The 57,671-nt window shown below is 52.6% G+C and carries 46 protein-coding genes and 1 pseudogene (2 of these 47 running past the window's edge); 30 read left to right on the top strand and 17 right to left on the bottom strand.

The genetic code is table 11. From position 1 onward, the window contains the following. The 4 genes from ispG to ACYVI1_RS04945 form a co-directional block, all read left to right on the top strand. Nucleotides 1–352, top strand: partial view of a (E)-4-hydroxy-3-methylbut-2-enyl-diphosphate synthase gene (ispG, locus tag ACYVI1_RS04930; RefSeq protein WP_460907368.1) — the 3' portion only. The gene continues 1,679 nt to the left of window position 1, outside the view; only the last 352 of its 2,031 coding nucleotides appear in the window; its start codon lies beyond the left edge, outside the window; its stop codon occupies nucleotides 350–352. 98 nt (nucleotides 353–450) lie between these two features. Further along, nucleotides 451–639 (top strand): DUF6728 family protein, encoded by a 189-nt coding sequence (locus ACYVI1_RS04935; RefSeq protein WP_460907370.1) that lies wholly within the window; start codon nucleotides 451–453, stop codon nucleotides 637–639. Further along, complete coding sequence (locus ACYVI1_RS04940) at nucleotides 636–986, top strand: MmcQ/YjbR family DNA-binding protein (RefSeq protein WP_460907372.1); 351 nt, start codon at nucleotides 636–638, stop codon at nucleotides 984–986. The genes ACYVI1_RS04935 and ACYVI1_RS04940 overlap by 4 nt, the downstream gene beginning before the upstream one ends. A gap of 66 nt (nucleotides 987–1,052) precedes the next feature. Then, entirely contained in the window at nucleotides 1,053–1,604 is a 552-nt protein-coding gene (locus tag ACYVI1_RS04945) for a tetratricopeptide repeat protein (protein WP_460907374.1), read from the top strand. Nucleotides 1,605–1,690: 86 nt separating this feature from the next. Here the strand turns inward: ACYVI1_RS04945 and ACYVI1_RS04950 are convergent, their stop codons facing one another. Both ACYVI1_RS04950 and gldC read right to left on the bottom strand, forming a co-directional pair. Further along, on the bottom strand, nucleotides 1,691–2,878 hold the full coding sequence (locus ACYVI1_RS04950) for a thioredoxin family protein (protein ID WP_460907376.1): 1,188 nt from the start codon (nucleotides 2,876–2,878) through the stop codon (nucleotides 1,691–1,693). A gap of 81 nt (nucleotides 2,879–2,959) precedes the next feature. Then, entirely contained in the window at nucleotides 2,960–3,313 is a 354-nt protein-coding gene (gene gldC / locus ACYVI1_RS04955; protein ID WP_460907378.1) for a gliding motility protein GldC, read from the bottom strand. A 120-nt stretch (nucleotides 3,314–3,433) separates the two neighbouring features. Here gldC and ACYVI1_RS04960 point away from each other — a divergent pair, with 120 nt between their 5' ends. Continuing rightward, on the top strand, nucleotides 3,434–3,781 hold the full coding sequence (locus ACYVI1_RS04960; protein ID WP_460907380.1) for an ArsC family reductase: 348 nt from the start codon (nucleotides 3,434–3,436) through the stop codon (nucleotides 3,779–3,781). A 29-nt stretch (nucleotides 3,782–3,810) separates the two neighbouring features. Continuing rightward, the gene (locus tag ACYVI1_RS04965; RefSeq protein ID WP_460907382.1) at nucleotides 3,811–4,212 is read left to right on the top strand and encodes a group III truncated hemoglobin; all 402 of its coding nucleotides are present in this window, start codon (nucleotides 3,811–3,813) and stop codon (nucleotides 4,210–4,212) included. A 33-nt stretch (nucleotides 4,213–4,245) separates the two neighbouring features. Here the strand turns inward: ACYVI1_RS04965 and ACYVI1_RS04970 are convergent, their stop codons facing one another. Then, nucleotides 4,246–5,037 carry a DUF4197 domain-containing protein gene (locus ACYVI1_RS04970; RefSeq protein ID WP_460907384.1) on the bottom strand — a complete coding sequence of 264 codons (792 nt, stop codon included), beginning with the start codon at nucleotides 5,035–5,037 and terminating at the stop codon, nucleotides 4,246–4,248. Between the two features lie 144 nt (nucleotides 5,038–5,181). Here ACYVI1_RS04970 and ACYVI1_RS04975 point away from each other — a divergent pair, with 144 nt between their 5' ends. The 3 genes from ACYVI1_RS04975 (at nucleotide 5,182) to ACYVI1_RS04985 (ending at nucleotide 8,573) form a co-directional block, all read left to right on the top strand. After that, entirely contained in the window at nucleotides 5,182–6,435 is a 1,254-nt protein-coding gene (locus ACYVI1_RS04975; protein WP_460907386.1) for a competence/damage-inducible protein A, read from the top strand. A 77-nt stretch (nucleotides 6,436–6,512) separates the two neighbouring features. Continuing rightward, on the top strand, nucleotides 6,513–7,967 hold the full coding sequence (locus tag ACYVI1_RS04980) for a dihydrolipoamide acetyltransferase family protein (protein WP_460907388.1): 1,455 nt from the start codon (nucleotides 6,513–6,515) through the stop codon (nucleotides 7,965–7,967). 78 nt (nucleotides 7,968–8,045) lie between these two features. Further along, complete coding sequence (locus ACYVI1_RS04985) at nucleotides 8,046–8,573, top strand: 5' nucleotidase, NT5C type (RefSeq protein WP_460907390.1); 528 nt, start codon at nucleotides 8,046–8,048, stop codon at nucleotides 8,571–8,573. 83 nt (nucleotides 8,574–8,656) lie between these two features. Here ACYVI1_RS04985 and ACYVI1_RS04990 read toward each other — a convergent pair whose 3' ends face one another. The 4 genes from ACYVI1_RS04990 to ACYVI1_RS05005 all read right to left on the bottom strand — a co-directional run bounded on the left by ACYVI1_RS04990 (nucleotide 8,657) and on the right by ACYVI1_RS05005 (nucleotide 11,999). Next, nucleotides 8,657–9,469, bottom strand: coding sequence for an acyl-CoA desaturase (locus ACYVI1_RS04990; RefSeq protein ID WP_460907392.1), 813 nt, complete (start codon nucleotides 9,467–9,469; stop codon nucleotides 8,657–8,659). A 112-nt stretch (nucleotides 9,470–9,581) separates the two neighbouring features. Continuing rightward, nucleotides 9,582–10,244, bottom strand: a complete 663-nt coding sequence (locus tag ACYVI1_RS04995; protein WP_460907394.1) for a DUF4159 domain-containing protein — start codon at nucleotides 10,242–10,244, stop codon at nucleotides 9,582–9,584. Beyond that, a complete protein-coding gene (locus tag ACYVI1_RS05000; RefSeq protein WP_460907396.1) occupies nucleotides 10,241–10,933 on the bottom strand; it encodes a 16S rRNA (uracil(1498)-N(3))-methyltransferase in 693 nt (230 codons plus the stop codon). Before ACYVI1_RS05000 ends, ACYVI1_RS04995 begins: the two co-directional genes overlap by 4 nt. Nucleotides 10,934–11,042: 109 nt before the next feature. Next, complete coding sequence (locus ACYVI1_RS05005; protein ID WP_460907398.1) at nucleotides 11,043–11,999, bottom strand: alpha/beta hydrolase; 957 nt, start codon at nucleotides 11,997–11,999, stop codon at nucleotides 11,043–11,045. Nucleotides 12,000–12,155: 156 nt separating this feature from the next. On the opposite strand from ACYVI1_RS05005, the gene mtaB reads away from it, so the two are divergent. Continuing rightward, nucleotides 12,156–13,529, top strand: coding sequence for a tRNA (N(6)-L-threonylcarbamoyladenosine(37)-C(2))-methylthiotransferase MtaB (gene mtaB, locus ACYVI1_RS05010; RefSeq protein ID WP_460907400.1), 1,374 nt, complete (start codon nucleotides 12,156–12,158; stop codon nucleotides 13,527–13,529). Between the two features lie 398 nt (nucleotides 13,530–13,927). Here the strand turns inward: mtaB and ACYVI1_RS05015 are convergent, their stop codons facing one another. The 4 genes from ACYVI1_RS05015 to ACYVI1_RS05030 all read right to left on the bottom strand — a co-directional run bounded on the left by ACYVI1_RS05015 (nucleotide 13,928) and on the right by ACYVI1_RS05030 (nucleotide 17,801). Continuing rightward, the gene (locus tag ACYVI1_RS05015; RefSeq protein WP_460907402.1) at nucleotides 13,928–15,682 is read right to left on the bottom strand and encodes a GMC oxidoreductase; all 1,755 of its coding nucleotides are present in this window, start codon (nucleotides 15,680–15,682) and stop codon (nucleotides 13,928–13,930) included. A 522-nt stretch (nucleotides 15,683–16,204) separates the two neighbouring features. Then, the gene (locus ACYVI1_RS05020) at nucleotides 16,205–16,576 is read right to left on the bottom strand and encodes an iron chaperone (RefSeq protein ID WP_460907404.1); all 372 of its coding nucleotides are present in this window, start codon (nucleotides 16,574–16,576) and stop codon (nucleotides 16,205–16,207) included. Nucleotides 16,577–16,603: 27 nt separating this feature from the next. Further along, nucleotides 16,604–17,005, bottom strand: coding sequence for an SRPBCC family protein (locus ACYVI1_RS05025; RefSeq protein ID WP_460907406.1), 402 nt, complete (start codon nucleotides 17,003–17,005; stop codon nucleotides 16,604–16,606). Between the two features lie 31 nt (nucleotides 17,006–17,036). Then, nucleotides 17,037–17,801, bottom strand: coding sequence for a phosphatidylinositol-specific phospholipase C/glycerophosphodiester phosphodiesterase family protein (locus tag ACYVI1_RS05030; RefSeq protein ID WP_460907408.1), 765 nt, complete (start codon nucleotides 17,799–17,801; stop codon nucleotides 17,037–17,039). 193 nt (nucleotides 17,802–17,994) lie between these two features. Here ACYVI1_RS05030 and fabG point away from each other — a divergent pair, with 193 nt between their 5' ends. From fabG to ACYVI1_RS05045, 3 genes are all read left to right on the top strand, one after another. Beyond that, nucleotides 17,995–18,741: a 3-oxoacyl-[acyl-carrier-protein] reductase gene (fabG, locus tag ACYVI1_RS05035; RefSeq protein WP_460907410.1), complete on the top strand. Its 747-nt coding sequence runs from the start codon at nucleotides 17,995–17,997 to the stop codon at nucleotides 18,739–18,741. 72 nt (nucleotides 18,742–18,813) lie between these two features. After that, nucleotides 18,814–20,961 (top strand): VWA domain-containing protein, encoded by a 2,148-nt coding sequence (locus tag ACYVI1_RS05040; protein ID WP_460907412.1) that lies wholly within the window; start codon nucleotides 18,814–18,816, stop codon nucleotides 20,959–20,961. A gap of 353 nt (nucleotides 20,962–21,314) precedes the next feature. After that, nucleotides 21,315–21,638, top strand: a complete 324-nt coding sequence (locus ACYVI1_RS05045) for a DUF6169 family protein (RefSeq protein ID WP_460907414.1) — start codon at nucleotides 21,315–21,317, stop codon at nucleotides 21,636–21,638. Nucleotides 21,639–21,723: 85 nt separating this feature from the next. Here ACYVI1_RS05045 and ACYVI1_RS05050 read toward each other — a convergent pair whose 3' ends face one another. Continuing rightward, nucleotides 21,724–22,410, bottom strand: coding sequence for an NUDIX hydrolase (locus tag ACYVI1_RS05050; RefSeq protein ID WP_460907416.1), 687 nt, complete (start codon nucleotides 22,408–22,410; stop codon nucleotides 21,724–21,726). 587 nt (nucleotides 22,411–22,997) lie between these two features. Here ACYVI1_RS05050 and ACYVI1_RS05055 point away from each other — a divergent pair. The 4 genes and pseudogenes from ACYVI1_RS05055 to ACYVI1_RS05070 all read left to right on the top strand — a co-directional run bounded on the left by ACYVI1_RS05055 (nucleotide 22,998) and on the right by ACYVI1_RS05070 (nucleotide 28,730). Beyond that, the gene (locus ACYVI1_RS05055) at nucleotides 22,998–25,103 is read left to right on the top strand and encodes an outer membrane protein assembly factor BamB family protein (protein ID WP_460907418.1); all 2,106 of its coding nucleotides are present in this window, start codon (nucleotides 22,998–23,000) and stop codon (nucleotides 25,101–25,103) included. A 217-nt stretch (nucleotides 25,104–25,320) separates the two neighbouring features. Continuing rightward, nucleotides 25,321–25,416: pseudogene (locus tag ACYVI1_RS05060) on the top strand (IS200/IS605 family transposase); the annotation flags it as partial. Between the two features lie 403 nt (nucleotides 25,417–25,819). Then, entirely contained in the window at nucleotides 25,820–27,811 is a 1,992-nt protein-coding gene (locus ACYVI1_RS05065) for a glycoside hydrolase family 127 protein (RefSeq protein ID WP_460907420.1), read from the top strand. Nucleotides 27,812–27,866: 55 nt separating this feature from the next. Further along, nucleotides 27,867–28,730, top strand: coding sequence for a DJ-1/PfpI family protein (locus ACYVI1_RS05070; protein ID WP_460907422.1), 864 nt, complete (start codon nucleotides 27,867–27,869; stop codon nucleotides 28,728–28,730). 17 nt (nucleotides 28,731–28,747) lie between these two features. Here ACYVI1_RS05070 and ACYVI1_RS05075 read toward each other — a convergent pair whose 3' ends face one another. The 5 genes from ACYVI1_RS05075 to ACYVI1_RS05095 all read right to left on the bottom strand — a co-directional run bounded on the left by ACYVI1_RS05075 (nucleotide 28,748) and on the right by ACYVI1_RS05095 (nucleotide 33,937). Beyond that, the gene (locus tag ACYVI1_RS05075) at nucleotides 28,748–29,947 is read right to left on the bottom strand and encodes a molybdopterin molybdotransferase MoeA (protein ID WP_460907424.1); all 1,200 of its coding nucleotides are present in this window, start codon (nucleotides 29,945–29,947) and stop codon (nucleotides 28,748–28,750) included. Nucleotides 29,948–30,133: 186 nt separating this feature from the next. Next, nucleotides 30,134–30,793, bottom strand: coding sequence for a DUF6766 family protein (locus tag ACYVI1_RS05080; RefSeq protein WP_460907426.1), 660 nt, complete (start codon nucleotides 30,791–30,793; stop codon nucleotides 30,134–30,136). Nucleotides 30,794–30,935: 142 nt separating this feature from the next. After that, entirely contained in the window at nucleotides 30,936–32,057 is a 1,122-nt protein-coding gene (gene glf, locus ACYVI1_RS05085; RefSeq protein WP_460907428.1) for a UDP-galactopyranose mutase, read from the bottom strand. Nucleotides 32,058–32,299: 242 nt separating this feature from the next. Further along, a complete protein-coding gene (locus ACYVI1_RS05090) occupies nucleotides 32,300–33,637 on the bottom strand; it encodes a family 1 glycosylhydrolase (protein ID WP_460907430.1) in 1,338 nt (445 codons plus the stop codon). Between the two features lie 156 nt (nucleotides 33,638–33,793). Then, nucleotides 33,794–33,937 (bottom strand): hypothetical protein, encoded by a 144-nt coding sequence (locus ACYVI1_RS05095; protein WP_460907432.1) that lies wholly within the window; start codon nucleotides 33,935–33,937, stop codon nucleotides 33,794–33,796. 98 nt (nucleotides 33,938–34,035) lie between these two features. Here ACYVI1_RS05095 and ACYVI1_RS05100 point away from each other — a divergent pair, with 98 nt between their 5' ends. From ACYVI1_RS05100 to ACYVI1_RS05160, 13 genes are all read left to right on the top strand, one after another. After that, on the top strand, nucleotides 34,036–34,644 hold the full coding sequence (locus tag ACYVI1_RS05100; protein ID WP_460907434.1) for a hypothetical protein: 609 nt from the start codon (nucleotides 34,036–34,038) through the stop codon (nucleotides 34,642–34,644). Between the two features lie 405 nt (nucleotides 34,645–35,049). Next, nucleotides 35,050–35,697 (top strand): response regulator, encoded by a 648-nt coding sequence (locus ACYVI1_RS05105; protein ID WP_460907436.1) that lies wholly within the window; start codon nucleotides 35,050–35,052, stop codon nucleotides 35,695–35,697. Nucleotides 35,698–35,727: 30 nt separating this feature from the next. Further along, a complete protein-coding gene (locus ACYVI1_RS05110) occupies nucleotides 35,728–37,476 on the top strand; it encodes a sensor histidine kinase (protein WP_460907438.1) in 1,749 nt (582 codons plus the stop codon). A gap of 92 nt (nucleotides 37,477–37,568) precedes the next feature. Beyond that, a complete protein-coding gene (locus ACYVI1_RS05115) occupies nucleotides 37,569–40,811 on the top strand; it encodes a SusC/RagA family TonB-linked outer membrane protein (protein ID WP_460907440.1) in 3,243 nt (1,080 codons plus the stop codon). 110 nt (nucleotides 40,812–40,921) lie between these two features. Further along, on the top strand, nucleotides 40,922–42,490 hold the full coding sequence (locus tag ACYVI1_RS05120) for a RagB/SusD family nutrient uptake outer membrane protein (protein WP_460907442.1): 1,569 nt from the start codon (nucleotides 40,922–40,924) through the stop codon (nucleotides 42,488–42,490). A gap of 128 nt (nucleotides 42,491–42,618) precedes the next feature. After that, nucleotides 42,619–43,713 carry an IPT/TIG domain-containing protein gene (locus tag ACYVI1_RS05125; RefSeq protein WP_460907444.1) on the top strand — a complete coding sequence of 365 codons (1,095 nt, stop codon included), beginning with the start codon at nucleotides 42,619–42,621 and terminating at the stop codon, nucleotides 43,711–43,713. 171 nt (nucleotides 43,714–43,884) lie between these two features. Beyond that, nucleotides 43,885–45,615 carry a glycosyl hydrolase gene (locus ACYVI1_RS05130; protein WP_460907446.1) on the top strand — a complete coding sequence of 577 codons (1,731 nt, stop codon included), beginning with the start codon at nucleotides 43,885–43,887 and terminating at the stop codon, nucleotides 45,613–45,615. Between the two features lie 172 nt (nucleotides 45,616–45,787). Next, nucleotides 45,788–49,045 carry a PQQ-dependent sugar dehydrogenase gene (locus tag ACYVI1_RS05135; RefSeq protein ID WP_460907448.1) on the top strand — a complete coding sequence of 1,086 codons (3,258 nt, stop codon included), beginning with the start codon at nucleotides 45,788–45,790 and terminating at the stop codon, nucleotides 49,043–49,045. Between the two features lie 28 nt (nucleotides 49,046–49,073). Next, the gene (locus ACYVI1_RS05140) at nucleotides 49,074–50,243 is read left to right on the top strand and encodes a glycoside hydrolase family 26 protein (RefSeq protein ID WP_460907450.1); all 1,170 of its coding nucleotides are present in this window, start codon (nucleotides 49,074–49,076) and stop codon (nucleotides 50,241–50,243) included. A gap of 48 nt (nucleotides 50,244–50,291) precedes the next feature. Further along, the gene (locus ACYVI1_RS05145; protein ID WP_460907452.1) at nucleotides 50,292–50,936 is read left to right on the top strand and encodes a hypothetical protein; all 645 of its coding nucleotides are present in this window, start codon (nucleotides 50,292–50,294) and stop codon (nucleotides 50,934–50,936) included. 368 nt (nucleotides 50,937–51,304) lie between these two features. After that, a complete protein-coding gene (locus tag ACYVI1_RS05150; RefSeq protein WP_460907454.1) occupies nucleotides 51,305–54,535 on the top strand; it encodes a SusC/RagA family TonB-linked outer membrane protein in 3,231 nt (1,076 codons plus the stop codon). A 14-nt stretch (nucleotides 54,536–54,549) separates the two neighbouring features. After that, entirely contained in the window at nucleotides 54,550–56,052 is a 1,503-nt protein-coding gene (locus tag ACYVI1_RS05155; protein ID WP_460907456.1) for a RagB/SusD family nutrient uptake outer membrane protein, read from the top strand. Between the two features lie 102 nt (nucleotides 56,053–56,154). Beyond that, on the top strand, nucleotides 56,155–57,671 hold the 5' portion of the coding sequence (locus tag ACYVI1_RS05160) for a DUF1549 domain-containing protein (protein ID WP_460907458.1). The gene runs 841 nt beyond the window's last position; the window shows 1,517 of its 2,358 coding nt (coding positions 1–1,517); its start codon is at nucleotides 56,155–56,157; its stop codon lies off the right edge, out of view.

Consider the following 57,671-nt stretch of genomic DNA (forward strand, 5'->3'; position numbering starts at 1 on the left):
ATTTGGCATTTTGCAGGCGGCACGAACGCGGATTACCAAAACGGAGTATATATCCTGTCCGTCGTGTGGACGAACGCTGTTCGATTTGCAGGAAACAACGGCTCATATTCGTCAGCGCACCGACCATTTGAAAGGGGTTAAAATCGGGATTATGGGCTGTATCGTCAATGGGCCGGGCGAAATGGCCGATGCCGACTATGGGTATGTGGGCATTGGCCGCGACAAGATTGCCCTGTACCGTGGGCAGCAGGTGATCAAGAAATCGGTTCCTGCTGACCGAGCCGTCGATGAACTTATTGAACTCATCCGCGAAGACAATCGCTGGATTGAGCCAGGTTTGGTGAATGTATAATGAAGAATGTAAAATGTATGATGGACACTGATTACTATTTTACGGACGCACGTTATCTATTATTCATTCTTTCAGTATACATTATACATTAATCACTCGTGAACAAATTCATTGATTACCTTAAAATTGGCCCTGTGTTCGCGTATTTTTTTCGCGTATTTCGCAAGCCGGATCCCAATCACCCGACCAATGTAAATCTGCGGATGATGCACGGCATCAACCGGATTTCGATCGTGATGTTTCTATTTGCCATACTCGTTTACACCGTTCGCCACTGCACCCGATGAACACCGAGACGTTACGCGACTATTGCATGGCCAAACCGCACGTCACCGAATCGTTTCCGTTTGGTGGGAGCGCACTGGTATTTAAGGTTGGTGGGAAGATGTTTGCCCTGTTAGACACCGAAAGCCGCCCGACGTCTATTAACCTGAAGTGTGACCCGGAGCGGGCCGTGCAACTGCGGGAAGAACATACTGCCGTAACACCAGGTTACCACATGAATAAAACGCACTGGAACACAGTAACTATTGATGGGAGTGTGCGAAGTTCAGCCGTTCAGGAGTGGATTGATCATTCGTATGAACTCGTCCGGAAAAGTTTGCCCAAGGCTGCTCAGGCACAATTAATCTGAGCAGAAAGCTTGACCAAAAAGCCAGAAACGTTTAAATTCGCAAGGTTAGAAAACAGACTGAGAGATATGGAGGTTGTGCTGATAAGTCTGCTTTTTGGAGTTTATCTCACCATTCGGTATTATTTGGTGGACCACGATACCGTTGCCGATAAAGACCGAAAAAAGCTTCGGAAAGGAATTGATTTAGTCAATAACCGTCTCTTCATCGAAGCGCACCATTATTTCGACGAGGCCGTTCGGCAATATCCCAAATCAGCCATTGCCTATGCCTATCGGGGCAAGTGTCAACTCGTTCAGGAAAACTATTTCTCGGCGATTTATGATTTGACCCAAGCTATTAATCGTGATAACACGCTGGCCGACTGCTATTTAGATCGGGGAATTGCGTATTACAATACGAACGAATTTCAGCAGGCGTTTCGGGAGTTCGATAAAGCGGTCTGGCATTTCCGGGATGAAAAGCCCGATGCGTATCGCTGGCGTGCATTAGCCCGTATTCAGGTACGGCAACTTCCCCAGGCCGAGAACGATCTCCGCCGGGCCGTTTCTCTCGGCGACGAAAATGCGTTTCACCTCCTGCTTCAGCCGCCGTTTACCCGGCCAGTATTTCAAAAATAAGTTTGAAGTTTATAGTTTGAGGTTTGTAGTTGGCTGACCGCAACGGCGGACCGTGCGAAAGCAACTATTCGTCAGCAAACTACAAATTATTTCAGTTTCCCCATCTGCTCCACATTCCGGCGGGTGTCTAATCGGCTGGCCTGCGCCAGTTCCATTGATTTTTGGGCGGCTCTCTGGGCGTCGTTGGTTTTGCCATCCCGGCGGTAGGCTTCAGCTAGTTCAAAATATAGATCAGCCTGATCTTTTGGAGCGGGTTTCAACGCGAGTCCTTTATTTACCCACTTCACTACGGTAGGTGCATCTACGGCATCGGGGCTGCTGCGGTTGAAAAGCCGCGAAATATAGAGGTATTCAGGTACCGTTAATTGATTGGCGTTCACCTGATTATCCATTCGTTCGACGGCTTTGGCCGTTTGCCGGGCGCGAAAATACGCATTCACTTCGGGCAGCAGCGTCCGATTGGCCGCCACTTTCTGGTCGATGCCAATTTTGGCTAAATCCTGCCGGACCTGTAAAATTTTGGCCACCGGAAACTGTGCGCCCCGGCCGCTAAAGAGCGATGACATCAGAATGTTTTCAGCCACTTGCTGAGTTGGCTCCGCGCCATACGCTTTACGATAGGTCTCCAGATGACCCAGCATGTACTGAAACATGGGATTCTCGAAATCCAGCACCAATTTTTGCAGCGCCAGCCAGTTGGTCTGGTTTGCATACATAGCAGGCGACTGCTGACGGGCGTACTCGTTCATGGCTGCTATGTTGGCAACGGTGTCTTTGGTAATGCGACCAAACATGGCATAATCGATCAGGAAATTTGCCGACCGTTCGCCCTGCTGGTAGCGGGCTTTCATGGTCTGACTCCGAACCTGCGGATTGAGTGCATTCGTGCCGTGCCGGATTACCTCGTCGGTTGAGTTGTTGCTCATGGCGAAGTGAATCAGGTTCCGTTGCGGGTCGAAATAGAGAAACAGCGGCAGCGAGGGCACGTATAACCGACGGCTATCCAGAAATGCCCGCGTTGCCGGTTGAGCAATGTCTATTTTAGTGCTTAGGAACTTAGCGTTGTAGAATTTGCCAACCCGGCTGTCGGCCAGTGTTGGTATGAAACTCTGACACGTATGGCAAGTAGGCGAGTAAATTTCGATAAATACCGGTTTGCCAGCCCGGCGAGCCTCCTGAAACACGTTCTCAACCGACGTTTCCTTAAACTGAATTCCCCCTTTTTGAGCGAGGGTTATGTTTGCTACAAAAAGCAGCAAGAGAATCTTTTTCATAAACTAAAGTCGATGGATATACGGGCATCAGCAAATTAACGGCCAATCTGATGGTGTGGTATTAGTCAACTACCCAGGCACTTATTGTTGCTGCTGCTTTTGCTGGTTGATTTCCACTTCGAGTCGCTTGCTCAACACGCTGCAGGTATTTTCAATGTCGGCGGCCATGTGCTTATCACCCGTTGCGTTTATGGCCGTATCGGCAAGGCCGCTCATCATCTCAATCAGGAAGCGTTTCATGTCTACCACGTCCATGTCTTTCGTCCAGAGGTCAATTTTAAGCGTGCTGTTGTGGTAGTGATCCCAGATTGAAACAGCAATGGCCCGCGTATCGCTCAGGCCTTCGTTCGGGTTTTCGGTAGCGTCCCAGTAGATTTTTTCGGGAATATTCTGATTATCTAACTCGACCGAAAAATGAATATCTGATTTTTTCATAGACACAAAAATACGGAACGCGGGTGGAAATCTGCTCCCCTAAAATTACCGGGCCAGTAATCCTTTCTCAAATTGACAAGACAAATTCTCTGTACTTTCGCGCTAAAGCAACCCAACATCATGTACACTTTATACGGCATTCCCAACTGCGATACCATGAAAAAAGCCCGTGTCTGGCTGGCCGACCATCAGGTTGATTATCATTTCTATGACTATAAAAAACAGGGTATTGATCGGAAAACGATTGAACACTGGCTCACCCAAAAGCCCTGGGCGGACTTAGTCAATCGGGCGGGCATGACCTGGCGGCAACTACCCGATGCCGAAAAACCTACCGATGCCGAAGGGGCCCTTGCCCTGATGCTCGAAAGGCCGTCCGTAATTCGGCGGCCATTAATTGAAGCAAACGGCAACATTGTGGCGTTGGGGTTTAAACCTGAGCAGTATGCCGAAACGTTTTCGGTATGATTTGCCGTTCTTTAGGTAAACCCATTGCCATGTTAAAGAGAACGCTCGATTCGCCGGAAGCTGTCCGATTTCTGGTGGACTCGTTTTACGGGAAAGTGCAGGCCGACCCGCTCATTGGTCCCATTTTTACGGATGTAGCGCAGGTTGACTGGTCGAAGCACCTGCCCAAAATGTACGCCTTCTGGGAAACAATCATTCTGGGAAACAATGCTTACGATGGGCATCCATTTCACCCGCATCTGCTTGTCAACCAAAAACATACCCTTACCAGCGACCATTTTGAGTGTTGGCTACAGTTGTTTTCCGAAACGCTCACCGAGAAGTTTATCGGCGAAACCGCCGAGCAGGTGCGGCAGCGAGCGACTCAAATTGCGCTGGTCTGGAACAACAAGCTGGAGTACATCAACAACGATTCGTTTATGGAGAGGTGAACGAGAGCAGCGCGGGTTTCCACCCGCGCTGCTTTACCGGCTTCCAAATACCCGTTTCAATATATCAGATACCCGTGCGGCAGGATTTTCGCGAATTTTCTTTTCTTCCTGCGCTACCAGAATAAATAGTCCGTCAACGGCCTTGCCGGTCGCGTACTCGGTTAGGTTTGGGTTCACTTTCTGCACAAACGGCAGTTGGTTGTAGGTATTCACCAGCGAACTGTAATAGCGCGTTGCGTTATTCTTCTTCAGGGTACTGTCAATAATCGGCGTAAACTCACTCACCAACTGCTGGCCCGACGTCCGGCGTAGGTACTGGGTGGCGGCATCATTCTGGCCCCGTAAAATTCCTACCGCATCCTGAATACTCATCGACGTGATGGCCTTCACAAACACGGGTGCGGCTTTTTTAGCCGCATCTTCGGCGGCCCGATTGAGCGACAGCTCAAACTGATCGACCTGCTTGGTAAACCCTAATTGCCGAAGTTTGCTGGCCACCTTCTGGGCTTCGGGCGGAAAAGCGATTTTCAGCAAGGGGTTTTTAAAATACCCATCTAGCTTCGATGCCTGGGTAGCGCCGTTGCTGGCGCCAATACGCAGGGCTTCGCGCAGACCTGTGGCAATATCGCTGTTGCTCAAACTGCCAAATGTGCCGGCAGAGGGTTGCGTTACGGCTTCCAGTATTTTACCAAAAATACTCCCGCCCGATGGCTTCTGAGGGGGAGTTGCCGTTGTGGTTGTATCCCGGCGGGTGGAGTCCTGGGCGAAACTGGTGGTGCTGATAGCCAGGGCCAGCAAGGCGGCAGTAAGAACTTTTTTCTTCATCGTCAAATTAATCAGGTTGCCATGTCATAACGGTCAATGGCCCTAAATCGTTTTTTCGTACTTTTGACCGCTTTCCAAAGTAAAGGTTTAAAGCCTATCACGTTGGCTCTATTAAGACTGGACATAGCGCTCCACGTAACGAAAATGACTACTACCATCCGTGCCGAAGTGATTACCATCGGCGACGAAATTTTGTTCGGGCAGATTATTGACACCAATACGGCCTGGATTGGTACCGAATTAACGAATATCGGCATTCGGGTTGTCCGTAAAACGTCGGTGGGCGACCAGGTCGATGCCATTCTGCAAAGCCTGCACGAAGCGCACCAACGCGCCGATATTATTATCATTACGGGTGGGCTGGGGCCAACCAAAGACGACATTACCAAGAAAACGCTCTGTACCTATTTTGGGGTCGGCATGGTTCGTAATGAAACCGCGCTGGCGTTGGTAACGAGTTTTTTTGAGAAACGGGGTCGCGAAATAACCGAAATCAACCGCGCTCAGGCCGACCTGCCCGCCAACGCAATTTATATCCAGAATGACTGGGGAACCGCGCCGGGCATGTGGTTCGAGCATGAAGGGCGTGTGTACGTGTCGTTGCCGGGTGTTCCGTTCGAGATGAAACACCTTATGTCGAACCGAATTCTGCCGAAACTAACTCAACACTTCCAGGCTCCAATTATCAAGCACAAAATGATTCGGACGGTTGGCCTTGGCGAATCGTTTCTGGCTGAACGCATCGAGGCCTGGGAAGATGCCCTGCCTGAGCACATTAAACTGGCGTATCTGCCTAGTTTTGGCGGGGTGAAATTGCGACTGACGGCCACCGGCGATAACAATGCCCAACTGGATAGCGAATTAGCAGAACAGGTAGATAAGGTGATGCCGCTGATTGAAAAAAACGTGTTTGGTTTCGATAATGATGAACTCGAAAACGTTGTTGGAACGCTCTTGAAAGACCAGAACCTTACGTTAGGTGTGGCCGAGAGTTGTACTGGAGGCTATGTGTCGGCCCAGATTACGAAGGTGCCGGGGGCATCGGCTTATTTCTGGGGGGGGGTTGTCAGCTATAGTAACGCCGTTAAAGTGAGCACATTGGGTGTCCGGCCCGAAACGCTGGAGCAATTTGGTGCCGTGAGTGAAGAAACCATCCGGCAAATGGCCGAGGGCGTTCGACGGGCACTGGGCACAAACGTTGGTATTGCTACGAGCGGCATTGCCGGACCCGACGGCGGCACGCCCGACAAACCCGTTGGCACGATCTGGATAGCCTGCGCCACCAACCGGCGCACCGTTACGCGCCTGCTCAAACTCGGCCAGTACCGCGACCAGAATATTCAGCTAACCACAACCTATGTACTGAATATGCTGCGGGAAGAGTTACTAAACGAATGAATAATGAATACTATACAATGGATAATAATTCGCTGCTCATTGTACATTATTCATTATCCATTATTCATTAAAAAGACATGGCTCTCATCGACATGATAATGCCCAAAATGGGCGAAAGTATAATGGAATGCACGGTTATTGCCTGGCTTAAACAGCCCGGCGACCGGATTGAAGCCGACGAATCAGTACTGGAAGTGGCGACTGATAAAGTAGATACAGAAGTGCCAGCTCCGCAACATGGCATCCTGAAAGAAATTTTAGTGAATGACGGTGACGTAGTCGCTGTTGGGGCACCCATTGCGCGAATTGAAACAGAAGAAGCGGTTGCGAATGAGTCAGACCCGGCGAAAAACGCCCCGGACGACGCCAGCCAGATACCCAAAGGCATTGGCGATAGTGCCAACGTTCCTGCTGAGCCGGAGAGCGTAGAGGCAGCTAATTTTATTGAGGAAACAACCGCGATAGGTTCGGCGGCCGATGAACTCGAAGCCAGCATTTCGGCCATGAGCAGTCGTCAGGTGGCTTCACCCGAGAAGGCAGTTGCTGTATCGGCGACGACCCTGACAGACAGTACACCGGTTCCAGACAACCGTTTTTATTCACCGCTGGTCCTGAATATCGCTAAAGAGGAAGGTATTTCACGCGTAGAACTCGACCGCATTCCTGGGTCGGGCGCTGACAACCGTGTTACGAAAAAAGATATTCTGGCTTATGTGGCGGGTAGGGGAGTACGGAGCACGGAGCCGGGAGCTGGGAACTGGGAGCCTAATAATGCATCCACCCAGGCTCCGAGCACTATGCCCGCTGCTTCCCGCTCCGTAAACGGTCAGGCCGACATCATTCAGATGGATCGGATGCGGAAACTGATTGCTCAGCGCATGGTCGAGTCGAAGCAGATTTCGCCCCATGTCAGCTCGTTTGTCGAAGTCGACGTAACACCTATTGTTGACTGGCGCAATCAAAATAAAGATCGATTTAAGCAGCAAACCGGCGAAAATCTGACCTATACGCCCATTCTGGTCGAGGCCATTGTCAAGGCCATTAAAGACTTCCCAATGATAAATGTTTCGGTGGAAGGTGATACGATTCTGGTCAAAAAAACCATCAACATCGGCATGGCAGTGGCGTTGCCCAACGGTAATCTGATTGTGCCGGTTATTCATCAGGCTGATCAGTACAATCTTACCGGCCTGACTAAAAAAGTCAATGATCTGACGAAACGCGCCCGCGAGAACAAGCTCACCGCCGATGACCTGGTGGGTGGCACCTACACCATTTCTAACATTGGTACCTTTGGCAATCTGATGGGAACGCCCATTATCGTGCAGCCCCAGGTAGCCATTATGGCCTTTGGGGCAATTGTCAAAAAACCGGCGGTCATTGAAACGCCCCAGGGCGATTTTATCGGCATCCGGCAGTTGATGTTCTTGTCGCACTCCTACGACCATCGCGTTGTGGACGGTTCGCTGGGTGGGCAGTTTGTCCGGCGCGTTGGGGATTACTTAGAAAAATTCAGCCCCCAACGCCAATAGGGGGCACTTAATCAGGCCATGTTCAGCACATACCGGTATTTTCGACCAATAAAAAAAACCATTTGGGGATTAGGGCATATGAGAAAACGCATTGCCATAGACATGGATGATGTCATGGCCGACACCCACGCCAAGTTTATCCGGTTGTATCTGGAAGGCGAGATGCCCCGATACACGCTGGAAGAACTCCGGGAGAAGTCATTCCACGAATTGTTCGACGAGGATGAATACAGAGCCATATCGCAGCGCGTCTATGAACCGGGCTTTTTCCGGGACATTCCGGTAATGGACGGTGCTCAGGAGGTTATCGCCGAGCTAATGAAAAAATACGATGTTTTCGTGGCTTCGGCGGCTCAGGAATTTCCAAATTCGCTGCGGGAGAAATGGGACTGGCTACAGGAACACTTTCCGGCCATTTCGTGGCGCAACTACATCTTTATGGGCGATAAAAGCGTGCTGAATACAACCTACCTGATTGACGATATGCCCCGAAATCTCCGCACGTTTCAGGGCAAAGGGCTGCTATTCGATGCACTCCACAACCGCGACGACCGGGAGTTTCGGCGCGTGAAATCCTGGGCCGACATAGCAAATGTTTTATTGTAGTGCGGGTGGAAACCCGCAGAACTGATAACAAAAAAGGCTCCGATTAATCGGAGCCTTTTTTTAGACAACTATGACTGTTACTATTACACGTCAACTTCCCTGTTAACCTCAACATAGCGGTCGTGGCCTACTTCATACTGCGCTTTTTTCGCTTCTGCCGATGGCCGCAGGCGAACAACCCGCAGTTTATGGAGAATACCGATTAGCGGAAACGTTGGGTCGAACTCAAACCATTTTGCCCCAAAATTAGCCGAATTAGGGCGTTTATGGTGATTGTTCTGAAACAATTCGCCCATCATGACCACGTCCAGAATCAGCGAATTTTTCGACTTGTCCTGATTGTCGAAGTTGGCATATCCGTATTTATGCCCACTCCAGTTGATAATAGCGCCGTGTACAGGTCCCATCACGAAATGCACCGGCAACAGGAAGAAAAACGCCCAGTGCATGTCTAAATACAGGAAAGCAACGATGTAGAATATGCTGTAGAGCACACCCCAACCTGCCCGCGATACCCACGAATCACCAACTTTTTCGATGAAATTCCACTCCGGGTAGTTCCGGTCAAATTGCCGCTCGACAAGCTGTTTACGATGAAGAACGGCGTTATAAATATCTTTGGTTTTCCACATCATCGTAAATATGTTCTTCGTGTGATGGGGCGAGTGCGGATCTTTTTCCGTGTCGCTGAAGGCATGGTGCATCCGGTGCAGCACGGCATAGGCGCGCGGGCTTAAGTACGACGAGCCTTGCGACAGGTAGGTTAAGGCATAGAAAAAACGCTCCCAGAATTTGCTCATTGAGAACATCTTATGAGCCGAGTACCGATGCAGAAAAAATGTTTGGCAGAACAGGGACAGATACCAGTGTCCGATGAATGCGGCCAGTACAATCACAATCTTGATTGATTAAAAGGTGAAGATTACTACAAACTAAGAATACTCCTACAAAACTAACGAAATTTAAGGCGGTTTGGCTTGCTTTCCCCAAATAATACTCTATAATAAATTAATTTATTACCGTGGTTGCGTACTGCAGCAGATTGGCGCCCATTCGCAGCGCCTGTTGCCGGACGGGTTCGGGGTCGTTGTAAACGCTCTGATCTTCCCAGCCGTTGCCCAAGTCACACTCATAGCTATAAAAGCAAACCAGTCGTCCCTGGTAAATCAGGCCGAATCCCTGTGGCGCTTTGGCATCGTGTTCATGAATTTTGGGCAGGCCCGTTGCAAAATTAAACTTCTGGTGATAAACCGGATGCGTAAAGGGCAACTCGATAAAACTGAGTTCGGGAAACACCTTTTTCATCTCCCGCCGGATGAACTTGTCCAGCCCATAGTTATCATCGATATGCAGAAAACCGCCCGACATCAGGTATCGGCGCAGGTTTTGCACATCGGCATCGCTGAAGGTCACGTTGCCATGCCCGGTCATGTGTACGAACGGATAGCCGAAAATATCGGGGCTTCCCGGCTCCACAATGTCTTCTTCGGGAAAGATATTCATTCGCAGATTGGCATTGGCAAACTTAATCAGGTTTGGCAGGGAGGTCTTGTTCGCGTACCAGTCGCCCCCGCCATTGTATTTCAGTTTGGCGATTTTGTACGCATACTGAGCCTGGGTAATGGATAATGAACAATGAATAAGGAGTACCGTAAGCAGGAGTTTTTTCATGTGTTTATAAAATTCAGAAACTGGCAGGCTGTCAGCGCGGCCGTTTCGGTACGTAATCGGTGTGGACCAAGCGTTGCCATCTGAAAACCGGCAGCAACGGCCTGTTGAATTTCTTTTTCCGAAAAGTCACCCTCCGGGCCAATCAATACAGCGTACCGGCCATTTACGGTGGCAGATTTTGCCAGATTTACACTTGGTTTATTCTCCGGTAGATGAGCGATAAACCGTTGGTTTTCATTTATTGTTTTTACCAGTTCGCCAAAAGGCACGGCCTCGTCCAGTTGCGGCAAATAGGACTGCAACGACTGCTTCATGGCGGCAACGGCAATCTTTTCCAGGCGTTCTAATTTCAAGACCCGGCGTTCGGAATGCTGCCCGAAAAAGAAACTGATTCGCTCGATGCCAACCTCTACAGCTTTCTCCACAAACCACTCGATACGGTCCAGATTCTTGGTCGGAGCCACACACAGCCGAACCGAAAATGGTCGTGGGGGCGATGTTTGCGTATCGGTTATCCGAAACTGGCAACGCCGGGCGTCGGCCTGGGTAATAACGGCAGCATGGCGGTTTCCGTGCCCATCTGTAACCGCAATAATCTCGCCAGTGGCTAAGCGCAGTGTTTTGATGGCATGGCGCGAATCATCTTCAGTAAGAAACTGAACAGGTTGAGGCTGATAAAACAAGTGCATAGATAGCCCAAAAGTAAATAGAAACGTAGTACGGGCGGCCCCGGCTGATTAGTATGATTACTATAGTTCACTAAGATTCTATCAGCGTAAAGCATAGTAATCATACTAATCAGCGTTCCATTACATCACTCCACAACCACCGTAGTGATTCGGGTAGAATGGAACCACCGTGTTTGCCGTTATGCCCGCCTGTACCGCCAACAAATCTGTAGTCGTACTTACTGAATTTCAGGGCAGCATCCATTTGCAGGTTACCAAGCCACCAGTTACCATGCGGGTTATCGAGGTCGTTGCTGCCGTCCTGCAGGAATACTTTTATGTTTCGTTTGGGTGCCTTGCGAATCAGCGACGGGTAGACATGACCACCTTTGATGTTCGTAAAACTGCCAACGTGACTCAGTACTTTGTGAAAATAGTCGGGACGTTGCCAGGCGGCAGTGAACGCGCAAATACCCCCCGACGATATGCCGCCAATGGCCCGCATCGTTGGCGAATCGGCTACTTTATAGGTTTTACTGATTTCAGGAATCAACTCTTCGATGAGTAGCCGGGCATACTGATTGGTGAGCGTATCGTACTCGTAGCTGCGGTTGTCGGCCCGGAAAGGCTCTTTTGGTACTTCGGTACCATGCTGACCGGGGTTAATAAACAGCCCAATTGTAACGGGCATGGCTTTCTGGTGAATGAGGTTGTCGAACACCACCGGCACCCGAAAATCGCCATCCTCGTTCACATAGGTATGACCATCCTGAAAGATCATCAGAGCCGCCGGTTTTTTCCCGTCGTACTGTGCCGGTATGTAGAGGTAATATTCGCGAATGGTGTTCGGGAATACCGTACTTTTCCAGACATGCTTTGTTATGTTGCCTTTGGGAACGCCCGGCTGCCGCTGCGAATCGGGTCCATAGGCAACGGTTTCGCTGGCGGGTTGCTGCTGCGCCGATACCGACAAGGCAAGTAGTAAGAACAGGCTACTAATGAGGGAGGTTCGCGAGTGGTTTAGCATAAATTGAGAAGTCAGAATACAAGCAAAACTACCGATAGTCTCAATGAGTAACGAAGGCATACTTTAACAGGATTACACGTTAATAAAACCTGTAACCCTGTTAAAAGCTACTGGATACCTCATTGCGGAGCAAATCTGTCCGGTACTTAAACACCCCCGCTTCCCGGAGCGCCGAACCGTCGTTTTTTTGTATTTTTGCCGGATACATTACGTACTGTGAAAAAAGTCGCTTTCTATACACTCGGCTGCAAACTGAACTTCTCCGAAACCTCGACCCTTGCCCGCCTGATGGAACAGCAGGGTTACGAGCGCGTGGAATTCAATCAGCAGCCTGACATCTTTATTATCAACACCTGCTCCGTGACCGACAACGCCGACAAAAAATGCCGGAAGATTGTCCGCGAAGCCCAGAAAATTAATCCCGATGGCTACGTGGCCATTCTGGGCTGTTACGCGCAACTGAAGCCGAAAGAAATTTCGGAGATACCGGGCGTTGATGCCGTGTTGGGGGCCGCCGAGAAATTTCGGCTGCACGAACTCATGCCGACGTTTGAGAAGGTGCCAGCCGGCCAACCCGCGCAGGTGTTCAACTCGCCCATTGAACACGCCATCGACTACCATGCGGCCTATTCGCTCAACGACCGCACGCGCACGTTTCTGAAGGTGCAGGACGGCTGTGATTATCCCTGTGCCTATTGCACCATTCCACTGGCGCGGGGCAAAAGCCGCTCCGATACGGTTGCCAATGTTGTGCAGGCCGCCCGCGAAATTGCTGAGCGCGGACGGTCGGCCGCTGCCGTGAAAGAGATTGTGCTGACGGGCGTTAACATCGGCGATTTCGGTCTGGCGAATGGCCCTGGGCTGGATGGCCACCGTCAGGAAACGTTTTTCGATCTGGTACAGGCACTGGACGAAGTCGACGGCATTGAGCGGTTCCGTATTTCGAGCATCGAGCCGAACCTGCTGACGGATGAAATTATCGAATTTGTGGCCCGCTCGAAGCGCTTCGTACCGCATTTTCATGTACCGCTTCAATCGGGCAGCAACCGGATGCTGGGTCTGATGCGTCGGCGCTACAAGCGCGAACTCTACACCGACCGTGTGCTGAAAATCAAGGCTTTGATGCCCCATGCCTGCATTGGGGTCGATGTGATTGTGGGCCACCCCGGCGAAACCGATGCAGAATTTAAAGAAACGTACCTGTTTCTGAACGAACTACCGGTGTCGTATCTGCATGTATTCACCTACTCCGAGCGGCCCAACACAACGGCGTTGGCGATTAGGCCCATCGTGCCGGGTCATGTGCGGGCCGAGCGGTCGAAGATGCTGCACATTCTGTCGGACAAGAAACGCCGGGCCTTCTACGACGCACAGGTTGGTCGCCAAGCAACCGTGCTGTTTGAAGAAGACAGTGCCGCCGGGACGACGCCAGCCGGGCAAATGCTGGGCTTTACCGAAAACTATGTCCGGGTGGTCGCGCAATATGACCCCTTATTAATTAATGAAACCCTGAATGTGCGGTTGACGGGGGTTAATGCTGAGGGATTGATGGACGTTGAGGAAATGGAGGCAGTGCTGGAGAAGCATTGATTTGCCCAAACCAGTATAGTTCATTTTTGTCATTCCGATGAATGAGGAATCTTAAAGCTTCCTAAGAGGCTTCCTAAATTTCCCAAATTAGGTGTGGATTCTCCATTGCTGCCTCCGGGCGCGGTGAGGACACAGCAACGGGAAGCACGAGAAATAGTCGTTTAACAAGTGGGCTTTAAAATTCCTCATTCATCGGAATGACAAAAAAAATCCAAACCCTGAGAGACTGTCTAAATTTTGTGAACTTGCTTTATTCGATTGTCCCCGTTGCTGTGTCCTCACAGCAACCTACGCGTCAGCCACTGTTTAGCCTACCGGGGAGGTTGCTGTGAGGACACAGCAACGGGAATCCACAGGTAATTTTAAGAAATTTAGACAGCTTCTGAACCTTCGCGATTCTACAAACTCTTCTGCTTCACCTGATCGATCAGATACTGTGATGTTCGCATGGAAGCGGCCAGAATTGTCCAGGTTACGTTTTTGTCGCCCTGCGAAACGAAAGGAGCCGCATCAACGACAAACAGGTTTTTCACGTCGTGAGCCTGCTGAAACTTGTTCAGAGCCGATTTTTGTGGGTCGTTGCCCATCCGAACCGTACCGACTTCGTGGATAATCCGTCCGGGGGCCGCCAATCCGTAGCCGTGCGCGTCATTGGGGCCGGGTTTATTGCCGAGCGGAATGCCGCCCATTGCCAGAATGATTCCCTCAAAGGTGTCCTGCATGTGTTTGGCCTGCTTTACCTCGTAATCTGACCATTTGTAGTGAAAGCGCAGGGTTGGAATGCCGTATTTGTCCACTGAATTCGGGTCAATTTCGCAGTAGTTGCTTTCGAGCGGTACCGGCTCACCCCGCCCCGACATACCAATGTAGGCCCCATAAAACCGCCGGTAGTCGTCTTTCAGTCCCGCACCATAGCCGCCACCCGACTTCATTTTGCCATCCCGTCCCGGAACGATTTTGTGCATCGCTTCAATGCCACCACCGAAACCATAGCCGGGCATTCCCATGCCGCCACCGTATTCGATATGGTAGCCGCGCGGGAAGTCTAACTTCTTGTTGTCGAGCCACCAGGGGGTAAATACGTGCATTCCGCCCACGCCATCTTCGTTGTAGCGTTTGCGGTCCATCAGGGCCGGTATGAACCCCGAACGGCTGGCCCCGGTTGAGTCGTTGAGGTATTTGCCGACAACTCCGCTACTGTTGGCCAGTCCATTCGGGAAACGGCCTGATTTGGAATTGAGCAAAATTCTGGCCGACTCGCAGGTACTCGCCCCAAGCATAACGGCCTTCGCCCGCACGGTCACTTCCTGCAGGGTGCGGGTGTCTACGTAACTCACGCCCGTTGCCAGCCCGGTTTGTGGGTCGGTCATAACTTCGCGGGCCATCGCTCCGTTGATCAGCGTTACATTCCCGGTTTTAATGGCGGGAATACATAGTACCGACGACGACGAAAAGTCGGCATAGGCCTGGCAACCGCGCCCACATTGGTGGCAATAAAAACAGGAGCCTCGTTCCTTATTGATGGGTTTCGTTAAAATACTTAATCGCGACGGAATCACCGGAATGCCAATGCTGCGGGCGCCTTTCCGAATCATTAACTCATGCAGACGAGGCTTGGGTGGGGGCAGAAAAATGCCGTCCGGTTCGTTGGGGAAATTTTCGACGGAACCGAAAACACCAATCAGCCGATCCACCTGATCGTAGTAGGGTTTCATGTCGTCGTAGGTGATGGGCCAGTCGTCGCCCACGCCCGACAGGGAACCGCGCCGGAAATCGTCGGGGCCGAACCGAAGCGAAATGCGTCCCCAGTGGTTGGTGCGTCCGCCCAGCATCCGGGACCGGAACCAGTGAAACTCGGCGCCCTCTTTGGACGAATAGGGTTCTCCGTCGATGTCCCAGCCTCCCCAGGCCGCATCGAAATCACCACCTGAGCGGGCTGCGGTAGCGGCTCCCCGCCGGGGCGATTCCCAGGGCCATTTCAGTTGGGTGATGTATTTTGGGTCGGCGGGGTCGTAGTAGCCACCCGCTTCGAGCAGAACGACTTTGGCGCCTGCTTTAGCGAGCATATACGCAGCCATGCCACCGCCTGCACCGGAGCCAACAATGGCAACGTCGTAGGTGAGCGGGGCTTTTTTGAGTTGTGGGATGTCCATCGACGAGGAAAGAAAGTAGAAACGCTACACGTTGATAGACTCAATAAGTCGAATTGCAGTAGAGTTTACTGTTTCTGGAACTGATTTAGGGTAACGCGCCTTGACCGAATGGCACGGACGGCCCCGTTGCTTCGGTTTGACGCGCCAGAAATAGTTTACAACTCGTAATAGGCTGTCTAAATTTTCCGAATTAGGTGAGGATCTCCCCGTCGCTGTGTCCTCACAGCGACCTCCCCGGTAGGCCAAACAATGGCTGACGCATGGGTTGCTGTGAGGACACAGCAACAGGGAATCCATATCTAATTTGAGAAATTTAGACAGCCTCTTAAAAACAGGCTCGGTCTTACCCCCAACCTCCTGAAGGGGGCTTATTTCCACGTTGGACAAAGCTCTCCCCGTCGCTGTGTCCTCACAGCGACCTGTACGTCAGCCGTTCTTTACCTGCTGGACAAGTCGCTGTGAGGACACAGCGACGGGGACAAGCAGTCAATTTTAGAAATTTAGACAGTCATTAAGTGGTTGCTATTTCTTTTTTCCTGCTTTTTCCAGATTCTTTATTACTCTAAACTTGACAAGTTTGGCTATCAGGCTCAACGGCATTGGTTTATGGAGCGGAAATTGAACCGAACCTTTCCCTTGTTTGTAACCAGCTAATTTCTCGTTGAAGGCTTCATTGGCGGTCGGTGTTGCATAGAAGCCGATGTGATTTTTGAACGCGGCAAAGTAAACCAGGTTGCCATTAAGGGTGAATGTCGGCATAGCGTACTTAATTGTTTCGGTAGCGTCGGGCGCGGCTTCTTTAATGGTCGCGCGAACTTGTTCCAGCATTTCCTGAACATCTTTAGGAAAACTGGCAATGTACTCATCGATGTTGTTCGGTTTAGGCGTTGTCATATAGCGAGACTGTTTGGGATTCTGATTTTAGCGCATTTCGATATTTTTCATCAATTGTTGATGCTGCGTTTTGAAAATGCGTTGCAGGATACCTTCAATGGGAAGAGGGGATGTAAAATGAATCGTTTCTTCAATAACTGAACAGTCCCCGTCCGGTTTCAGAATAAAATTCATGTCAATTTTGGTGAGTTTTAGAACGGTAGCCCGCATAATTACCCGTTTATTTGTTAGGTCACTTTCAATTGTTACCGGATAAGTGAAGGAAAAGGGAAGAAAGCCCAGTTTGAGGGTTTCATAGACTAAATAATTGGTAGTACCTAACTTATCAATTCGGGTAATAACCGGATGGGCCGAAACAAACTTTTGTACATCTGTCAGATAATCAAAAACAAAATCTACAGGCTTTTTGATTGTAAAGGTGAGTTTCATAGGTATTCGGGTACATTTCATCCTGACATCATCATCGCATCGTCTGCACACACTCAGCTACTTTATCGGTATTAATCACATCGACACCTAATTTCTTCAACTGCTTCCAGGCGTTGGCTATATCGGGGATGGCCCAGAACCGGATGGGTTTATTGTCGCTGTGTGCCCGCTTAATAACGCGCTTGAGTTTGTCGCGGTCCAGGTCGGGGAGGTCACCGGCGCCATCCCAGCGGGAATAGGAGCGGAAATTGTCGCTGATGAGGGCAATGCGCCGGAGTGTCTCTTCATCATACACCTCACTGGGTCGCCCATCGAACTGAAGCAGGGGGTAATCGAGGTAATTCTGGATTTTAGGCCGGTTACCGCTGATAATAACCTGCACCGCTTTGGCATTGGCCGACCGGTTGAAACACACCAGATTTTCCTGCAGGCTGGCCAACAGAATGGGTAACACGTCCGTTGCTGCGTCTTTTACGTCAATAACGAGGCTAAATGTATAATCCCGGTCGGGGCTGGGTTTGTCTTTGTATTGCTGAAATAACCGGGCAATGGGTTTGATGTACAGGGAATCGAGGGTTGGCGGGTTGACAGCCGTTGTGTCATGCGACACCACTAACTTACCGTTCTGCAGCCAAACGTCGGTTTCAATAAAGTCGACGCGTTGTTCATAGGCATCCACAAACGGTTTGGGTTGGGCGTAGTCATTGTGGGCATGAATTTTCTGGGCAAAACTGGCAGATGAGAATACGACCGGCAGGGTTAACCAAAGCAGAGCGGGTAGAATAGCGTAGCGCATGATGAATGGCTTATTTGAGGACAAGGTAACATAGCTTCCTCACGAAACCAAAACCCGGCATGAACCTTGCCGTTTACACCTAAACCGCTACTTTTGACAGAAACATCAATGAATAATGCATAATGCTTACTACCTCAAAACCAGTGCTGGCATTGTTCATTGTTCACTATCCATTATTTAGTATTTAGTATTCATGGATTTACTAAAAGGAAAGGTTGCGTTGATTACGGGCGCGTCGCGCGGAATTGGCCGGGCTATGGCGCATAAGTTTGCTCAGGAAGGCGCCCACGTTGCGTTCACCTATTTGTCGAATGTTGAAAAAGGGCAGGCCCTCGAAGAAGAACTTCGGGCATTTGGTGGTCAGGTGAAAGGCTATCGCTCCGATGCCTCCGACCATCAGGCCGCCGAGGACCTCATCAGGCAGGTGCTGGCTGACTTCGGCAAACTCGATGTGCTCATCAACAATGCCGGTATCACGAAAGACGGACTGTTGCTGCGGATGTCGGAAGAACAATGGGACAGTGTTATCAACGTTAACTTAAAGTCGGTGTTCAACCTCACCAAAGCGGCCATCAAGACCATGATGAAAGCAAAGTCGGGGTCGATCATTAACCTGACGTCGGTGGTGGGCATCCGGGGCAACGCGGGGCAGGCCAATTATGCCGCTTCCAAAGCGGGCATAATTGGGTTTACCAAGTCGGTCGCGCTGGAATTAGGCTCGCGGAATGTTCGCTCCAACGCCATCGCACCAGGGTTTATCGAAACCGAAATGACCGGCGAAATTAACGAGAAAGCCCTCGACGAATGGAAGCAGCAGATTCCAATGAAACGCGGTGGCCAACCCGAAGAAGTGGCCGACTGTGCCGTTTTCTTAGCTTCTGACCTCTCCCGCTACATTACCGGTCAGGTGCTGCAAGTGGATGGAGGAATGCTTACTTAATGATGAATGATGAATGATACAATCAGTATCGGTCAGCACATCATTCATAATTTATCATTCATCATTCTAAGAATGAACTTCATTTTTCAAGCCTCGCCCTGGTGGATTTTGGTGTGTCTGCTCGTTGGAGCGGCTTACGCGTTTGCTATGTATCAGCCCTTACCCCGCCTGGCTGGGCCGCGTTTGGCAGGCGGTGGGGCGGTAGTGGGTGGTTTCGACAAACGCACCACCTACGGACTGGCGGCACTGCGGTTTTTGGTGGTCAGTTTCCTGTGCTTTTTGCTGCTGAACCCACTCATCCGCAGCTTGCGAACCCTCACCGAAAAGCCTAAAGTCGTGCTGGCCATCGACAACTCCGAGTCCGTATCGGCCGCTGGTCGGCCTGCGCTCAGCAGGGCCTTAGCCAGTCTGCAAACACTTCGCCAGCAACTGACCGACAAGGGGTTAGACGTCGCCGTGCACACGTTTGGCGACACCGTGACCGATGGGGATTTGACCCAGATTCCGTTTACCCGGCGAACAACTGATTTGTCGGGTTTGCTGTCGGGCATTCGTCAGGATTATGAAGGGCGCAACCTGACCGACGTGGTGCTGGTGTCGGATGGTATTGTCAATCAGGGCCTGTCGCCAACGTTTGGCCAATACCCGTTTTCTGTGCAAACCGTTGGCATGGGCGATACGATTCCGAAGAAAGACATTCAGCTTAAAGGCGTCATCGCCAACCGAATTGCGTATCTGGGCAATCAGTTTCCAGTGCAGGCCGAGGTGGTGAGCAACGGATTTCAGGGCCGGAGCGCCACCGTTGTGCTGCGTCAGAATGGCAAAGAATTAGGTCGGCAATTGATCAATTTCGCCGGAACGCCGGCCGGAAAAAACGACACGTTTAATCAGGTAACGTTTCAAACAACAGCCACCCAGAAAGGCGTTCAGCATTATGTGGTGGACGTGTTGCCGCAGCCGGGCGAATTCAGCACCCGCAACAATCGGCAGGATGTGTATTTAGACGTTATCGACGGGAAGGAAAAAGTGCTGTTGCTGGCCCTGGCTCCGCACCCCGATATTAAAGCGATTCGTAACCTGCTGGAAAAGAACCAGAATTATGAACTCGACATCCGCGTACTGACGGGAACGCCGGCTGAAGCTCCACCGCCCGCCGACAAAACGTATGATTTGATTATTCTGCACCAGATTCCTGACAATGGCGGAGTGGGTAATGCCTTGATGCAGAAGTATCTGGCTAAAAACACGCCCGTGCTGTTTATTCTCGGTAATCAATCGTCGATGGGGCCGTTCAACACGTCGAACCCGGTGGTGCAGGTAACGGCGCAACCCAACCAGAGCGATAAAGTGACGGGTGTCTTCAACTCCGAATTCAAACAACTCAACCTGGACCCGGCCCGGCTCGATATTCTGTCCAAACTGCCGCCAATGCTGGCTCCCTACGGTGAATTCAGGCTGCAACCCGGTACCGAAGTGGTGCTGTGGCAGCAGGTGGGCAGCGTTCGTACAACGAAGCCGCTGCTGGCATTAAACGTAACATCTCCGCGAAAAACTGCCGTGCTGGCAGGAGAAGGGCTGTGGTCGTGGCGGCTCGAAGAATACGCCCTAACCGACAAGCAGGACGTGGTTGACGAGTTGATACAGAAGGTTATCCAGTTGATTTCGGTGAAAGAAGACCGGCGTAAACTTCGGGTATATCCCATCCGTAACGAGTTTGTGTCGGGCGAGAAAGTCATCTTTGAAACCGAACTCTACAACGACATCTACGAACGACTGTTCGACAAACCCGTCCGACTCGAAATAAGCGACGAGAAAGGGCTGACTCGTTCGTACAACTACACGCCCACCGCGGCCAATAGCCGTTTCGAGATTAGCCGATTGCCCGAAGGCGCGTATCGGTTCCGGGCCAGCGTGACGGTCAATAACAAGGCCGAGCAATCGTCGGGGCAGTTTGTTGTGCGCGACCTGCAACTCGAAGCCCTTAACACTACCGCTGATCACGGAATGCTCCGGCAACTTTCTAACCAAACCGGCGGGCAATTTTACAAAGCCACCCGTATGGACGACCTCGTGCGTAACCTGACTACCCGCCCGCACCCGGCCCGCCTGACGAGTACTGAGGAGATGAACGAACTCATCAACTGGCGGTGGCTGTTCTTCGTCGTCCTGACGCTGGCAACCGTGGAGTGGGGCCTTCGGAAGTTCTATGGCGGGTATTAATGCGGGTTTCCGTCTAAACTATTTTACCTCAAATCCGTGTTTCCTGCCCGTAAGCGGAGACCTTCATTCTTTACGTTGGTCTAAAAATTAATGACTACGATGGAAACGTCAACTAAACCCATGACCGCCCGCGAAAAAATCCGCAGACTTGTGGAAGTAGAAAGAGCAGGTGCAACGCGAAGCGGAGGAGCGCTATCAGAACGATCCTGAGTGCCGGGCCATATTTGAACGATTAGAGAAGAAAAATACCGAAAGACGCGCCAATAAATAGCTATGAATTTGAATTTGCTGGTGGTCAGCAGAATTCTTATTGCTTTGTAACGTATGAAAAAGTCAGGTATGAAATAAGATTTGTGCCTTCTGCCTACCTGTTTGTCGATTACATAGATGGACACGTTAATGCCTTTGAAATGGTCATTGCCGTAGCGGATAATCCGACGGGTAAGCGTATTCCCGCCGACCCGCTCACGGAGCCGACCATCCTGGCCATTTTCCACGACTTCTTTCGATCTTCAGAACACGTTATTATTTACATCTGCGACAGTTCGGACGGGCGTGAAAAAGCTCGCTTCCGAAAATTTACCAGTTGGGTGTACAAGAACATAGCTACCGATCTGTTCAATTTGCCGGTCCGCCGGAGGGCTCATGTCCTTGTAATTTGGCGACCACAAAGGTGACACGACTATCAGCTTTTTTCAATTCCCCAACACGGTCTAAGAAACCCGGAACGGGCAATACAGGAAGTTCAGGCCCGTGACCTGATTAAGAAGGAATGAAATTTAAAAAGGAGTCAGTATTCTGCTGGTACTTAGCCATATCGACCCGATAGTAATAAGCTCCACGTTTTGAAAATCCTTTCTGTTTTTCGTTTAATTTGATTAGCAGATTCGTTGAGAGAATTTTCCGACTGAAGTTACGCTTATCAAAGTCTGTGTTGTAAATCGCGTCGTAAAGCTTCTTCAATTGAGGTATGGTAAATTTCTCCGGCAATAGTTCAAAGCCAATAGGGTGCTGAGCTGCTTTGTAACGAAGCCGTTTTATAGCCAGTTCGACCATATCACCGTGATCGAAAAGTAAAGAGGGCAGGTCGTAGATTGAAAACCAGCGCGCCTGAAATGTCTCCGAAATTTTTGACTCATAATCCGCAACTTTGACTAATGAGAAGTAGGCGACAGATATGGTGCGGACAATGGGGTCACGCTGTGGATTGCCAAAGGCAAACAATTGTTCAAGGTACACATTAGTCAGGCCGGTAAGGTCAAACAGAATGCGGGCTGCGGCCTGTTCGAGACCTTCATCAGGTTGCAACCATCCCCCCATCAGAGACCAGGTTTTTTCCTCTACCCCACGTTTAACCAACAGAACTTTTAAGCTTTCGCCATCGAAACCAAAAATGATGGAGTCAAGTGCCAGTAAATAAGGACGCTGCTGTTTATACTGATCTAACATTGACGATTGGCATGCCTAAATTTTTATTCAGGGGCGAAAGTAAACTATAGCCCCAACTAAAACTAAGCAGCCTATCGTTTCAGATTACTTTCAATACCAATTATACAAACAGTTCATTTTAGGTGACCTTGTCCCGCCGAACTGGACCGTTTTAAAATGATGATTTGGCCGGTATACTAAACTGCACAAAAAAGCCGCGTCCAGATCCATTGAACGTGGCCCCTTTACTAACTGATTAGTACGGTACAGAACATTGGAATCGGATGGCCGAAGCCAGGAAATACAAATCCAAGTTCACTCCCCATTAACATCTTAGCCAGTCCCGGCAGAAATCGGAGGTTTTCGTAAACGATTTCCAGCGATTATTGATAGCAACACAACCCATTCATTGATAGCGGTTTGCCGGGAAAAAGCACCCCGGCCCGCCGGGAAAACTGGAGGTAGTGCAGGCCATTAAAAGATAACGCCTACAGGATGTCGGCGTAGACCCGCCAGGATTTTTGGGGTCCCTGAACCATATAAGCCGAGAGGTCACCGCAACTTTCGGCCATTTTGTGTTCATTTGTACTTTCCTCCAAACCTCGATCATGAAACGGTTCACCTACCCAGCCTTACTCCTGGCCCTTGGCCTGATCAGCCTGACCCAAAAACCCGCCACCACCGACTGGCCCGAATACAACGGCGGGCCAGATCGCAACCATTTTTCGACGCTCACCCAGCTAAATCCCGGCAACGTTTCCCGCTTACAGGTCGCCTGGGAATATGCTTCGGGCGGAGTCGATACGCTCAAAAACAACACCCAGATTCAGTGTAACCCGCTCATCATCGGCGGGGTGCTATACGGTGTTTCGGCGGGGTCCCAGGCCTTTGCGCTCGACGCGGCCACGGGCAGGGAGCTTTGGAAAACGGCCTTCACCGACGATACCTTCGCCATGAATAGCCGGGGCGTTACCTACTGGACCGATGGGCGACAGGCCCGAATCTTCTTCGCCTACGGCTCGCTGCTCTACGCCCTCGACGCCCGAACGGGAAAACCAGTGTTGAGTTTTGGCAAAGGCGGAAAAATCAACTTAAAAGAGGGCCTCGCCCGCCCCGGAGCCGACGAGTACGTGGTGAGCAACACGCCGGGCGTGGTGTATAAAAACCTGCTCATCATGGGCCACCGGGTGTCGGAGATCGCGCCTGCCCTGCCCGGCGACGTGCGTGCCTACGACCTGCACACGGGGCGGCTCGTCTGGACGTTCCACACCATTCCACACTCCGGCGAGTACGGGGCCGACACCTGGCCCAAAGACGGCTACCGCTCCTTCGGGGGAGCCAACAACTGGATGGGCATGGCCATTGACCGGCAGCGCGGCATCGTGTACGTGCCCACGGGGGCAGCGGCCTTCGATTTATACGGCAGTACCCGGCCCGGTCAGAACCTGTTCGCCAACAGTCTGGTGGCCCTCGACGCGGCCACGGGCAAACGGCGCTGGCATTTTCAGACGGTCCACCACGACATCTGGGACCGCGATATTCCGGCTCCGCCCAATTTATTCACCGTCGTTCATGCTGGCAAAAAGGTGGATGCCGTTTCGGTTTTATCAAAACAAGGTTTCCTGTTTGTCTTCGACCGGGTCACGGGTCGGCCGCTGTTTCCGATTGAGGAACGACCCATGCCCGCTTCCAGCGTTCCGGGAGAGAAAGCCTGGCCCACCCAGCCGATTCCCCTCAAACCCGCGCCGTTTACCCGGCAATCGTTTCCGGAAAGCGATATTAACGACTTCGTCACCGACCGCGACACGGTGCTGGCCCAGCTACGGCGCTGGCAGTCGGGGAAGGAGTTTATTCCTCTTCCACTGAGCCCCAACCGTACCGTGTTTTTCCCCGGCACCGACGGGGGCGCGCAGTGGGGCGGGGCAGCGGTGGACGAAGCCGGAATTATGTACGTTCCCTCTAAGCAAATTCCGGTCACCATGGCGCTGGTTCCAACCCCTGCCGGATCGTTGTCTGCCAGGACCGTTGAGCGCACTGGTAGCCAACTCTACCAAACCCACTGTGGGGCCTGCCACGGCCAAAACCGCGAAGGCAGTCACGATGGTAGCTATCCGGCCCTGACAAGCATTTCCCAAAAACGCAACGAGCCATCGGTGGCCCAGGTGCTGGCCAAAGGCCAGGGCATGATGCCAGCCTTCACCCACCTGAAGGAAGCCGAGCGCAAAGCCATCGTGAGTTTTTTGTTCGGCAAAACAACGTCCGTCGCCAGCCAGGCGGGTTTGAACACCGCACCCTACCACCACACCGGGTTTAGCCGCTGGTACGACCGGGCGGGGTACCCCGTGAGCCGCCCACCCTGGGGCACGCTGACGGCGATCGACCTGAATACGGGCGAACACCGTTGGCAAGTCCCGCTGGGCGAGTACCCCGAACTGGTGGCCAAGGGCCTGCCCCCGACGGGCACCGACAACTATGGTGCCCCGGCCGTGACGGCGGGCGGGTTGCTTTTCATTGCCTCCTCCCGCGATGAACTGATTCGGGCTTTCGACCGGAAAACGGGCCGTGAACTCTGGCGGGCCAAACTGCCAGCCGCCGGGTATGCTTCGCCGAGTACCTACGCCGTACATGGCAAGCAATACGTGGTGATTGCCTGCGGGGGAGGCAAACTCAAAACGAAGTCGGGGGATCGGTACGTGGCGTTTGCGTTGCCGTAAAGAGCTACTTCGTCGTTCAGAGGTTGTCTAAAGTATCCTGAGAAACAGGAAACGGTCAGGTAATTTTAGGATGCTAAGTAATGAGACATAATTAGGTCAATAGGACTTACGCAAAGGCCAATGAAGGATTCGCTAACTCCTGACGAAGATAAGCATATAACAAGCTTCAGCAGCCTTGGTTTCCTGTTGAACTAAATCGTTCGTAATGAATTGGACCTGGAGTGTAGGCAACATTACCGATGAGTTGTTAGAATCATAGTTGACTCACCATCAGGACCATCCCAACGGGGATGAGCATTTCATTCTGGAATAGCCCACTTAGAGTGGAATTCTTTTAGTCGGTTTGACCCGAAGAGAACGAATTCCATTCATTCTTAAACCTATGAACTGGAAGCCCGTAGTCGTTTAGCTTGTATCTGATTGACCAGCAAAACGCAGTGAATAAACTAAAGGAAGAGGTGAAGCAACTCCAGCAAACCAAAATCAGATAATTGCCGCTGTATCCTTATCTTTAACCCCAAAAAGCCGCTCATTCTCTGCTGGAGCGGCTTTTTGGGGTGATATGTTTAGGGGAGTACAGACGCATAAACTATTCATCAACGTCAATGGTTAGGTTGGCTAACGTGTGCCCCTGTCAGGTTGTGAGGGTTTTAGAAGTCTGATCGGTAGACTTGATTTTACGGTTCGATACGATTCTTTGGAAATAAAGAGAGCCAATGACAACTTCCCTTAGAGCGTTAACCTGTACGATTCTGCTGGTGAGCGCAATTGCGTTATCAACGCACGCTCAACGGCTTGTTCAGCGAGTTGAACCGGTCGGTTTTTCTCAGGTAACCATCACGGATCATTTCTGGAAGCCTAAATTAGATAAGGTGGCCACCGCTACCCTGCGGGCCTGCATTGTACAAACCGAAGAAAAAACCGGCCGCATCCGAAACTTTGAAAAAGTTGCCCGCAAGCAAAAGCAGAAGCCGGGCGATACGTCGCACGAGGGCATTTATTACGACGACAGCGATGTCTACAAAGCCATTGAAGCCATGGCGTATTCGCTTAAAAATCGCCCGGATACCGCCATTCGACAGAAAGCCGATGCGTGGATTGATAAAATTGCGGCCGCTCAGTTGCCCGATGGCTACCTGAACACCTATTATACGCTGACGGGCTTAGACAAACGCTGGACCGACATGGAAAAGCATGAGGACTATTGCGCCGGACACCTGATTGAAGCCGCCGTTGCCTATTACAACACCACCGGAAAACGCAAACTGCTGGACGTTGCCATTCGCTTTGCCGACCATATCGATTCAACCTTCCGGCTTAAAAATCGCCCCTGGGTGAGCGGGCACCAGGAGATCGAACTGGCCCTGATGCGGCTCTACCACCTGACGAAGCAGGACCGTTACCTGAAACTCGCCGACTGGTATCTGGATCAGCGGGGGCGGGGTTTCGGCAGGGGGGTTATCTGGGATCAGTGGAAAAACCCGAAATACTGTCAGGATGACGTTCCGGTGAAGCAGCAGAAAGAGATTACCGGCCATGCGGTCCGGGCCATGTACCAGTACACCGGCGCGGCCGACGTAGCAGCCGCCACCAGCGATCCGGGCTACCTGATCGCCATGACAACCGTTTGGGAAGATGTCGTTTATAGGAACATGTACCTCACGGGCGGCATTGGGTCGTCGGGGCATAATGAAGGCTTTACAGACGACTTCGATTTGCCCAACGAATCGGCTTACTGCGAAACCTGCGCGTCGGTGGGTATGGTTTTCTGGAACCAGCGGATGAACCTGCTCACGGGCGAAAGCAAATACATCGACGTGCTGGAACGGAGCCTCTACAACGGCGCCCTCGATGGCCTGAGCCTGAGCGGAGACCGCTTTTTCTACGGCAATCCACTTTCGTCGGGCGGTAATTATGGCCGTAGCGAATGGTTCGGCACGGCCTGCTGCCCCTCGAACATTGCCCGGCTGGTGGCTTCTTTAGGTGATTATATTTACGGGCGGTCGGAGCAGGATATCTGGGTCAATCTGTTCGTGGCCAGCAACACCACGCTCAACATCGGCAAGGTTCCCGTGCCGCTTCAGGTAGAAACCAGTTATCCCTGGGAGGGCAATGTAAAAATTACCGTTAATCCAACCCGAAAAGTCGCCTATGCCCTGCACGTAAGGTTGCCCGGCTGGGCCGAAAACATACCGGCACCCGGCAAACTCTATCGGTTTACCGATAGCAGCGAAGCTAAAATAGAGGTCTTGCTGAACGGTAAACCAGCGACTTATCGACCCGAAAAAGGGTATGCCGTCATTGATCGTACCTGGCAGAAGGGCGATGTCGTGGAGGTAAACTTGCCGATGCCGGTCCGGCAGGTGGCCGCCCGGAAAGATGTGAAAGCGGATCAGGACCGGATTGCGCTTCAGCGTGGGCCATTGGTGTATTGCGTAGAAGGGGCCGACAACGACGGGCGGGCCTGGAATATCCTCGTTCCCGGCAAGGCGACGTTCACGACCAGACCGCACCAGGTTCTTGATGAGCCGGTCGTTGCCATTCAGGCCAATGTATCCATCGTTGAAGCAGCCCCCAACGGGCTGTCAGTGCAACTGAAACCCCACGCCATCACCGCTATTCCATATTATGCCTGGGCCAACCGGGGTAAAAGCCCCATGCAGGTATGGCTGCCGAGCCGGATTAAAGAAGTAAAAATCACGGAGTAAAGTCCCGTCGATACCATTATCGGTAAAAAATTAATACTATACTACGCTGACTCCCATGAAATTAGCCATTATTTACAGCTACTGCCTGATGCTGACGGTATTCATCGCCTGCCTGTACACGGCTCAGGGCCAGAAAATAACCCCAAAAGGAGAACTGATGGCGTATTACTGCGAGCCTTGCGGCAGTGCCTGCGATTGGGAACGTCATGCCGGGCCGGGTGCCTGTGCTCATTGCGGGATGCCCCTCGTCAGGCGCAGCGTGGCGCTGATGGATTCGCTACAGGGAAGCCAGAAAAAAATGAGGAAGCGTAACGTAGCCATCTTCATTCATAATGGGGTTGAGGTGCTGGACTTTGCCGGTCCCAGCGAAGTATTCGCGTCAACGGAAGGGTTTACGGTCTATACCGTCTCGCTCACCAAAGAACCCATTATCAGTCAGGGGTTTATCAAAATTTTGCCAGCGTATAGCCTGACTGACTGCCCAAAGCCCGATATTGTTGTGTTGCCCGGCGGGCAAACCGGCCCATTCTTAAACAACAAGCCCCTGATTGACTGGATAAAAACCTGTGCCCAACAAGCTGAAATCATGCTGTCGGTTTGCACGGGAGCCGGACTGCTGGCAAAAGCGGGCCTGTTGGATGGGAAGCAGGCCACCACCTTTCACAACTACATTGATCCCCTGCAAAAGGCGACACCAAACGCTAAAATTTTGCGAAACACGCGCTTTGTCGATAATGGGCAAATCATCACCACTGCGGGCGTATCCGCCGGTATTGATGGTGCCCTGCACGTTGTGGCCAAACTTAAAGGCATTACCGTGGCCACCCAAACCGCCCGCTATATGGAGTACGATAAGTGGAAGCCTAACGACGGATTGGTGGTTGAGCAACCGGCAAAAATGGCCGTAGAGCGTAAGTGAGCGGACGGTTGCAACCCCTACTGAACAAGCGTCTCCCAGACGGGAAATACGTCGCCTGCGCCAAAAGCCGACTGCCCGGCGGGCAACTCCATAAACGCATCGGCGGCTAACAGATTGGCGAAGTCGGCAGAGCCGGAGCCCGGCAGTGGATGCGCCAGCATTCGCCCGTCGGGTTCGGAGGTGAGTTTCACCGGCAGGAAGTAGGTAAGTGCGGGGTTGAACACAACCGGCGAGGCCAATTGGGCAAAGCGCACCGGCACGGGCGGCAGTCCCAGCGATGTTCGCAGATAAGGCAGCACGTAGCGATAGGCACACAATACTGTCGAGACCGGATTGCCGGGCAGGGCGAAAACGGTCTTTCCGGGTGCCGTACCGAACCAAAGCGGTTTGCCGGGCCGCTGTTCGATTTTATGAAACTGTTTCTGAACGCCTAACCGCGCCAGTACGTCCGGCACAAAATCAGCTTTTCCTGCCGAAACGCCCCCACTTAAAAGCAGGACCTCGTTATGGGTCAGTAGCGGAAGCAGTTCTTGCTGCAGTTCGTTCTCGTCGTCGGCAATGTGGTGCAGGGTGGCCGTAATGCCCAGCGACAGCAGAGCCGCCCGCAGCATGTAGGTATTCGACCGCCGAATCTGGTAGGGCAGGGGCATAGAAGCAACGTCCACCAATTCGTCGCCGGTTGAGATGAGCGCCACGCGGGGCAGGGCAGTAACCGATAGCGTTGCCCGGCCTACCGAAGCCGCGACCGCAATGGCCGACGGACTGAGCAGCGTACCGTTCGGCAGGAGTTCATCGCCCGCCCGGCGGTCAGTAGCGCGGGCATGAACGTTCTGACCCATCGCCACATCGTCAATCGTAATGGTCGCCTGTTCGCTGGCAATTGTCACATCTTCGTAGCGGACAACCGTATCCGTTCCAATGGGTAACATGGCCCCGGTCATCACTTCCAGGCAGGTAGAACCATCGCTCAGCGTTTGCTGGGTCTGCCCGGCAAACTGTTGGCCCCTGATGGGAAACGTTCGCTGCCCGGCTGCGTAGGCTGCAAACTGAATCCCGATGCCGTCCATCGCTATCCGGTCAAACGGCGGGAAATCCCGGTCGGCGCGGACGGCTTCGCGCAGCACACGTCCGCTGGCATCGGTGAGTAGAATCGTTTCGATGGGTAACGTCAGCGGATGCTGTTGGGTAATGGCGAAGGCGTCGGCAACGGAAAGCATAGACGAATGGGCAGTAAATCGGGTCGAATGTACAACTAAACGTGGTGACGGCTACCGATGGCATTGGTATTGGCTTATGCAGGAAGGACAAACTCTCCCGGCATTCTACGACAGGAATCGCTACAGCTAAAGCGTTCCAGTTGGCTGACGAACCCGTGATGGAAATGGTTGTCGGACTGATGGATGTCACTCGCCGGTTTCGTCGTGAGCGGCATCTACCGGCTTGGATTCGGGCGAACCTTTCTGACGCAGGTAGATAGACAAGACCACGATGGAGAGTACCGACAGAAACTCACTCTGCCAGTTTTGGAGCGATTGAAACCAGAATTCACTGGTCCCCATAAATTGCCAAAGTGTGAGCACCTCCGCTTTGCCTTTCAGGGCCTGCTCGGTGTTGTACTGCTTGACGCCCCCAACGGCATGCAGCCAGAAGGAAACGCCAAACAAGAGAAAAAAAGCAAGACTGAGCGAATTCTGGTAGAGTTTCAACACCCAGCCCCCGCGCCGAACGGGCCAGGGAGCGCCCTTCCGTTTGGGCGACGGTTCCCGGTCAACGGCTTCCGGCTCATCCAAACGTTTGGATTCAGACGAGCCTTTCTGATAAAGCGAGACCGTCAGGATGACGTAGAGGCCCATCTGTAGAAACTCACTTTCCCAGTTTTCAAAAACCGATTCAATGCAGTGGCCGCTGGTTAGGTAGCCCGTTAGCGCAAGCGGAGCCTTGCCATAATCGCTTAGTTCATCGTTGAACTCGTGCCACCCAACCAGGAGCTGGCCCATCAAGGTTACAACCGTAATAAAAAGAAATAAGAGAGAAAGCCCGTTCTCGTGCAGAAATTTTTTCATGGAAACGTAGCCAGTTAAACGGTTGGAATAGTGGTTATCTCATGCCATTCTCAGGAAGTTGCTCAACGACTGGTGTCCTACACGCTATAGCTCCGGAATGTAGCCTGCAGGACACCAGTCGTTGAGCAACCCTCACTCACTATCAGCCATTAATCACCTCGTGGAGCGAGTCGGCGCCCATTAATTTCTTATACAGTGTCAGGGCCTGTGCCACTACCTGATCCATGTTGTAGTACCGATACGTACCCAGCCGGCCCACAAAATGAACGCCCGGCTGTTCATCGGCCAACTGTTTGTACTGCCGGTAAAGGGCCGCATTTTCGGGCCGGGGTACGGGGTAGTATGGGTCGCCCTCGTCCTGTGGATATTCGAACGTCAGGCTGGTTTTCGAATGCACCTGGCCCGTCAGTTTTTTGTATTCCGTGATACGGGTATACGCATGGTCGTTGGGGTAGTTGACCACCGAAACGGGCTGGTAATCCGGCATATCCAACGTCTGGTGGTCGAACCGCAGCGACCGGTAGGGCAGTTTGCCGTAACAGAAATCAAAATACTCGTCGACCGGTCCCGTATAGATCAGCTCATTGAACGATAGCTGGTCTTTTACCTGCCTGAAGTCGGTGCTAAGCATCTGGTGGATGTTGGGGTGATTGAGCATTTTCTCGAACATCTTCGTGTAGCCATGAAGCGGCATGTACTGAAACTCGTCCGTGAAGTAGCGGTCGTCCTGGTTGGTGCGGGTGGGAATCCGCGAGGTGACCATCTTATCGAGTTCCGACGGGTCGACGCCCCACTGTTTGCGGGTATAGCCCCGGAAAAATTTCTCGTACAGGTCACGGCCTATCTGGCTAACGACCACATCTTCAGACGTTTGAATGGCATCCACCGGCTCGCCGACAGTTTTGAAATACTCGGCCAGCTCCTCGGATGTGAAGGTGTAGCCGTAGAGTTTATTCACCGTATCGAGGTTGATTGGTATGGGAAGCAGTTGCCCGTCAACCGAGGCCAGCACCCGGTGTTCGTAGGGCCGCCACTCGGTAAACTGCGACAGGTAGGCGAATACATCGGGGGAATTGGTGTGGAAAATATGTGGCCCGTACTGGTGAATCAGAATCCCATCTTCGTTGGGACAGTCATAGGCGTTGCCACCAATATGAGGGCGTTTATCAATAAGTAATACTGTTTTTCCAGCCTGCGTAGCTAAGCGTTCGGCTACGACGCTACCGGCAAAACCGGCTCCAACAATGGCATAATCGTACTGCATAAAAGTTGTTAAATGTTAGTTTACTGAAAAATGGGACTGGTCAACACACAGCTCATCCTGACGAGTAGTTGACCACCAGCCTTACATAACTACAAACCAAACGATAAGTTTGGCAGCATCGGTTTGCTGCCCGATTCGGTGTCAGCGTTCGAGTCGGGCCTGTCGTTTCTGCTGAGCAACTCGTCGGACAGTGCTCGATTCTGTTTTCATAGCGCCTGAGTTTTTGAGAGAAACCTGCGTAGTTAACAGGCAAACAGTCTCTTCGGTGCAACTTCGTTGTCGGATTGCCACCAGCCCCTACCGGCTGGCACCAGCGACGCTACGGGTTTTCCGGCGGTAAGTTCACGGATCATATTGGCCAGCGCGGTCGGTTCGGGCCGTCCACTCCGCACATCGAAGACGCCCGGTTCATAGCAATTTTCCTGACGGGTGAGCAGGCAGTGCCAGTCATAAAGGCCCAGCAACGCCCAGGCGGTCACGGCCCGCACGTCGGCGCCCGCCCGCCTTGCCCATTCGGCCTGCTGCCACACTTCGCCTAACCACCGCATCTGCTCATCGACGGTGCAGCCCAGGTGTGCTTCCGTAACGGCAATTGGCAGGCCATAGCGTTCCCAGGCCTGCAGCAGCAGATTCCCTACGCCAAGCCGCCGGTGCGGAGCCGCCCGCACGATTTCGGTATCAACGTAGCGTTGTTTACTATTGGTGCTGTGCATCCGGCCATCGTCAGCGTGGCTATGCTCATCTAAATAGCGTTCGCTGGTGACGTAATGGTTGATCCCGACAACGTCGGGCGGACATGGGTTTTCGACATGATACCACAACGTGCGCTCGGTGGCACCGGCCCCGCGCAGGTAATTCCACAGGTCATGGTCGGGCGTTACCCGGCCACAGAGCAGATCCCAGGTTAACCACCGCCGGGCATTTTCAAAATCAGCCTGGTAGCGCATACCGGGCGTACTGTGTACGTAGCCCAGATCATCGGTCTGCACCAGGTATGCCTGGGGCTGAACAACCCGGATTTCGGCCATTGCCCGTACCGTTGCCCGTACCTGCCGCAGCAGAATGTCGACAAACTGCTGGTCAGACTGCCCGTGCGGATACCAGAAGCCATATAGACCCGCAAAGCGGGCCGTTGTCAGGGGTTCGTTGACGGGTGTATAGGCCCGTACCCACGGATAGCGTTCGGCTACGCGCCGGGCATAGCGGGGCAGTTCATGCTCGAAGGCCGGGGTATCGAATGGGGCATAACGGGGGCCGCAGCCGTGATGAACTAAACCCACTACGGGCTGGATGCCAAGTTCGCGCAGCCGATTCAACCGCTCATCGGGCCATTGCCAGTTGGGCGCATCGGGATGGTGAGGAGCAGTGCGCTCCCAGAGTACGGGATAGCGCAGGGTCCGAACCCCCAGTTCGGCTACGCGATCAAGATCGGCCAGTCGATCCTGGTGACCACTTCGGCAGACCTGATCCTGATAATCATCACCCACCCGGTTGACGGTGCATTCAATTCCACCCCATAAGGCAAGATTTGCTATCCTGGGCGGTGTTAACATCGCCAGTTTATTTGTTCGGTCACTCATCTAATTATAAAGTTCATGCAATTGGCTACTAAGTCGTTGTTGCCGACCAGCGCCAATTTAGGGGAAGATGTAGACGTCTCCTTAGTAGCCGGATTACGGGATTGATTCAGGTTTACTAACTCCATAGTCGTCATGAGTTCCTGTGGCCGACAGCAATCAATGAGGGAACGGCACCCATTTTCTGAATCCGTTGGAGCCAGCAATCCGTAGATGGACGCCGGTTCGGCGGGTTGCCCGGCTCATTTTACGGGTATAGGCTGCCCAACTGGTTTTGCCGTTGCCCATTTGGTATGTTGCCATTTTCTTACTTAGCCACTGCCAACCAGCTTCTTTAGTCAGAAGTACAGTGTTGGTTAACTTATAAAAAACAACCAGTAACCACTCTTGTTTAATTAAGTATGAAACTCAAGGCTATAGTTGACCAGATTCAACACGAAACGAAGGTGGTTCAGGGCGATGAAGCAAAGGACGTGACCTACACCAGTCGGAACACATTTCCCAATGACGCTGCGGCCACCGAAGCCTTTGCCCGCTCCGTTGCGAAACTGCTGGACGTGAATGGCTGGTCAACGCTATCCCAGTTTACGGCCGATTTCGCCCTGCACGATCAGGCGGGTCATCTCAAACCCCAAGGCCCTGTTCAGGTTGGGGACTACATCAGGGTTGATCTGCCCGGCCCTGTGCCCCAGAACTGGGTGCGGGTCTCTCACTTAGACAGGCAGGAAACGTGGGCGGAGTTTACGGTTCAGCCCAGTGCTGATCCCCAGGACAGCAAGCCTGACGAGATAGCGCATTTTTTTGATCAGGATGCCCGAAGCACCTTTCGGGTAGCGTTAGCGGGCCAAACGATCAGCGCATTTGAGATTGGGCAACAGGAGCGGATCAATAACCAGGAACCGCAGGCAGGGGAGCGGGCGGTCATCAATACGGTCGTTGCCGAAATGGGCTGGCTGTTTTATCAGAAAATCCAGTGGAAACTCCTCACCGATTATTTGGTGCATTTGTAGAGGCTGTCTAACTATTATTGGAAATACGTTCTTGAGACTTTCCCCGTCGCTGTGTCCTCACGGCGACCTGTGCCGGTCCGCCGGTGCGGTCAGCCATTGTTTGGCCTACCGGGGAGGTTGCTGCCTCCGTGGCGCGGTGAGGACACAGCAACGGGGACAATCAATCAATTTTAGAGTTTTAGACGGCCTCTAAACAAATTGGTGTTCGCTCAAGCGTTATGCCCGCCGGGCAGGTCCCCAGTATGTTTGGTAAACCTACTGGGATCCCTCCTTCAGTTCTGAGGCCTTCTCATCCTATATGCACTATAGGGTTTTCCCTAATTTTTGTAAAAATCGGGTTTTCACTATTTCATTGGCGGGTCAATATGTCCTAATTTTGCTAAATAAAGTTCTATTTGTACGGTCATGATACGGGTATTGATTGCAGATGACCATAATGTGTTTGTCGAAGGAATTGATTCACTTATCTCCGGCTCATCGGAGATTAAAGTGGTTCAGCGCTGCTACACCGTGCCCTCGGTGCTGGAGTCGCTGACCCAAACGCCCATTGACGTCATGTTGTTAGATATTTCGTTTCCGCACATCGACGATGGACTCGGCCTTTGTGAGCAGATTGCCCGGGCCTACCCACAAACCAAAGTGATTGCGCTTACCATGCACGACGACGCCAGTCTGATTAAACGGATGGTGAAGAAAGGCGCGAAAGGCTATCTGTTGAAAAATACGACCAAGACCGAACTGCTGCAGGCCATTCGGACGGTGCATCAGGGGAAACAGTATTTCAATGAGGTCATCACGCATATTTTGCTAAATGATGAACCGAGAGCCCGAAAAGCAATGACGGGCGCGGGCCTGAAACCAAACCTGACACCTCGTGAGTCGGAAGTGCTGGCACTTATTGCTCAGGGCCTGACGACCCAGCAAATGGCCACGCAATTGTTTGTCAGTGCCAAAGCGGTTGAGTTCCACCGGAGTAGTTTGCTCATGAAATTTGGCGTTCCCAACACGGCCCTACTGATTAAGACCGCTATGGAAATGCAATGCATTGATTAGCAGAGTGCTCCCTTACAAACCTCCGGTTCGATGAAATCATACGCCCTGTTTTTTCTGCTGTTTGGGTTAAGTAGTCTGCTCCGGCTCAAGGCCGCTAAAGCAGACGCTGTGGCTATCGACAGTGTGAAAAAACAAATCAGGCAGTTGGTTCTCGATAAGAAGTATGGGTCGGCGGCTAAATCGTATGAGCACCTGGGCTGGCTGTATCAACAGCAATACGGCTACAATAAGTACTCGATGGATTCCTATTTCAACGCGTTGAAATACTATAACCTGATGGGCGATTCGCTGGGGTATTACAACCAGCATATACTCATTGGTGATTACTACACCCGTGATGATTTCATGCAGCCCTATGCCGAAAAATACCTCAGAAAGGCGCTTGAGTTTTTTGCCCGAACCCGCAATATGCCCAAAGTCATTGAGTGTCGGCTGGGACTGGCCAACATCGCCCAGAAAAAGGAACCTGTCCCGAAGAGCCTGCTGACGGAGTTGCGCGAAACAGAACGGATGAGCGCGCAGCACAAACAGGCTTTTTCGCAGGCCTACGCCCTGAACCTACTGGCGAATACGTACTCGCGCTTTAAAAAACCGGATTCGGCGCAGTATTTCGCCACGCGGAGTTTGGTGATAGCAGAACGGCTGAAAATCAACTGGTTAATCAGTCTTAATTACTTTTACTTAGGCCTTGTCGAGCAGTTCAGGAACCGGTCGAAAGCCGCTGTAGAAGCGTATGAGAAAAGTTATAAACTGGCTGAGTCCGAAAAAAACGTAGCCATGCTTCGGGAATTATCCCGGCATTCGGCGGATAGCTACTCCCGCATGGGCGATTATAAAAATGCGTACATCGCTTCGTTGAAAACGCTGGATTTTGCGAATCAATTTTACGAGTCCGAACAGACAAAAAGCATCCGGCTGCAGGAACTGGACAGCCAGATTAAAACCCTGGCCGTGGAAAAACAATTAGCCGAGGAACAAAGCCAGAGTCAGCGATTTCTGAATTCGATGCTGGTCGGCATTCTGATTATCAGCATCCTGGGTGTAGCCGCCTTAGTATTTCTGCGACGCCAGCAAAAGCTGATTGGTCGTCAGCAGGCCGTGATTGCCCAGCAGCAAATCCGGCAGTTGGAACTGAAATCACTCCGGGCCATGATTGAAGGACAGGAGAGCGAACGGAGCCGGATTGCCCGCGATTTGCACGATGGACTGGGCATTCAGTTGTCAAGAATCAAGCTGTTCGTTGAGGCCCATCAGGAACTTTTACCCTTGTCCGTGAAGGAACCACTAAACCAGTTTCTGGATGAAGCCTGCACGGAAACACGCCTGATTTCCAACGACCTCCGGCCTTATGCGCTGTCGACCTTTGGGCTGATACCGGCGCTGGAAGATTTGGTGCAGAAACTGAACTTAGTGAACCAGACGAAACTGGTTCTGGAACATTATGGAGAGATGCCGCCCTTGGGCGACGAGGCTTCGGTGATGCTCTACCGGGTTGTGCAGGAGTTACTGAACAACGCCTTCAAACACGCTCATGCCCAAATGATTACGGTGCAGATTATGGCCAATGCGGAGACGCTCTTAATCAGCGTTGACGACGACGGGCAGGGGAGTGATTTTACCGACAAACCGTCGAAGGGCAACGGCATTGCCAACATCAAATCGCGGATTGCGTACCTCGGCGGGCAGGTGATGTGGCAGAGCGAGGCCCAGCGCGGCACCTCGGTCATGATTTCGCTGCCGATGCAAAAATTAAGTAAATCCACTCCCGCCATCGCCTGACATAACCAGCAATTTCATCACCAGCAGGACCCTGACATGCTTATTACTCTATTAGCTCTATTTACCAAGTTCACAATTAATTCTTACTCCTTATGATTAAACATATGCTTTCGGGATTCGTCCTCCTGAGTTGTTGGCTGCCCGGCGTTGCTCAGGAACGAACCGTTACCAGAACCTCCGCCGAAAAAAGTCCGCCGGTTCTGGCTACTGCGAAGGATGCTAAAGCGACTGGAACAACGGCCAATATGAGCGTTCCAGCCGATACAAAGGCACTGATAAAAGGGACGGTATCCGATGAGAAAGGAAACACGCTCCCCGGCGCAACGGTGTCGGTGAAGGGTACGCAGGTGGGAACTACTACGGACGTCAACGGCGCGTTCTCGATTAATATGCCCGCGAACGCGAAAGTACTGGTCATTTCTTTTATCGGGATGAAAACGCAGGAAGTTGTGGTTGGCACCCGTTCTACGCTGAGCATCATCCTGCAATCGGCCGACCATTCACTGGACGAAGTGGTCGTGATTGGGTACGGAACGGCCAAACGCTCCGACGTTACCTCGTCCATTACGACGGTGAAAGCCGCTGATTTGAAAGACATTCCGGCGGCTGGCATCGACCAGTTATTGCAGGGAAAAGCTGCCGGCGTAACGGTCACCAGCAACGGTGGTCAGCCGGGCGGGGGCGTGTCAGTGAAGGTGCGCGGGGTGACGTCCATCAACAGCAACGACCCCTTGTTCGTTATCGACGGGGTTCCGTTTGTGGGGGGTAATACGTCATCGAGTACGGGCTATGCGGGCTTAGGCGGGGGCGATGGGCAGACCGGAAACAGCGTGATGGCCATGCTGAATCCCAACGACATCGAGAGCATCGACGTGCTGAAAGATGCGTCGGCGCAGGCCATTTACGGCTCACAGGCGGCCAACGGGGTGATTCTGATTACCACCAAGAAAGGCAAGCAGGGCGAAGGCAAGATTAACTATGAAATGTACACCGGCGTGTCGGAAGTAGCGAAACGGCTGGACCTGATGGATTTACGGGACTTTGCCCGCTACCAGAACGAAGTCCTGCCGATTATTGGCAACCCGGTAGCCGACGAGTTTAAAAACCCCGACCTCCTGGGCACCGGCACCGACTGGCAGGAAGCCATGTTCCAGCGCGGCACCATCAACAACCATCAGTTGAGTTTTTCGGGTGGTCGCGAAAAAACGACCTACTACCTGTCGCTCAATTATTTCGACAACAAAGGGATTCTGCTGGGTTCCGATTTCAAGCGGTACTCGACCCGCTTCAGCCTTGATAATCAACTGAAAAGCTGGGCAAAAGTTGGCATAAGCGCCAACGTTTCGCGCAGCATTCAGAACGTGTCGCTGGCCGATGCCGCCGAAGGAACCATCTGGTGGGGCGCGTCGACCAGTCCGCTGACGCCCGTGAAAAACATCGACGGGACCTGGGGCGGTGGCCAAACGGTAGGTGGTGTGCAGTATTACGGTTCCAACCTCGTGGGTAACAGTCAGTTCCGGGGCAACACCAAAACCACGAATACCATTTTCGGGAGCCTGTACGCTGAGTTTCAATTGATGAAAGACCTCTCGCTGCGGAATGAACTGTCGTATTCGATAGGTCAGAACAACAACGAGGCTTATCAGAAAGGCGGTAACGTGGGCAGTACGTCCTTCCGCAGCAAACTCATCGACTCCCGGTCGGACAGCTACTACTGGTCGCTGACCAACTACCTGAGTTACAACAAGAACATTAAGAAGCATGGTATTCAGGCAACCCTGGGGCATCAGGCACAGAATTCGTATTACCAGTCGATTTCGGGTACGAAAGTGGATTTGCAGGCCAACATCTTCGACCTCAACACGGGCAGTGCCGACCAGACAACCTGGGGCCTGAGCGGGGGAAAAGGCCAGTGGGCAATGGAATCGTGGTTTGCCCGCGCCAACTACACCTACGATGACCGCTATTCAATTTCGGCCAGTTTCCGCGCCGACGGCTCCTCGAACTTCGGCCCGAACAACCGGTGGGGTTCGTTCCCCGGCGTATCGGTCGGCTGGTCGCTGTCGAACGAGAAGTTTATGAAAGGTGCGATTGCCAATGTGCTTAGCTACGCCAAAGTCCGGGTGGGCTACGGGGCGGTGGGCAATCAGAACTTTCCGGGTGGCGCACCCAACCCGGCCTATGTGGGTGCCGTGCAGTTCTTTTCGGGTCCGGTGGGCTTCGGCTCGTCGAACATGATTAACGGGATTCCGAACCCGAACCTGAAATGGGAATCCGTCAAAACGACCAATGCCGGGGTCGACTTAGGTTTCCTGAATGGCCGCATCGACGCCACGATTGATGTCTACAAGAAAGTGACGTCGGACATGATTATTTTCCTGACCGGCCCCAATCTGATTGGCGTGGGCGACCAGTGGGACGATTTGAAAGCCCCGCTGGGCAATGCCGGGCAGATGACCAACACCGGCGTCGACATCGGCCTGACAACGACCAACATCCGAAAAGGGGACTTTAGCTGGAAGACCAACGCCGTGTTTACCCAGTTCACCAACAGCTACGACCGGGCGGCTTCGGCAGCCTCGGCATTAGACGGCAAAGTGTACTACAACAACTTCCTGATTACGCACACTACGCCGGGCCGACCCGTTGGTTCGTTCTGGGGTTTGGTCACCGATGGGTTGTTCCGCACACAAGCCGACCTGGACGCGAGTTTGCCGCAGTTCGGCTACAAAATCAATCAGACCGAAACCTGGTTGGGGGATGTCCGCTACAAAGACATCAACGGCGACAAAAAAATCGACGCGCAGGACCTGACCTTTATCGGCAGCCCGCTCCCGAAATTTTCCTGGGGGCTGACCAATTCGCTTAGTTTTAAAGGATTCGATTTTTCGCTGTTCCTACAGGGAAGTCAGGGTGCGAAAGCCTACAATTTCCTGCGCTGGCAATTGGAAGGGCTGAGCAACGCCTACACGAACCAGATGCGCTCGGTAACAGACCGCTACACAGAAGCCAACCCGAACGGTGCGCTGCCCAGGTTCACGAACACCAACAAGAACAACACGGCCATGTCGGACCGGTACATCGAAGATGCGTCGTATGCCCGCATCCAGAACATCACGCTCGGTTATCGGGTGCCTGCTAATCTGTTGAGCAAGGTTAAGGTAACGAATCTGCGAATTTACGGGTCGATTCAGAACCTGAAGACGTTCACGAACTACTCGGGCTACGACCCCGAAATCGGGGCCTTCAACAACAGCATCAAGCTCATGAACGTGGACACGGGACACTACCCGAACCCACGGACGTTTACGGTTGGCGCGAATCTGCAATTTTAAAATAGATTGAATGATGGAATGATTGAGTGATTGAATAAAAACTGCGTGTGTCAGCCTATTCAATCATTCAATCATTCAATCACTCAATCATTCGAAATTCTATCATAGCTATGAAACTCAAACCCCTATATGCCCTGATTTTTCCGGCGATGCTGCTGTCTTCCTGCAACGAAGATTTCATTGAGCGACCCTCGCTGTCGGGCACCACGACCGGAAATTACTACAACAATGCGGAGGAAGTCCGGGCCGCTACCAGTACGCTCTACAGCGGGTTGCCCTGGCGCAACTACGAAAGCCGCGCGCAGGATGCCATCGGCGATGTGATGGGCGGCAACATGTTCACCTATACCGATGTCGAGTACCTGAATTTCTCGGTATCGTCGGCATCGGAACGGATTGGAGCCGCCTGGGGGGCGTTCTATAAAATCATCGGCTATGCCAACGTGATGATTAAAACGTTCGAGGAGAAAAAGGCCGCCGGTGGCGATGCCACGTATTTCGACCCCGCCATTGCCGAGTGCCATTTCATTCGCGGAACGCTGTATTTCTACATCGCCCGCACCTGGGGGGCCGCGCCCATCATCACCGACCCCGGCGCAACGGCCCTCTCCGGCAACTTCAACATTCCGCGCTATGTGCAGAAGGATGTGCTTCGCTTTGCGCTGGAGGAGTTAAAACTGGCCGAAGCCGGTTTGCCGGATTCCGACGTGCCGGGGCGCGTGACGAAATATGCCGCCAAAGGCATGATGTCGAAGCTGTATCTGTATACGAAAGACTACGCCAACGCGAAAGCAAAATCGGAAGAAGTCATCAATTCGGGTAAGTACACGCTGGTGAGTGATTACACAGGCATGTTCACCAAAATGAGCCTGAACAACAATGCCGAGTCGCTTTTCTCGATTCAGCACCAGTTTGCTCAGGACCCCTGGGGAACCGGCAACATCAAAAACCCCGACCGGGGCGCGGGTGCCCTCCGCACCGCCGAAGCCGACGCCTGGGAAATGTACGTGCCCTCGCTCGACATCCTGAAAGAGTACGAGTTTGGCGACCTGCGCCGACGCTGGTCGGTGATGGAACATGGCTGGACGAATCCGGCCTGGAAGCCGCAGCGTGCCAATGCACCCAAATACAATGCCTTCATGGTCAACGGATTCAAGTACGACACCCTCCAGCCGACCGCCGATGGGGGCAGCCTAAGCCCAACCCGTGCCAACATCACCAAGTACTTTGCCGGTCCGGGCAAGAGTTTTGGCGGTGAGCCGGTGCTGGGTCAGAACTCCGGCAACAACGTGGTGCTGCTGCGCTACGCCGACATCCTGCTGATTTACGCCGAGGCCACGCTGGCCGGTGCCGCGTCGACCACGGATACCAAAGCCCTGGACGCGCTTAATAAAGTCAGAAACCGGGCGGGTTTATCGCCGAAAACGTCGATTACCAACGAGGATATCCTGCACGAACGCCGGGTGGAATTTGCCTTTGAGGGCGACTACTGGTACGATGTTCAGCGGCAGGGTTTTGCCAAAGCGAAAGCCATCATCGAGAAGCAAAACCGGGGTACGGTGACGGGTGCGACCTACCTCACCAACTTCACCGAGGACAAGATGTTTTTGCCCATCCCAGCCGGTGAGATTGTTCAGGACCCTGAGTTGGGCAAGGACCCGGTGCCGTATTATCAGTAATCCGGGGGCGGTGCCCCTGGTTAGTGATGCAACCCCTACAGGGTTGCGGAATGAGAACGACATATAACGCAACCCTGTAGGGGTTGCATCATTAACCGGGGGTATCGCCCCCGATAATTAGCAAGCCAATGAAAACCAAGAAATTAACTCATATAGCAGGCCTGTCGTTGCTGACGCTGTTGACAGGAATTGTCCTGAGTGCCTGCGAAAAAGATACGGACGGCAGCCCGCAGATTGCCCCCGGCACACCCATTGCCGCCAAACTCATGCCCGACTCGGCTGCGGGCGGAGCCGCCGTTACGCTAATGGGAACCGGTCTGGGCGACATTCGGACAATTGTCTTTGAAAAACAGAATGTACCTGCCAGTTTTCAGACAACCCTGAACACGGAAAACGCCCTGATTTTCCGGATTCCTTCGGAGGCATCGGGCGGCAGGCAGAACATCATTTTTACCAACAGTGCCGGACAATCCGTATCGGTGCCCTTCAAGGTGCTGGCTTATCCGACGGTTAGCGACGTATCGAACTACAACTTCACCAAAGGAACGGTCATCACCATCACCGGCAACAATTTAGACGACGTCACGGCGGTTGCCGTAGCCGATTCGGTAAAGGGCATTTCGGATGCCGCCACCATCGTGTCGAAGGAGAAAAAGCAGTTGGTCATTCAGATGCCAGCCTCCTCGCTGAGCCGGGGCTCGCTGGCTATCACCAACGGCACGGGCCGCATCCGCACCAAACAGGAGTTCGTGAACGTCGATAAAGCGTATAAAATATTCACCGACGCGTATGGCACGGGCTTCCAGGATGGCTCGTGGGGCGATGCCGGGGCCGTTTCGACCAAAGAGTTCCGGTCGGGCACAGCATCAGTCGGCAAGACCTACCAGAAAGGCAACTGGCACCTGATTAATTTTGCCAACTGGTCAGCGTCGGCCCTTGACTATTCACCAGAGTACACCTACGTGACGGGCTGGATTAAGGGCGCATCGGCTGATTATTCGCTTTACCTGACCACCGATGCCAGCAAGGGTGGTTTTGGGGGCACTGACGAAAAGAACCGGATTGACGTGAAAGCCGGTACCTGGACGTATTTCAAGCTCAAACTGTCGGACATCGACTTCTGGTCGTCAGGCAAGACGTTGAAACAGGTTGGCTTCCGCATCAAAGGGCCAGATAAGCAGGACGAAACGTTTTATTTTGATGATATTATGCTGGTGAAGTAGCGGGTTTCCAGGAAATTCGTCTATTCCCTGAAAAGTACCTGAAAATCAGTTTTCGCTCAGTTTGAAACCCCTAAATCCCCTAAAGGAAACTTTACTCACTCGCGGATGAAGTCCCCTTTAGGGGATTTAGGGGTTTTCAAACAACCCTTCTAACAAACTTACTCTCTCGTTATGACACATATCTACCTTCTGGATACAAAACTCAGCCCCTGCCGTCGGCTACCGTCCAGTTTTCTGCTGGCTGTCGTGCTACTATTCGGTAGCCTGCCGGTTTTCGGGGCCGACCCAATCCGGGTCGAAGCCGAATCGGGCATGCTGTCGGGGGTTGACATAGCCACAACGGTAACGGGGTTTTCTGGTACAGGCTATGTGACGGGTTTCGACAATGCCACCGACCAGCTCAGCATGACCCTCACCGCAGCAGCGGGCCTGTATGAACTGACTATTGGCTACCGTTCTCCCTTTGGCGACAAAGGCATTGATTTTCAACTCAATGATACGAAAGGAACGGGAATGCTGAAACAAACCAGTACTGGCTTCGGCACGTTTGCCGGTGGGAAATTTCTGCTAAAAGGCGGGCAAACAACGGTGACTATTTACCGGGGCTGGGGCTATTTCGACATTGATTACATCGTGCTGACACCAGCCACAGTGCAACTCCCGGCTGCACCCCCCAAACGGTTAACCGACGCATTGGCCACCCCCTCGACGGTTGGGTTATTTTCGTACATCGTTGACCAGTATGGCCATAAAGTCATATCAGGGCAGCAGGACGACGTGGAGTACGTTCTGGAGAAAACCGGGAAAGAACCGGCCATCGGCTCCTTCGACCTGATTGACTACTCGCCCTCACGGGTGCAGAACGGGTCCAAACCGGTTCGGACCAGCGAAGCCTGCATTCAGTGGGCCCAAAAAGGCGAGGGGCGCGGCATCATCAGCCTGATGTGGCACTGGAACGCCCCAACTGACCTCATCAACCAGGCCCCGGATAAACTCTGGTGGCGCGGTTTTTATACCGAGGCCACCACCTTCGACCTGGCCGCTGCCCTCGCCGATAAAAACGGGCAGCGGTATAAACTGCTACTGAGCGACATCGACGCCATTGCGGTGGAATTGAAAAAGTTTCAGGCGGCTGACGTGCCCGTGCTCTGGCGACCCCTGCACGAAGCACCCGGCGGGTGGTTCTGGTGGGGAGCCAAAGGAGCTGCGCCCTTCAACGAACTTTGGCGGCTGCTCTACGACCGGCTCATCAATCACCACCAACTGCACAATTTAATTTGGGTCTATACCGCCACTGACACGGTCAACTCCGACTGGTATCCCGGTGATGCCTATGTGGATGTGGTGGGGCTGGATATTTACGCTACGCCTGCCGCCACGCTGAGTGGCAACTGGGAGAGTGCGCTCGCTCAGTTTAATGGCAAAAAACTCGTAACCCTATCGGAGACGGGCAATTTACCCCTGCCGGATGCGGTTCGCGGTCTGGCAACGTGGTGGTCGTGGTTTTCGGTCTGGACGGGTGCTGATTACATCAAAAAACAGCCCATCGACCAATTGAAAGCGGTTTTTCTGGACGCCGATGTGATCACCCGCGACGAGCTGCCCGACTGGCGTAAGATTACCCCGTTGGTCGTTACGGGGCTGGAACTACCGTTTCAGCTAACTATATTGGGTAATCCGGCAGGAAGCGACCAGCTAAGGTTACAAATCGAGGGCGCAGCGAACCAGCCGCTTACGTTCCGCCTGACGGATGTTACTGGTCGCCAGCGGCTCGAACAAACGGCCCTGCCCACTTCATCCATAACGCAGTATGAACTGCCGTTTAGGGTAGAGACTGGGGTGTATTTCTTACAGGTTAGTAGCCGGAAAGCAATAAGTACTTTTAGGATTATCAAGCTTTGATAAGAAGCAATTTGGCAGAGACTTAATCAACTCGTCCCTGTTGCTGTATCTCCACAGTAACAGGGAATTCGCCTTTTATTTTTGGTATTCAGACAGGCTCTTATGTTTAACCAATTGAATGTGGATTAGCATAATCACATTTGCAGAATAAATACTCTTTAAAACCGTACTTATGGCTTCGCTCAGGAATTCGTTTCGTTCACTGCTGACTTCAACGTTGGGTGGGTTACTGCTGATGGTATTAATTGGCTGGAGCAGTCGCAAGGGCGATAAAGTGCTTATTTTCTCAAAGAACGCCGATAATCAGCCGTCGGCGTCAACTGCTGCGAAGGCGTTCATGACGTTGGCGCAGCAGGCGGGCATTGAGGTCGATACGACGACGAACAGCGCCTACATCGCCGAAGATTCCCTGAAAAATTACCGCGCCGTTGTCTTTCTAAATACATCATCGGATGTGCTGGGCACAAGTCAGCAGCTTGACGTTGAACGCTTTGTGCAGGCCGGGGGAGGTCTCGCGCTGGTCAATGCCGCCGTGTTTACAACCTATCAGTGGCCCTGGTATCAGGACATGCTGGGCGCAAACCCGGCACAACCCGCCACGGGTCAGACCTCGGTCTCCTTCTCCCGAACATTCGATGGCGGTCGGGTCTTTTACGTGGCGATGGGAAACGCGTCCGGCAGTCTGGACAACGTAGACCTCGCCAAACCCGTGCTGGATGGTCTCAAATCAGTGCTGGAAGGTTCCGCCCCCGACTACCGAAACGCACACACGGCCCGGATGCCGGAAGAAAACCGCTTTACGTCCATTGTGCTGGAGTCGTTCATGGACGAGCCGATTGAAATGGAGATTATGGACGATGGTCGGGTGTTGTTTGTCGAGCGAAAGGGAGCAATCAAACTCTATGACCCGGTTGCCAAAGCCACCAAAACGATTAATAAACTGCCGGTTCACATTACGGGTAACTACGAAGATGGTTTGCTGGGGATGGAACTGGACCCCAAATTTGAGCAAAATCACTACGTTTATCTCTATTACTCGCCCGTTGGCACGAAGCCCGTTCAGAATCTGTCCCGATTCGTGTTCACCGGCGACAGCCTGAGACTGTCCTCCGAAAAAATTGTCATGCAGGTGCCGGTGCAGCGCGAAACGTGCTGCCATTCAGCGGGTAACGTTTATTTTGGGCCGGATGGACACTTGTACCTCTCCACCGGCGATAACACCAGTTCCAAGGAGTCGGATGGGTTTTCGCCTTTAGATGAACGGCCGGGCCGCGCTCCGTTCGACTCCCAGAAATCATCGGGTAATACGCACGACCTGCGGGGTAAAATCCTTCGGATTCACGTCGAATCGGATGGTTCCTACACCATTCCCGACGGGAATCTGTTTCCGAAAGACGGTTCGCAGGGCAAGCCCGAAATCTACGTGATGGGTGCCCGGAACCCATACCGCATCTGGGTCGATAAGCGCGGATTCCTCTACTGGGGCGACGTTGGCCCCGACGGGGGCACGGCTAATGAACGTGGTCCCAAAAGCCAGGACGAATGGAATCAGGCCCGCAAACCGGGCAATTTCGGCTGGCCGTATTTCGTCGGCAATAATAAACCCTATGCTGATTTTGATTTCGCGACCAACAAAATCGGCCCGTTTTTCAACCCCGAGCGGCCCGCGAATGAATCGCCCAACAATACCGGCGCAAAGGTGCTGCCACCGGCGCAAACAGCTATGATCTGGTATCCCTACGACAAGTCGGTGGAGTTTCCGATGCTGGGCACGGGGTCGCGGAGTGCGATGGCCGGGCCGTTCTATTACGCCAGTGACTACAAAAAATCGGACGTGCGGTTTCCGACCTATTACAACAACAAAATGTTTATTTACGAATGGGCGCGTAACTGGATTAAAGTGCTGACCTTCAATGACGCCGGCGACCTGCGGCAGATTGAGCCGTTTTTGCCGACAACGTTTATTTCCAAGCCCATCGACATGAAGTTCGGTCGGGACGGCGCCATGTACGTGCTGGCCTATGGGGCCAATTACTTCGCCCGCAACCCCGATTCGCAGTTGCTCCGCATCGAGTATGCCGAAGGAAACCGGCGACCAATTGCGAAAGTGACGGCGTCGAAAACCGTGGGAGCCGCTCCGCTGACGGCGAAGTTTTCGGCGAAGGAGTCCTTCGATTATGACCGGGGCGATAAAATCACGTACCGGTGGGAGTCGGGCAATGGACAAACCTCAACGGCAGTAGAACCTGCCTTCACGTATGCGAAACCAGGTGTTTACCGGCCAAAACTAACCGTGACCGATGCCGTAGGTCAGAAAGCGACGACCGAATTAGTCATCAAAGTAGGCAATGAAATGCCCCAGGTCAACGTCGCTATTAAAGGAAACCGCAGTTTCTACTTCGACAAAACGCCCCTGCTCTATACGGTTTCGGTGCGCGATAAGGAAGACGGAACTCTCAATAAAGGCATTTTGCCCCGTCAAGTCCAGTTTGCGGTCGATTACCTGGCCGAAGGCAAAGACCTTGCCCTGCTGTCCTCCAACAGCCAGAACGCCAGCGACGTATCGGCCAAATACCTGTCGGGCAGGGCGTTACTGAACAATAGCGATTGCAAGTCGTGCCACGCCATGAACGTCAAGTCAATCGGGCCGACCTGGATGGACGTAGCCAAACGGTATAAACCCGCCGGAGAAGGGGCCGTGCCGATGCTGGCCCAGAAAGTGATTACGGGTGGCAATGGCAACTGGGGTAAAAACATGATGTCGGCACATCCGCAGCATACCGAGCAGGAAACGGGCGACATGGTGCGGTATATTCTTTCCTTAGCGGCCGATAGCCCCAAAAGCCTACCGTTGCAGGGTTCGTATCCGCTGACGCAGCACGAGGGCGGCAAAGAAACCGGCAGCTACGTCGTCACGGCCAGTTATACCGACAAAGGCAACCCGGTCACCGGGCCGCTAACGGGGCGTAATCTGCTTATCCTGCATAACCCGCGTCTGCAGGCCGAAGCGTATGAAATGGGCACGGGCGTCGACCGGAAGCATCAGGACGGCAGCGACCAAAGCTGGGTTGGCGACATTAAAGATGGGTCGTCCATCGGCTACAAAAGCCTTGACCTGACCGGAATTGGTGAACTGGTTTTTAACGTGGCCGCTTTGCCCTCACGCGGGGGGCGGATTGAAGTTCGCACGGGATCGCCGACGGGCAAACTCGTTGGCACCGCTTCGGTAACACCCGTTGATCCTCCTTCCGGCGGTGGGCGAAGAGGCTTAGTCTGGCAAGCGGTCTCGACCCCTCTAACGACGGCCAGCGGTATGAACGACCTGTATTTTATCTTTCGTAATGAGCAGGTTAAAGACAAAAATGTGATGGCTCTGGATTGGATTCTGTTTAAAAAAGGAGCCTCTATGCCGCAGGGTATGGGGAAGTGAGGGAACACAGAACAATATCAATCGAACCATGCTCACTAATACCCGCTTTTTGCCGTTCTTTTTGGCGAATTTACTTACAGGTTTGTTTCTCACTGCCACCGGCTATGCGGCTCCCAAACCCAGGTTAATTGACGCAAAAGCCACCAAAGAAACCAAAGCGCTGTATCATAATCTGCACAAACTTGCCCAAAATCACATCCTGTTTGGGCATCAGCACGCCACGGAGTATGGTCATGGATGGAGCCGGGATTCCGGCCGGTCGGACGTAAAGTCGGTGAGTGGGTCGCACCCTGCCGTTATTGGCGTCGATTTCAGTGGGTTGTCGGGTCGGTCGCCGGAGGTTATCGAGCGAACAAAAGAGACGCTGCGAAAACAAATTGTCGATACCTATGACCGGGGCGGAGTAACCACCGTGGCCTGGCATTTTTCCAATCCGGTAACGCCCCAAACGGGTTTCTACTGGAAAGATTCGGTTTCGGCGCCAGCCGTTGCCAGCCTCATTCCGGGCGGGTCGCACCACGGACAATACAAGGAAATACTCCGCACAGTGGGCAGTCTGGCCGGGTCGGTGAAGGGAAAAGATGGTAAACTGGCCCCTATGCTGTTTCGGCCCTATCACGAGTTCGACGGGGGCTGGTTCTGGTGGGGAAAGCCCCATTGCACGCGGGAGGATTTTAAAGCACTCTGGCAATTCACGGTGGCGTATCTGCGCGATAGTTTGCAGGTGCATAACTTTATTTACACCTTCTCGCCCGATTGCCTGTTCAAAACCGAAGCCGAGTATCTGGACCGCTACCCCGGCGATGCGTGGGTGGACATGGTTGGGATGGACAACTACGCCGATTTTGGGCGAAATGGCCGCTATAATCTCCCCGCCGGTATCGCTAAACTCAAAATCGTGTCGGACTATGCCAAAAAAGCCGGTAAGCTCGCGGCTTTCACCGAAACGGGTTTAGAGTCGATTCCTGACACAACCTGGTGGACGAACTCGTTGCTAAAGTCGCTGAAAGCCGAAAAAATGAAACTGGCCTACGTGCTGGTCTGGCGCAATGATGCCCGAAGTCCCACGCACTACTATGCACCGTATCCGGGGCAGGCCAGCGTAGCCGACTTTCTTCGGTTTTATCAGGACCCCTATACCGTATTTGAAGCGGATTTGCCCAGGCTCTACCGGCGAAAGAAATTGCTCATTTTTTAGTCAGCACAACCCCCTACATTCACAAGCTTAACCCCCCGTCTCCCGATTATGAAAACGCTTTTAACCTTTATCGTGTCAATAAGCCTGTTAGTCAGTTTCACTCCAACCAAAAAAATTGGTGTTTTTCAGAAAAGTGAAGACATCGGCCACCCCAAACAGGCCGGTTCATCGCAGTTCGATAAGCGCACGAAAGCGTACACGATGACTGGTTCGGGCTACAACATCTGGTTTGCCCGCGACGAATTTCAATACCTGTTCAAAAAAATAAACGGCGACTTTACCCTCACGGCTGACTTTGAGTTTGTCGGTACCGGCACTGATCCCCATCGAAAAGTGGGCTGGATGGTGCGTGAATCGCTGGACGATAATGCCTCGCACCTGAGTGCCGTTGTTCATGGCGACGGCTTAACGGTGCTGCAATGGCGTGTGACCAAAGGGGCTGCCATGCGCGACCCCGAAGATGAGATTTTCAGCCCGGAAAAGAGCGTTCAAACCGTGCAGGTAGAGCGAAAAGGTACCACCTATACCATGCGGGTAGCGAAAAAAGGGGCCGAATTACAGTCGGTCGGTTCGCACGAAATGGCTAACCTGCCCGATGAGGTGATGGTTGGCTTATTCATCTGCTCCCACAATCCCGATAAGGTCGAACAGGCTATCGTCCGCAACGTTCAAATTACCCAGGCGAAGAACTGAGCCTTACTATAGTCAATTCGGTATAAATTAATTCTTGCCGCCCTTAACCGAAGTTTCGGTTAAGGGCGGTGATCGTTACGGGCAAGTCTACAAGAAAGTTGAGGAAAGAAAACCTGCTTCTAACGCTTACTTTCAGGCACCTTTTTCGCCGATCAGTAAGCTTCATCGTATAACTACGCAGTTAAGTTAATCACGATGTAATATTAAATGACCAAATCCATCTTGTTGTAAAATTCAGGTTAATTACTAAAATAATTAATAAAGTAGGTAAGTGCAGGAAAGTAATGGTTTTATAATATCAATATTTGACTAATCTATTGTCTGTTTTGAATTCCGTTGAGTACCATAAACCCTAAGACAGTAATACTATGAAGAAGTTCTACCCAGTAGTAGCCCTCAGTATAGTAGCTGGTTGTGCTGCAAATCTTGCTTACGGACAGCAAACCGATGTACACAGAACGAGTGGACTACTCAACGAAACTGCGCTGCTGACCGTGCCCGCTCCCAAGCACCCGATGCTGAATGCAACTGCGAAACCCGTTGACATACCGGTATCGGGGAAGGTGATCGATGAGAAGGGAGCCAGTCTGCCGGGTGTTAGTGTTGTTGTGAAAGGATCTACCGTAGGGGCCACTACCGATGGCACCGGCAGCTTTCGAATTGTGGTGCCCGACAGCCGGGCCGTGCTTGTGTTTAGTTTTGTGGGTTATCGCGGGCAGGAAGTGGTCGTGGGCAACCAGTCAACCCTGAATATTACCTTAGCCCCCGACGACCAGACCCTCAGCGAAGTGGTGGTGGTGGGCTATGGTACGCAGCGAAAGCAGGATATCACCTCGGCCATCTCCGTTATCGGCATTGATCGAATCGGCGAAGTGCCCGCGTCTAATTTCACCCGGCTGCTCCAGGGCCAGGCCGCTGGTGTTGTCACCAAACAAAAAAGTGGTACGCCCGGTCAGCAATTCGATGTACGCATTCGGGGAATCAGTTCGCTTGGTGCGGGCAGCGACCCGTTGTATGTCATCGACGGCTTTCCGGTGGGCATATCGGTTGGTCAGAATTTGAATCCCAACGACATCGAAACCGTTTCGATACTGAAAGATGCTGCCGCCACCGCTATTTACGGCGCCAGAGGCTCGAACGGGGTGGTGCTGATTACCACCAAAAGTGCAAAAGATGGCAAAGTTGGCCTGAACTTTTCGGTTGATTATGGCGTGAACACCCTGCCCGATACCCGGAAGGTGAAAGTATTGAATGGGGTCGAATTTGCCCAGTTTAAAAAAGAGGTTCTGGAAGATAACATCCGGTATTTTCAGAAGCGTGAGCCAACCCCCGACGATATTCCCATTGGATTCCGAAATCCCGAACAAACCCAGTATTCGACCAACTGGTATGATTTGATCCTCAACAACAGCGCGCCCTACATGGACGTGAACCTCACCCTTTCGTCGGGGAAAGGCCCCATTAAATCGGTGGTATCCGCCGGGTATTACAAGGAAGATGGCGTGCTTAAATACACCGATTATGACCGGATGTCGCTTCGGGTAAATTTGGCGGGCGAAGTCAACAAATTCATTAATGTGGGGGTCAATCTGGCGGGTAGTTATTCGCGGTCGAGCCTGGCCAATACCGACGGGCGAAGCAATACCGTTGGGGGCGCGTTAATCATGGACCCCCGGTTTCCGGCCTACGATGCCGCTGGCGAACTGATACCCTACTACAATGGGACCGATGGCGTATTTGGTTTTCCAAACCCGTTGTTTGTGCTGAAAAATCTGAAACGAAACCGGAATATCGCCGATGTGCTGGGAAGTGCTTATGCCGAGATTTCCATTTGGCGGGGGCTTAAATTCCGCTCGTCATTAAACGCCAAGATCAATTACAACACCTACAAGGAATTCTCCCCGTCGACCATCGGGCTGCCCGTTCAAAACGGCACCAATGGCGCTCCGCCCCGGATTGCGACCGAACGCGACGATGCCGAAGAACTGAGGAACTTTGCCGCCGACCAACTCCTGACCTACACCACCACTGTTGGCGAAAACCACCGGTTCGATGCGCTGGCGGGTTTTACGGCCCAGCAGGAAACCGTGAAAGGCATCTATGGTTCCGGCAATACCTTCCCCGACGACCTGGTGCCGTATTTGAGCGCGGCCTCCATTCGGTCGTCCAGTTCGATGGAACGCACCTGGACCATGCTGGCCTACATTGCCCGGCTCAACTATTCGTTCCGGGATAAATACCTGCTGTCGGCGTCCTGGCGCCGGGAAGGCAGTTCACGCTTCAGCGCCCAAAATAAGTTCGGTACGTTTCCGGCCTTCTCGGCAGGCTGGCGGATTTCGGAGGAGTCATTTTTCCCGAAATCGAACGTCATATCCGACCTGAAACTGCGGGCAAGCTGGGGCATGACCGGCAACAACAGTTACGCCGTCACGGCCAACAATAACTTCGGTATCGGGCAGAACAACACCAGTGATGGTAACTACGCCAGTCAGGCTTTTTTAGGGATCAACAACTATATTCTGAATGGGCAACTGGTGCCGGGCAAGGTGGTTACCTCGTTCGCCAATTCGGAGTTGGGCTGGGAAAAATCAGACCAGTTGGACCTGGGTCTGGACTTCTCCATGTTTAACAACAAGCTGACCTTCACCTTCGAGTACTACAATAAAATTACGACCGATATGCTGCTGAACGTGCCCATACCGGCTGTGTCGGGCTTCACCAACTCGCTGGCCAACTTAGGAAAAGTAGCGAACAACGGGTTCGAATTAGCCGCCGACTACCGCATTAAGCTGGGTCAGGTGAATTTTCGGACGAACGCGAACATTACCTTCAACCGGAGCAAAATTCTGGCCATCAAGGGCGCCAACGATTTCATTATTCAGGGCGGTTTCTACGGAGGCTACAACATTCAGCAGGTGGGTGAGCCTATCGGCATGATTCTGGGCTACGAAAAACTTGGTATTTTCAACACGCAGGCCGAGATTGATGCCTCGCCCAAGCAGGATGGGGTTATACCAGGGGGCATGAAGTTTCGGGACGTAGACGGCAACGGGGAAGTCACCTACGACACCCGCGACATGAAAATTATCGGCAATCCGAACCCGGCGTTTACCTGGGGATGGACCTTTGCCGCCGACTGGAAACGGTTCGACGTTAACATCCTGTTCATGGGTGCCCATGATTTCGACATCTACCGGAATATCGAAGCATCGACCATGAATATGGATGGCGTGTTCAACGTCCTCGATAAAGCCAAAGATCGGTGGCGGTCACCGCAGAATCCCGGCTCGAACCCCACTGCTAAAAATTCGCAGGGCGGTACCAACTACTTCAAATGGTCGCGCGAGAGCAGCGAACGGTATGTGTATGACGGGAGTTACTCCTGGCTGCGGAACGTAACCATCGGGTACAATATCCCCAAAGTGAAGTCCATTCTGTCGAACGCCCGGGTGTTCATCAATGCCACGAACCTGTTTCTGTTCACCAAATACCCAGGTAATCCCGATGCCGGTGTTCGGGGCGGAACCGAGCTTAATAATGACGATGAGTCGTATCCGGTTCCCAGAACATTCTCCACGGGCGTTAAATTAAACTTCTAAGCGAACCCACAGCCATGAAACATATAACCGCCATCGGCATCATTCTTCTTGGGTTGCTGCAATCGTCCTGCCGGGAAAGCTTTCTGGACCAGACCGACCCAACCCGCATCGGAACCGGTGTTTTCTACAAAAACGAAACGCAGTTAAAACAGGCGCTCAACGGGGTTTACGGGCAATTGCAGGGCATTACCAACACCGGCTATTTATTCGGTGAATTCCAGACCGACAACACAACCCTGGATTTCAACCCCCTCGACCGGGGGGGCGCCAGCGGCTGGGAAGCGTTCGAGTTTTCGACCGTGAACTCAGGAAATGGGGAAATTGCCAACCTCTGGAATCAATACTACTCGGCGCTGTATAACGTCAATTTTACCCTGGAACGGCTCCCGGAAGCTACCGTTGCCGACGGGCCTAAAAAAGAAGTGGAAGGGCAGTTGAAGTTTCTGCGAGCCTACTTTTACTTTAATCTGACGCAGTATTTTGGCGACGTTGTGCTGGTTACCAAAACGCTGGCTAACCCCAACGATGCCTTCGATCTGGTTCGGTCGCCCCAGGCCGACGTGTATGCCCAGATTGAAAAGGATTTGAAAGAGGCATCGGCGCTGCTGCCCGCCAAATATACGGCCACCGCCGATATAGGCCGGGTAACGCAGGGGGCCGCGCTGAGTTTGCTGGGCAAATTATACCTGACCAGGAAGCAATATGCTGAGGCTGTAACGACGCTGAAGCAGGTAACGGGCTTAGGGTATACCTTAAACGCCAACTACGCGGATAATTTCAGTACGACCCGCAAGAATGGCCCCGAATCCATTTTTGAAGTTCAGTATCAGGGTGATAATGACCTGGGCGAGTGGAGCAATTTTACGTATGTTTTCGCCCCCCGGCAATCGTCGAACGCCGTTACCGGCTTTGCTACCGTGGTGCCAAGCGGTCGGAATATCCCGACCAATGACCTTATTGCGGCCTACGAACCCGCTGATAAGCGCAAAGCGGCTTCCCTGAAAACGGAGTACACGCTGGCGGGCAAAACGGTTCAGATACCGTATATCACCAAATTCAATAATCCGCACACCATTGCGGGCCGAACCAACGATAACTGGCCGGTACTCCGGTATGCCGACGTGCTGCTGATGTTAGGCGAAGCCATCAACGAAGCATCGGGACCTACGGCTGAGGCTTTGGGGTACCTCAATCAGATACGTACCCGCGCAGGTTTGGCAGCTCTAACAGGTCTTACCAAAGAAACGTTCAGAACGGCAGTGCTGAAAGAACGACGGCTTGAACTGGCCTTTGAAAATCAACGCTGGTTTGACCTGAAACGAACGATGACGCCTATGGAATTAGCTGCGTTTATGAATGCATATGGCGCCAAAGAGAAAGCCAACCCGACCGTTGCGCGGGGGGGCGTGGCCTACAATGCGCTGGATTATGTCTACACCGACTTTGAGTATTTTCTGCCCATTCCGGCTCCGCAAATCCTGATCAACAGTAAATTAACCCAAAATACGGGTTATTAAGGCAATTAGTTCGTTGACAGGATTAAACAGGATTTTATAGAATAGCACCTGTTTAATCCTGTCAACGAACTAATTGCCTGCTTAATCCATCACCTCAACGTAATGACTGTATTAACCCAATCATTCTGGCTCTGGCAATTTCTGGGCCGTCTGCATCCCCTAATCGTTCATTTTCCGGTTGGTCTGCTGACGGTTGCTTTCGTATTGGAAATAGTTGTATGGCGTCGAAAATCGACCGATTTGCGGGCGGGTATTGCTGCCTTAGTCTGGATTGGCGCCATCGGTTCGGTGGTAGCGGCTGCACTGGGGCTTATACTCTCCAACCAGGAAGATTACGGCGGTAGTACGGTAGCCATTCACCAGTGGTCGGGTCTGGCAACGATGACACTGGCCCTGCTGACCGTAGCTGCACTTCGCTCCGGCCGGGCAAACTTGTACCGGGGGCTATTGACGGCAACGGTCGTTGGTGTCACGTTTGCCGGTCATTACGGGGCGTTGCTAACCCACGGCGACGATTACCTGAGCAGTGTGCTGCCCTTCGGCAAAGAGGGTGGTTCGCCGGGTAGGGGCGGGCCGAAATTCACGTTCGCAAGCGCCGGGCAACCGCTTGATGAGAAGCAGATCAGTGAGTTAAATGTGGAAGTGCGGTCCATTCTGGCGCACAATTGTTATAGCTGCCACGGGCCTGCCAAAGTCAAGGGTGGTTTGCGGTTAGATAAGAAGGAGTTTATTTTCAAAGGGGGCGAGGATGGCGTTGTGCTGGTGGCCGGTCGTCCCGAAAAAAGCGACCTGATTCGGCGCATTAAACTCCCGGCTGGCCACGACGATGCCATGCCAACCAAAGGCAAACGCCTGACCGAACACGACATTGAACTGCTCGAATACTGGATTAAACAGGGCGCTCCCTGGCCAACCGGTGCCGAAAAAAGCATCTACCGGGTAGCGGCTTTAGCACCGCGCCTGCCCGAACTGCCCGACTCCACCGCTGGCCTGGCTAACCCCGTCGACCGATTCGTGAACGTTTATTTCAACCAGCATAAACTGGCCTGGAAGAACGTCGTGGACGACCGGACCTACCTCCGCCGGGTCTACTTAGACGTTGTGGGTTTACTGCCGTCGCCCTCAGCCGTCAAAACGTTTACGGAAGATACGATGCCCCACAAACGGGAACGGCTGGTCAACCAACTCCTCAGCCGGAACGCCGATTACGCCCAGCACTGGCTAACCTTCTGGAACGATGCGCTGCGGAACGACTACACGGGCACGGGCTATATTACCGGTGGTCGTTTCGACATCACCAAATGGCTGTATGCGTCGCTTAAAACCAACAAACCGTATAACCAGTTTGTCAAACAACTCGTCAGCCCGACGAACGAATCGGCGGGTTTCATAAAAGGAATCAAATGGCGCGGCACCATCAATTCGAGTCAGCGAACCGAAATGCAGGCGGCTCAGAATGTGTCGCAGGTACTGCTGGGCCTAAACCTTAAGTGTGCGTCCTGTCATGATAGTTTTATCAGCGACTGGAAACTGGCCGACTCCTACGCCTTTGCCAACGTCTTTGCCGATACAGTCCTGGAAATTAATCGCTGCGACAAGCCGACGGGCAAACTGGCGGG

This window comes from Spirosoma areae (assembly GCF_054781775.1).

Excerpts from the sequence above, each read along its gene's own strand:
- ACYVI1_RS04940 (WP_460907372.1), top strand. The coding sequence starts at position 636 with ATGAACACCGAGACGTTACGCGACTATTGCATGGCCAAACCGCACGTC.
- ACYVI1_RS04945 (WP_460907374.1), top strand. The coding sequence starts at position 1,053 with ATGGAGGTTGTGCTGATAAGTCTGCTTTTTGGAGTTTATCTCACCATT.
- ACYVI1_RS04950 (WP_460907376.1), bottom strand. The coding sequence starts at position 2,878 with ATGAAAAAGATTCTCTTGCTGCTTTTTGTAGCAAACATAACCCTCGCT.
- gldC (WP_460907378.1), bottom strand. The coding sequence starts at position 3,313 with ATGAAAAAATCAGATATTCATTTTTCGGTCGAGTTAGATAATCAGAAT.
- ACYVI1_RS04960 (WP_460907380.1), top strand. The coding sequence starts at position 3,434 with ATGTACACTTTATACGGCATTCCCAACTGCGATACCATGAAAAAAGCC.
- ACYVI1_RS04965 (WP_460907382.1), top strand. The coding sequence starts at position 3,811 with ATGTTAAAGAGAACGCTCGATTCGCCGGAAGCTGTCCGATTTCTGGTG.
- ACYVI1_RS04970 (WP_460907384.1), bottom strand. The coding sequence starts at position 5,037 with ATGAAGAAAAAAGTTCTTACTGCCGCCTTGCTGGCCCTGGCTATCAGC.
- ACYVI1_RS04975 (WP_460907386.1), top strand. The coding sequence starts at position 5,182 with ATGACTACTACCATCCGTGCCGAAGTGATTACCATCGGCGACGAAATT.
- ACYVI1_RS04980 (WP_460907388.1), top strand. The coding sequence starts at position 6,513 with ATGGCTCTCATCGACATGATAATGCCCAAAATGGGCGAAAGTATAATG.
- ACYVI1_RS04985 (WP_460907390.1), top strand. The coding sequence starts at position 8,046 with ATGAGAAAACGCATTGCCATAGACATGGATGATGTCATGGCCGACACC.
- ACYVI1_RS04995 (WP_460907394.1), bottom strand. The coding sequence starts at position 10,244 with ATGAAAAAACTCCTGCTTACGGTACTCCTTATTCATTGTTCATTATCC.
- ACYVI1_RS05000 (WP_460907396.1), bottom strand. The coding sequence starts at position 10,933 with ATGCACTTGTTTTATCAGCCTCAACCTGTTCAGTTTCTTACTGAAGAT.
- ACYVI1_RS05005 (WP_460907398.1), bottom strand. The coding sequence starts at position 11,999 with ATGCCTTCGTTACTCATTGAGACTATCGGTAGTTTTGCTTGTATTCTG.
- ACYVI1_RS05015 (WP_460907402.1), bottom strand. The coding sequence starts at position 15,682 with ATGGACATCCCACAACTCAAAAAAGCCCCGCTCACCTACGACGTTGCC.
- ACYVI1_RS05020 (WP_460907404.1), bottom strand. The coding sequence starts at position 16,576 with ATGACAACGCCTAAACCGAACAACATCGATGAGTACATTGCCAGTTTT.
- ACYVI1_RS05025 (WP_460907406.1), bottom strand. The coding sequence starts at position 17,005 with ATGAAACTCACCTTTACAATCAAAAAGCCTGTAGATTTTGTTTTTGAT.
- ACYVI1_RS05030 (WP_460907408.1), bottom strand. The coding sequence starts at position 17,801 with ATGCGCTACGCTATTCTACCCGCTCTGCTTTGGTTAACCCTGCCGGTC.
- fabG (WP_460907410.1), top strand. The coding sequence starts at position 17,995 with ATGGATTTACTAAAAGGAAAGGTTGCGTTGATTACGGGCGCGTCGCGC.
- ACYVI1_RS05040 (WP_460907412.1), top strand. The coding sequence starts at position 18,814 with ATGAACTTCATTTTTCAAGCCTCGCCCTGGTGGATTTTGGTGTGTCTG.
- ACYVI1_RS05050 (WP_460907416.1), bottom strand. The coding sequence starts at position 22,410 with ATGTTAGATCAGTATAAACAGCAGCGTCCTTATTTACTGGCACTTGAC.
- ACYVI1_RS05055 (WP_460907418.1), top strand. The coding sequence starts at position 22,998 with ATGAAACGGTTCACCTACCCAGCCTTACTCCTGGCCCTTGGCCTGATC.
- ACYVI1_RS05065 (WP_460907420.1), top strand. The coding sequence starts at position 25,820 with ATGACAACTTCCCTTAGAGCGTTAACCTGTACGATTCTGCTGGTGAGC.
- ACYVI1_RS05070 (WP_460907422.1), top strand. The coding sequence starts at position 27,867 with ATGAAATTAGCCATTATTTACAGCTACTGCCTGATGCTGACGGTATTC.
- ACYVI1_RS05075 (WP_460907424.1), bottom strand. The coding sequence starts at position 29,947 with ATGCTTTCCGTTGCCGACGCCTTCGCCATTACCCAACAGCATCCGCTG.
- ACYVI1_RS05080 (WP_460907426.1), bottom strand. The coding sequence starts at position 30,793 with ATGAAAAAATTTCTGCACGAGAACGGGCTTTCTCTCTTATTTCTTTTT.
- glf (WP_460907428.1), bottom strand. The coding sequence starts at position 32,057 with ATGCAGTACGATTATGCCATTGTTGGAGCCGGTTTTGCCGGTAGCGTC.
- ACYVI1_RS05090 (WP_460907430.1), bottom strand. The coding sequence starts at position 33,637 with ATGAGTGACCGAACAAATAAACTGGCGATGTTAACACCGCCCAGGATA.
- ACYVI1_RS05095 (WP_460907432.1), bottom strand. The coding sequence starts at position 33,937 with ATGGCAACATACCAAATGGGCAACGGCAAAACCAGTTGGGCAGCCTAT.
- ACYVI1_RS05100 (WP_460907434.1), top strand. The coding sequence starts at position 34,036 with ATGAAACTCAAGGCTATAGTTGACCAGATTCAACACGAAACGAAGGTG.
- ACYVI1_RS05105 (WP_460907436.1), top strand. The coding sequence starts at position 35,050 with ATGATACGGGTATTGATTGCAGATGACCATAATGTGTTTGTCGAAGGA.
- ACYVI1_RS05110 (WP_460907438.1), top strand. The coding sequence starts at position 35,728 with ATGAAATCATACGCCCTGTTTTTTCTGCTGTTTGGGTTAAGTAGTCTG.
- ACYVI1_RS05115 (WP_460907440.1), top strand. The coding sequence starts at position 37,569 with ATGATTAAACATATGCTTTCGGGATTCGTCCTCCTGAGTTGTTGGCTG.
- ACYVI1_RS05120 (WP_460907442.1), top strand. The coding sequence starts at position 40,922 with ATGAAACTCAAACCCCTATATGCCCTGATTTTTCCGGCGATGCTGCTG.
- ACYVI1_RS05125 (WP_460907444.1), top strand. The coding sequence starts at position 42,619 with ATGAAAACCAAGAAATTAACTCATATAGCAGGCCTGTCGTTGCTGACG.
- ACYVI1_RS05130 (WP_460907446.1), top strand. The coding sequence starts at position 43,885 with ATGACACATATCTACCTTCTGGATACAAAACTCAGCCCCTGCCGTCGG.
- ACYVI1_RS05135 (WP_460907448.1), top strand. The coding sequence starts at position 45,788 with ATGGCTTCGCTCAGGAATTCGTTTCGTTCACTGCTGACTTCAACGTTG.
- ACYVI1_RS05140 (WP_460907450.1), top strand. The coding sequence starts at position 49,074 with ATGCTCACTAATACCCGCTTTTTGCCGTTCTTTTTGGCGAATTTACTT.
- ACYVI1_RS05145 (WP_460907452.1), top strand. The coding sequence starts at position 50,292 with ATGAAAACGCTTTTAACCTTTATCGTGTCAATAAGCCTGTTAGTCAGT.
- ACYVI1_RS05150 (WP_460907454.1), top strand. The coding sequence starts at position 51,305 with ATGAAGAAGTTCTACCCAGTAGTAGCCCTCAGTATAGTAGCTGGTTGT.
- ACYVI1_RS05155 (WP_460907456.1), top strand. The coding sequence starts at position 54,550 with ATGAAACATATAACCGCCATCGGCATCATTCTTCTTGGGTTGCTGCAA.